Source organism: Micromonospora sp. USAFONa4, from assembly GCF_057197825.1.
In genome coordinates this window covers 341,915-398,649 of the sequence record NZ_CM170072.1, presented here as the reverse complement: position 1 = coordinate 398,649, position 56,735 = coordinate 341,915, and the positions used below count along the sequence as shown (strand labels likewise).

Genomic DNA, 56,735 nt, shown 5'->3' with positions numbered 1-56,735 from the left:
GCGGAAGCCGTCCCGCTCCACCACGAGGTGCGCGTCGAGCAGGGGCGCGCTCACGGGCTGGTGATCCAGCGGTCGCGCAGCCCGGCGAGGATGGCCACCGAGACGGTGAGCAGCACGAGGCTGAGCACCACGGCGGCCTGCACGTCCGTCTCCAGCGCCAGGTAGACCGCCAGCGGCATGGTCTGCGTACGCCCCGGATAGTTGCCGGCGAAGGTGATGGTGGCGCCGAACTCGCCGAGCGCCCGGGCCCAGCACAGCACCGCACCGGCCGCCAGACCGGGAGCCACCAGGGGCAGGGTGACGTGGGTGAACGTCGTCCAGCGGCCGGCGCCGAGGGTCGCCGCCGCCTCCTCGTACCGGCCGTCGGCGCCGCGCAGCGCCCCCTCCACGGCGATCACCAGGAACGGCATCGCCACGAACGCCTCCGCCAGCACCACCCCGGCGGTGGTGAACGGCAGGGTGATCCCGAAGGTCGCGTCGAGCCAGCCGCCGAGCAGGCCGCGCCGGCCGAAGACCAGCAGCAGCGCCACCCCGCCGACGACGGGCGGCAGCACCAGCGGCACGGTGACGAGGGCGCGCACCAGGCGTCGGCCGGGAAACTCGACGCGGGCCAGCAGCCAGGCCAGCGGCACCCCGAGCAGCAGGCAGAGCAGCGTGGCCAGCGTGGCGGTCAGCAGGGACAGCCGCAGCGCGGTGAGCACGCCCGGCGCGGCGAGCCGCTGCGGCAGGTCGGCCCACGGCGTACGGGCCACCAGCCCGACCAGCGGCAGGACGAGGAAGACCAGGCCCAGCACGGCCGGCAGCAGCAGCGCGACGGGCACCCCGGCGCCCCGCCGGCGCAGGCGCCCGCCGTGGGTACGCGTCACGGCGCCCGGAACCCGGCCCCGGTGAGCACCGCGCGCCCCCGCTCCGAGCGGACGTACGCGACGAAGGCCCGCGCGCCGTCGGGGTTGGGCGCGTCCCGCAGCGCGACGATCGGGTAGTCGTTGACGGCGCGGGCGGACTCGCCGAACTCGACTGCCGTCACGTCGGCCGCGGCGGCCAGGGCGTCCGTGCGGTAGACGAGGGCCGCGTCGACCTCGCCGAGCCGCACCTTCGACAGCGCGCCCCGCACGTCCTGCTCCAGGGTGACCGGGGTGAGCGCGACCGAGGCGGCGTCGAGCGCCGTCCGCGCCGCCGCCCCGCAGGGCACCTGCTCCGCGCAGAGCGCCACCTTCACGCCCGGCCGGGCCAGGTCGGCCAGCCCGGCGACGCCCCGCGGGTTGCCCTTCGGCACGGCGACGACGAGCTGGTTGCGGACGAAGACCACCGGGTCGCCGTCGGCGTTGCCGGCCTCGGCGACGGTGGCCATGTTGCGCGTCGCCGCCGAGGCGAACACGTCGGCCGGGGCGCCCTGGTTGATCTGGGCGGCCAGCGCGGCGCTGCCGGCGAAGTTGAGGACCACGGTCGTGCCCGGGTGGGCCGCCTCGAAGTCTTGGCCGATCCGGGTGAACGACTCGGTCAGCGAGGCCGCGGCGAACACGGTCACCGTGCCGTCCGTCGGCCCGCCACCGGCGGCGGTGCCCGCGCCGCACCCGGCCAGGGCCACCAGGGCGGTGATCGCCACCGCCGCGACCGTCCGCGCCCGCCCCGCCGCTCTCACGACCCCTGCCTCCCCCGGGAGGCCCCGGACGGGGAGGCGCGTTCCACCACCACCGTGGTCGACTTGATCACCGCGACGGCCAGCGAACCGACGCGCAGGTCCAGCTCGTCAACCGCCTCCCGGCTCATCAGCGAGACGATCCGGAACGGCCCGGCCTGGATGTCGACCTGCGCCATCACGGTGTCCTTGACGACGTTGACCACGATGCCGCGCAGCCGGTTGCGGGCCGAGGAGGCGTCCGACCGGTCGTCGGGCTCGGCGGCCTGCCCCCGGGCGAACGCGGCCAGCTCGACCCCGTCGATGACCCGGTGCCCGTGCTCGTCTCGGCCGGCCGCGAGCCGCCCGGCGTCGACCCACCTGCGCACGGTGTCGGCGCTGACGCCGAGCAGCTCGGCGGCCTCCCCGATGCGGAACGTCGTCACCGGCCCAGCCTAGCGCCCGGCAGATGCGAGGATGAGAGCGGGTTGTCCATCGCGGATGCTACCTGGAAAAGCCTATGTTCCTCGTGTTCGCGCCATACACCGCCGCGACACGACCGGCCGTCCGGATGCTGTCGTGACCTGGCGGCGTGGACCACAATGGAGGGCTCGGGCGGGGGACGGCGACCGGGAGGGCCGAGTTGGGTCAGGACGACGAGGGCAGCGGCAACCCACCGGCGCCGGAATCCGTGGCGGCCTCCACCGCCCGCCGGTCGAGGGCCCGGCAGGTGCGCCTGGCGGCCCTGCTGCTCCTGCTGGTGGTGATCGTGGCGGCCACGGTGCGGGTGATCGTGGCGACCGGCCCGCCCACCTGGGACGAGCTGCGTGAGCGGGCGGGGCTGACCAACCGGGACAGGCTGGTCATCGGGGTCAAGGACGACCAGCCGGGTGTGGCGCAGAAGCTGGAGAACGGCGCGTTCGAGGGCTTCGACATCGAGATCGCGTACATGATCGCCGAGGACCTGGGGTTCGACGCGCCGGAGGTGACGCTGCTGGCGATCGAGAGCGAGGACCGGGCCCGCCGGCAGGCGCGCGACGCCGGCGGCAGCTTCGTCACCGTCGACCTGGTGGTCGCCTCCTACAGCATCACCGAGCAGCGCCAGGGGCAGGGCGTGGTCTTCTCCTTCCCCTACCTGGAGACGGAGCAGTCGGTGGTGACGCTCGCGTCCGACAGCCGCAAGGTCGCCAGCCTGCGCGACCTCGACCGGGCGAAGGTCTGCACGCTGGGCACGTCCACCTCGGAGCGGCGCCTGCGGGACGCGGGCGCGAGCCCGATCGGCCGCAACCGGATCAGCGAGTGCATCCAGGCGCTCTACGACGGTGATGTCGACGCGGTCACCACCGACGCGGCGATCCTGGCCGGCTTCGTGGGCCCCCGCCCCCCGGGCGAGCTGCCGCCGGCGGTGAAGCTGCAAGGGCGCCAGGAGTTGCAGCACTGGGACATCGGCGAGGAGGCGGCGGAGAAGTGGGGCGTGAACACCGGCCCCAATCCGGCGATGCGGGACCTGGTCAACCTCTCCCTGCAGCAGTCGGCGGAGGGGCCCGACGGCTACCGGTGGAAGGCGGCGTTCGACCGCTACCTGGCCTCGGAGCAGCAGTACAGCAACCTGCAGCAGGTGGCGGTCGGCCGGCAGCCGGAGCCCGAGGAGAAGGTGGAGGTGCGGCAGTGGCCGTGGGAGAGATGGGCCCTGCCGTCTCCGAGCCGGCCGCGATCGGGCGCGCCGACCGTCGCCCGGGCACCAAGCAGGCGCAACAGGCGCAGCAGTGGCTGCTGACGCTGCTGCCCGCGTTCCCGGTGCTCCTGCTGGTGCTGCGGCTCTGGCGGCTCAGCCGGCAGGACATGCCGACGATGTTGCTGCTGGTGCAGTACGTCAGCCCGCTCGGGCTGCTCAGCGCCCTGCTGATCGCGCTGGTGTGGGCGTTCCCGCTGGTGGTGCTGGTGCTGACCGTCCTCGGCCGGCTGCTCCAGGTCAGCGCGCCTGACCGCTTCGACCCGGATCGCTCGCTGCTCGCCTACGGCACCGTGCGTACCCCCGGTTGGGTGCTGGTGGCGGCGATCGCCCTGGCGGCGCTCACCTGGCAGCTGCGTTTCCTGCCGCTGCTGATGATGCTCGCCCTCTGGCTGCTGGCGCTGCGGACCCGGCTCCGGTACCCGGACCGGCCCCGCCTGCTGCTGGTCACCACCCTGGTGCTGCCGGTCGTGGCGGCGACCGCGAGCTACGCCTGGCTGGCGCCCGCCGTGCCGGCCGCGATCGGCGACGGCGAACTGGCCACGGCCCTGCTGCTGGTCCTGCCCCCGCTGGGAGCCGTGGTGCTCACCGGCCCGGTGCCGCGCCCGGTCGCCCCGGCGCTGACCCACAGCCTCGCCTACGCGGTGGCGGCGGTGGTGCCGCTGGTGACGGGGGTGGTCTTCCTGCGGGTGCCGCTGCTGCCCGCGGTCGCCGTCGAGGTCGGGCCGGAGGCGGGCCCCGTGCGGGAGGTGGTACGCGGCCAGGCGGTCACGGTGACCGACCGGATGACGATCGTGCTCGACGGGCGGGGCGAGGTGCGCTTCCTGCCCAACGACCAGGTACGCGGGCAGCTCCTCTGCCCCGACCCGGGACGGATCCCGGTCACCCGCGTGGACGTCTACGGCTGGCACGTGGAGGAGACGGCGTTGGACTGGATGATCCCCCGGCAACCGGTGGGGCGGGCGGACCCGCGCTGCCTCGGCCGGGTGCCCGCCGGGGACCCCGCCGAACCGGCCGCGCCCCCCTCGCCCGGGCCCGCCGGGTCGTCCGCGCCGCCGTCCTCCGGCCCCCGCTGACGGCCGGCGTGTGGGGGAGGCGACGGAGGCGGGCGACACCGGCGTGCGGGCGAGGCGAGGGGAGCGGTCAGCCCCGTCGCGCGGTGCGGCCCTTGAGGTGGCGGCCCAGCTCCCGGGCGATCTCCCGCTCGGCGTCGCGCTCGGCGAGCGCCTGCCGCTTGTCGTACGACTTCCTGCCCTTGGCCAGGGCCAGCTCGACCTTCGCCCAGCCGCCCGAGAAGTACATCGACAGGGGCACCAGCGTCAGGCCGCCCTCGCGGGTCCGCTCCAGGATCCGGGCGATCTCCACCCGACGCAGCAGCAGCTTGCGGGTGCGCCGGGGCGCGTGGTTGGTCCAGCTGCCGAAGCCGTACTCGGCGATGTGCAGCCCGTAGAGCATCAGCTCGCCGTCGCGCTCCTGGGCGAAGGCGTCGACCAGCGACGCCCGACCCTCGCGCAGCGACTTGACCTCGGTGCCGGCCAGCACGATGCCCGCCTCGTAGGTCTTCAGGACCGTGTAGTCGTGCCGCGCCTTCTTGTTGGAGGCGATCAGCCTGCGCTCGTTCTGCCGGGCCGCGTTCACCCGGCCGAGGATATCGGCTGCCGGCCGGGACTGGCCGGCCCGGCGCCGGTGCGGCGGCCGGGTCCGGCCGAATCCGATGGCGCCGCCGGTGCCCGGCGGGGGAGACTCCGCCAATGGATCACCGGGCGATGGTGCGGCTCAGCAAGCGGATGTCCCTGGCGTTGCGGCACGAGCCCGCCCGGTTCGGCCTCGCGCCCGACCGGGCCGGCTGGGTGCCGGTCGACGACCTGCTCGCCGCGCTCGGGATCGACCGCGCCGACCTGGACGCCGTGGTGGCCGGCAACGACAAGCAGCGCTTCGCCGTGGAACGCGGTGCCGACGGCGTCGAGCGGATCCGGGCCAACCAGGGGCACTCCATCCCGGTCGACCTGGAGCTGAAGCCCAGCCCGCCGCCGGCGCGGCTCTACCACGGCACCAGCCGCGTCGCGCTCGACTCGATCCGGGCCACCGGCCTGCACCGGGCCGGGCGGCACCACGTCCACCTGTCGCCGGACCTGGCGACCGCCCGGCGGGTCGGTGCCCGCCGGGCGGGCGAGCTGGTGGTGCTGACCGTGGACGCGGCGGCGATGGCCCGCGACGGGCACGCCTTCTATCGCAGCGCCAACGGCGTCTGGCTCACCGACGCGGTGCCCGCCCGGTACCTGGCCGACTGAGCCGTCCGGCTCAGCCCGCGCGCCGGGCGAGGAACTCGGCGAGCACCCGGGTGTGGGTGGAGAAGGCCAGCTCCGTCGGCTCGGTGAGCACCAGCCACTCGGTGGCCTCCTCGGTCGGCGCCGAAGGCGGCAGCGCCTCGGCCCGCCGCTCGGGCAGCTCGCCGAAGACCATGATCGTGCCGCCGGCCGGGGCGCCGTGCACCGCGAGGAGCCGGGCGTCGGCGGCGTCGGCGCGCAGGCCGGTCTCCTCCCACAGCTCCCGGACCAGCGCCTCCTGCCACTCCTCGCCGTACTCGATGAAGCCACCCGGCAGCGCGAGCTGGCCGCGGGCGGGCTCGATGTCGCGGCGGACGACCACCACCCCGAGGCCCCGGGCCGTGCGGACCGGCAGCACCGCCACCGCGACGGGCAGCGGGTTGCGCCAGACCGTCGCGCCGCAGGCCGCGCAGGCCCGCGGCCAACCGGCCCCCGCCGGATAGGCGGCGCCGCAGAAGGAGCAGTGGGAGTACGCCACGGCGGTCATGCCGCAGCACGTTACCCGGCCCACCGGGGGCCGCCGCGAGCCGCCGCCCGGGGCGTGCGGCGGCGGCTCCCGGCGGTCACGGTCGGCCCGCGCGAAGTGCGTCCCGGGCCGCCATGAGGGCGAAGCCGAGCAGGTTCGCACCCTGCCAGCGCGCCGGATCGTCCGCGCGCGGGTCGTCGGCGGCCAGGCCGATGCCCCAGACGCGGTCGAGCGGGCTGGCCTCCACGAGCACCCGTTCGCCGGTGCCGAGCAGGTACGCCCGCAGGTCGTCGTGCTGGTCGAACTTCGCGACGCTGCCCGCCACCACGATGTCGAAGCGCCGGGCCTCCCAGGTCGCCTGGTCGAACCCCCGCACCTCGCGGCCGAGCGACTTGGCGCGTTGGGGGTGCCCGGCCGCCAGGATCCGCTCGGCGACCGCCGCGTCGCCGAACAGCATCGCCTTGTGCCACATCATCCAGTGCTCGGCGGTGGCGTACGTCCGCTCGCCGTCGGTGAACGGGGCCGGCCACCACTGGCTCAGGCAGCCGGGCCCGACGCTGCCGTCACGCTGCGGTCGGTGACCCCAGAAGTGCAGGTAGCGGATCTTCTCGCCGGCGTTGACGGCGGCGACGAGCTCGGTGACGGATCGCGGCGACATGGCGGCGAGTCTGCCCGAGGGGTCCGACGGAACGCGCGCGCTTTTCGGCCGGCCGCCGGCACGGGCAGTCGGTGCCGCCGCGCCGGGCGGTCGGGTGCGCGGGGGCGGCCGGTGCCGCCGCGCCGGGCGGGGCGATCAGGCCGGCGGCGCCCCGGTGTAGAAGGCCGTGGTGCGCTCCGCGGCGCCCCGGGCGGCCTCGGCGTCGGTGCCGCCGGCGACGCTCGCCTCGCCCCACCGCTCGCTGCTCGCCGTCACGAACTGCCGGCCCTGCTCCGACACCGACCAGGCCTCGCCCTCCTCCGGCGTGACCCCGCTGCCGTCGGCGGCCAGGTACGACGCCAGGCCGAGCAGCGCCAGGTCCCAGCCGACCCCGACCGCGCCCGGGCCGAACTGGTCCCAGCGCTCCTGGTCGACGTGCGCGACGTGCTCCAGCTCGAACCGGGTCCGGTCGTCCCCGACCGGCGTCAGCCGTACCTCGATCCAGCTCACCTCGCCGCCGAACTCCCAGGTGGCGGCGAAGCCCTTCGGCGGGTCGCAGCGCTCGATCGTGCCGCCGGCGTTGCCCTCCAGCTGGTAGCGGCCGTCCAGCCGCAGGTCACCGGAGATCGGCATGAACCAGCGGGGGATCCGTTCCGCGTTGGTGCAGGCGTCCCAGAGGTCCTCCAGCGACGCGTCGTACGTCTGGCTGATGGTCATCACCCGGGCCTCGCCGGCCTCCAGCACCCGCCGGCCGAGCTGGCGGCGTACGGCGTTGATCTGCTCGGTCGCGTCGATCATCGGTCTCTCCCGTGGTCGGTCGTGTCGTCTGTCGGCGGCTGCTCGCGCAGCCGCCGTTCGCGCTTGCCTCGGGCCAGCTCGGTGGCGAGGGCGTGCAGGGGCGGCGTCCAGAACCGGCGGAAGTTGTCGAGCCACCGGTCAACCTCCCGCAGCGGCCGGGGATCGACGGCGTAGAGACGCCGGGTCCCCTCCGCCCGCACGGTGGCGAAGCCGTTGTCCCGCAGCACCTTGAGGTGCTGGGAGACGGCCGGCTGGGAGATCCCGAACTCCCGCCGGATCACGTCGCACAGCCCGCCGGCGGTCGTCTCGCCGTCGGTGAGCAGTTCCAGGATGCGGCGCCGCACCGGGTCACCGAGTACGTCGAAGGCGTGCACGCAACCCTTTATATCAGCCCTCCCTTATTTAAGCGATCCATGATGGGTCGGTGTGTCGCCGACGCCCTCGCGTAAGCGTCGGGGATACGACTCTCCACGGGTCGGTGCGAAGATCCGCCCGACGCTACCCTGGCATCGACGGACTTATACTTTCCGTACGATCGTGGAACCCGTGAGCGGAGGCGGGCGTGCCACTCTTCTTCCTGAGCTACGCCCATGAGGACAACCGCAACGGCCAGGTGCAGGAGTTCTTCGGCGATCTCAGCGAGGCGGTGGCCCGGCTGGCCGGCGTGGGCTGGGACCAGGCGGGATTCGTCGACGGGCAGCTGCCGCTCGGCGCGACCTGGTCGCAGGAGCTCGCCGACGCCCTCGCCACCAGCTCCTGCCTGGTGGCGCTGACCTCCCCCCGCTACGTGGTCAGTGACTACTGCGGGCGCGAGTTCCGGGTCTTCGCCGACCGGGTCGACGCGCACGAGCGGGAGTTCCGTCGCCGTCCCCCCGCCGTGCTGCCGATCCGCTGGATCCCCTGCGACCGGGTGCCCGAGGCGCTGACCGGCTTCCAGCACAAGAACTTCCCGGCCGGCGCCGTGTACGCCCAGGACGGCCTGCTCACCCTCAAGCAGCGCCGCCGGCACCACGACGAATACCAGGACTTCGTCGACGCGCTGGCCAAGCACATCGTGCAGACCGACCGCGACCACCGCCTGCTCCGGCCCGCCCGACGGCCGGTGCTCGCCCAGGTCACCAGCGCCTTCGAGACCACCCGCCGGCGGCCGGCACCCGGCTCGTCCGCCGCCCGGTCGCCCCGCTCGACAAGCGCCCGGCACGTCTGGTTCGTCCTGGCCGCCGGCAGCGCGGCGGAGCTGGCCGGCACCCGCAGCGGGGCGGAGGAGCGCTACGGCGCGCTGGCCCGGGACTGGCGGCCGTACCGCCCCGAGCTGGAGGCGCCGATCGGCAGCTACGCCGGGGCGGTCGCGACCACCAAGAGCTACGGCTGGACGGTCGAGGACGCCGTCGACCTCGCCGAGGTGCGGGAGTGGGCCCGGGCGCACAACCAGATCGTCGTGCTCGTGGTGGACGTCTGGTCGGCCGGCCTGCCGCGCTACGAGCTGAGCCTCGTCGGCTACGACCGCGACCCCGACAGCACCACCCCGGTGCTGGTGCCCTGGACGGCCGCCGACGACGCGGCGGCCGACGGCAACCAGCGGCTGTGGGAGACCCTGGCGCGCGTGCTGTCGCACCACGTGGTGCGCAACGATCCCGCGATGTGGCGACCGGAGATCGCCACCGCCGGCCGCTTCCACGCCGAGCTGGAGGACGCGCTGGTCGTGGCCCAGAGCCGCATCTACCGTACGGGCACGGTCTACCAGGAGCCGCCGTCGGACGGCCCGGTGCACCGCCCGATCCTCGAAGGTCCCTGATGGAGGCGGTCAGCCGATGGCGGTGAACGACGCGGCACGCGGGCAGATCGTCACGTTCTACTCGTACAAGGGCGGCACGGGACGCACGATGGCGCTGGCCAACGTGGCCTGGATCCTGGCCAGCCAGGGGCTCCAGGTGCTCGTGGTGGACTGGGACCTGGAGTCGCCCGGCCTGCACCGCTACTTCCATCCGTTCCTGCGCGACTCCGAGCTGCGCGCCACCCCCGGGGTCATCGAGATGATCTGGGATTACTCGATGGCCACGATGCAGCGCAACCCCGGCGACGACCCGCAGGAACTGCTCGCCGGGCACGCCAAGATCCAGCGGCGGGCGGTCTCGCTGAACTGGGAGTTCCCGCACGGCGGCGTGATCGATTTCGTGGCGGCCGGCCAGCAGGACTCGGCGTACTCGCGGTTGGTGAGCACCTTCGACTGGTCGAACTTCTACGAACGCCAGGGCGGGGCGGCCTTCTTCGACGCGGTCCGCGCGCAGATGCGCGCCGAGTACGACATCGTGTTGATCGACAGCCGTACGGGCCTGAGCGACGTCGCCGGCATCTGCACCGTGCAACTGCCCGACACCGTCGTCAACTGCTTCACCATGTCGACGCAGAGCATCCGGGGCGCGTCGGCCGTGGCCCGCTCGATCCGCGCCCAGCGCCCGGACGACCCGCCGCTGCTGGTGCCCGTGCCGACCCGGGTGGAGGACGCCGAGCTGCGCAAGCTGGAGACCGGCCGGGACCTGGTCCGGGCCGAGTTCGCGTCGTTCCTCGACCACCTCTCCGACGCCGCGCGGGCCCGCTACTGGAACACCATCGAGGTGCCCTACCGCGCGTTCTACGCCTACGAGGAGATCCTCGCCGCGTTCGGCGACCGTCCGGAGCAGGCGGGCACCCTGCTGGCGGCGTACGAGCAGCTCGCGTCGGTGGTGACCGGCGGCCGGGTCACCCGGCTGGAGCCGATGCCGGAGGAGGAACGGCGCCGCTCGCTGACCGCGTTCGAGCGGTCCCGGCTCACCGCCGAGCAGACCGTGCTGGTCGGCTACGCCTCGGTGGACCGGCTCTGGGCGGAGTGGATCAGCGACCAGCTCGAGGAGGCCGGGCTGCGGGTGGACCGGCGCGCGGTCGACGTGCCGGTGCGCGCGGGTGGCCGCACCGAGTTCGACCGGGCGCTCGCCGCCGCCAGCCGGGTGCTGGTCGTGCTGACCCGGCACTTCGCGGCCACGCCGCTGGCGGGGGAGGCGTGGAAGGCCGCCGCCAGCCGGGACCAGGTCGCCGGCACCGGCGTGCTCGTGCCGCTGCGGGTAGACGAGTCCCGGCTCGCCCTGCCCTACACCGACCGCACCCCGGTCGACCTCAGCGACGTCGACGCCGGCACCGCCCGGACCCTGCTGCTCGAGGAGGTGGGCGCACCCGCGCACGCGGTGACCGGGCGGGCGGTCGGCCGGTTCCCCGGATCGTTCCCGGCGGTGTGGAACGTGCGCCAGCACGGCACCACCTTCGTCGGCCGGGCGGCGCAGCTGGAGGCGCTGCGCGACCGGCTGACCGCCTCGCCCGCCTCCGGCGTGCAGGTGGTCCACGGTCTCGGCGGGGTCGGCAAGACCCAGCTCGCCGCCGAGTACGCGCTCCGCTTCGCCCGCGACTACGACGTGGTCTGGTGGATCCCCGCCGACAGCGAGGAACGGATCCGGGGCGGGCTGGCCGACCTCGCCGAGGCGATGGGGCTCGGCGCCGGCGGTGGTGGCGAGGCGGTCCGGCGGGTGCTCGACGCGCTGCGCCGGGGCGGCCCCGGCCGGCGCTGGCTGATCGTCATGGACAACGCCGACGAGCCGTCGCGGGCCACCCGGGCGCTGCTGCCGCAGGGCCCCGGGCACGTCCTGCTCACCACGCGCGACCAGACCTGGAGCGAGTACGCGGGCGCCACCGAGCTGACCGTCTTCGACCGGACGGAGAGCGTCCAGCTGCTGCGCGACCGCGTCCGCGGCCTCACCGAGGAGGAGGCGACCCAGGTCGCGGAGAAGCTCGGCGACCTGCCGCTGGCGGTGGAGCAGGGCGCCGCCTACCTGCGGGCCACGGCGCTGCCGGTGCAGCAGTACCTCGCCTCGCTGGACACCCCCGGCCTGCTGCGCATCCTGGAGGGCCGGCAGTCGGCCGGATACTCCAAGACGCTCGCCGCGACCTGGCTGGTGACGCTGCGGCAGTTGCGGCAGGAGAAGCCCGCCGCCGCGCGCCTGCTGGAGCTGTGCTCGTACTACGCGCCGGAGCCGATCCCGGTCGCGATGCTCACCGGCGAGCGGTTCGCCGTCTTCATGGCCCCGTTCGACCCCACCCTCACCGACCCGATCCTGCAGGGGCTGGTCACCGCCGAGCTGGGCCGCTACGGCCTCGCCCAGGTCGACGCGGAGAACAACACCGTGCGCATCCACCGGCTGGTGCAGCTCGTCATCAAGGACCAGCTCGACGACCCCGACGAGACCCGCCGCCAGGCCCAGTCGCTGCTCGCCGCCGCCAGCCCCCGCGATCCGGACAAGCCGGCCAACTGGCCGCGCTACGCCGAGCTGTGGCCACACGTACGTCCCTCGGCGCTGCACGAGTCGACGGCCGAGGAGGCCCGCCAGCTCGTCGCCGACACGGTGCGTTACCTCTACCGGCGCGGGGACTACGAGTCCGCGCGCTCGCTGGCCGAGGACGCGTTGGAGCGCTGGCGCGACACCGACGACGACGACCCCACCAACCTGCGGATGCGGTTCCACCTGGCCAACGTGCTGCGCGCGCAGAGCCTCTTCGACCGGGCCTTCGAGATCGACCAGGACGTCTACGACCGGCAGCGGCGGATCTTCGGTGAGCACCACCTCTACACCCTCATGACCGCCCGCAGCCTCGGGGCCGACCTGCGCGCCCAGGGCCGCTACCACGACGCCGAGCAGCGCGACCGGCGCACCCTGGAGCTGAGCGTCCGCAGCTTCGGCGAGGACAGCGGCCGTACGCTGACCGCCGAGAACAACCTCGCCGTCTCGCTGCGGCTCGTCGGCCACTTCCGCGAGGCGGCCCAGCTCGACCAGCACATCTACGAGCGGCGCCGGGAACGCTTCGGCGACGAGGACCCGTCCACCCTCGCCTCCGCCAGCAACTACGGCCGGGGGCTGCGCGACACCGGGGAGCTGTGGCGCTCGCACAGCGTCCTGCAACGCACCTCCGCCAACCAGCAGAAGATCATCGGCCCCGACCACCCGGAGACCCTGCGTACCGCCAAGGAGCTGGCGCTGACCCTGCGCCAGCTCGGCCGCTTCGCCGACGCGCACCGGGTGCTGGAGCGCACGGTGGTGCGCTACCAGCGCACCCTCGGCGGCGAGCACGCCGACACCCTCTCCTGCGAGATGGCGCTGGCGACCACCTGGTCGGCGGTGGGCGACAACCCGACCGCGCTGCGGATGGCGCGGCGGCTGCGCGACGCGTACACCGAGGTCCTCGGCGCCGACCACGCCATCACCCTGGCCTGCCTCAACAACCTCGGCGTGTTCCTACGCAAGGGTGGCGACCACCCCCAGGCGCTCGACCTCGCCCAGCGGGTCCGCGACCAGCTTCTCGCCAGCCTCGGCGAGCGGCACCCGCACACCCTGCTCGCCACGCTCAACCTCGCCAACGACCTGTACGCGCTCGGCGAGCGCGACGCCGCCCTGCTGCTGGACACCACCGCGTACGTCGAGCTGATCCGGGCCCTCGGCGCCGAGCATCCGGACAGCGTCTCGGCGGCGCTCAACCTCGCGGTCAGCAGGATCGCCACCGAGAGCGAGGCCGACGCCGGGCGCGCCCTCTACGACGACGCGTTCGGCCAGCTGGTGCAGCTGTTCGGCGGCGACAACCCGCGGGTGGTCCAGGCCCGCCAGCGCGACCGGTTCAACGGCTACATCGAGCCCGCCCTGCTCTGAGCGCCCGCCCTGCGCCGAGCGCCGGTCTGGCCCGAGCGCCCGCCCTGCGCCGGGCCCGCCCTGCGCCGGGCCCGCCCTGCGCCGGGCCCGCCCTGCGCCGGGCCCGCCCTGCGCCGGGCCCGGCCGGGAGGGCGCGCTAGTCGGGGCCGGCGGCCAGCCAGGTCGCGACCGCCAGCGGGTCGGCGCCGGGCAGCCGCCGGCACAGCGCCCGGACCAGGTCGGGGCGGGTGGTCAGCACCCGCGCGGCGGCGGTACGCCCCAGCCGACCGGCGGCCAGCGCGACGCCGACCAGCGCGTCGGCGTCCCCCGGGTCGTCGGCGAGCCGGCGGCGGTATCCGGCCAGGGCGTCGCCGACGTCCCCCGCCGCGTACGCCCGGTCGGCGCGGTCCACCCGCCCCATCGCGTCCGCCTCGCCGCCGCCCGTGCCGCGCTGCTCCGTCGTCGCCAGCAGCCGCCGCCGCACCGCCGCCTCCGCGCCGGTGTCGCCGGCCGACGCGGGCCGGGCCGGGCCGGGCACGACGGCGGGTGCGGCGATCGGCGGCGGCGGCCGACCCCGCCGCCACGCGTGCGCCACCTCCGCCACGCCGTCGTCGTCGGGGACCAGGTTGGCCAGCGCCCAGCGCACCGCCCCGCCGTCCGCGACGTCGCGCGCCGCCGCCTCGACCCGCGCGTCGCCGGTGGGCTGCCAGCCGCGCAGGGTGCCGGCCATGCCCGCCACGAAGGCCCGCCCGTCGTCGGTCAGCTCCGCGCTGCCGGCGAGCTGCGCGACGGCCCGCGCGGTCTGCACCCGCCAGTACGCGTACTCGAACGCGCAGCGGACGTCCTCGTGCCGTCGGCAGCGCCACACCTCGGCCACCCCGAGGTGGGCGTACGCGCCCTGCAACAGCGCGCCGACGGGGCGGGGGTCCGATCGCCACGGCGCCCGGTGGCGGGCCGGGCCGCCCGGCGCGTGCAGCGGCAGCAGGTCCAGCAGCGCGCCCAGCTTGGTGTGCTGCAACTCGTGCACCAGCAGCAGCGCGAGCGTCTGCGGGTCGGCCGGCACGGAGAGCGCGATGGCACCCAGTGCGGCGCGGCTGGTGGCGCTGACCGGGTGCCCGGACGGCGGCGGCGTGAGCGGCACCAGCGTACGCAGCAGCGTGGCCAGCCCTCGGGCGTGCGCCGGCAGCCGGTCGGTCAGCCAGTGCCAGGCCTGCCCGGTCAGCCGGTCGAGCCGCTCCGCCGTGGCGTCGTCCAGGCGGCTCGCCGGCGGCCGGTGGTAGCGGCTCCGGTGCGGATCCTGGTCGTCGACGAGCACCCCGGTCGGGGGCGCGTCGGGGCCCGGGGTGAGCCGGCGGCTCGGCAGCCACCCGCCTGCCGGGGCGTGCCCGTCGCCCGACCCGTCGGTGGCGTGCACGGCGCCGGCCGGCCCGTGCACCGACAACCCCGGCGGCGGTCGCCCGTCGCCGGCCGACCGGGGGTCGTAGCGCCGTCCCGTGCCACGCACCAGCGCGGTGCCGACGCCGAGCCCGACCGCGCCGCCCACCGTGGGCAGCAGCAGCGCACCCTGCGGGCAGGGCACGGCGAGCGTGAAGGCAAGGCCCGCGCGCAGGGCGGCGGCTGCCGCCAGCCCGGCCAGGTAGGCGGCGTCGGGGCGGCCGTGCAGGGCGTCCGTGGCCCAGCCGGTGACCGGCGGGTGGGCCAGCACGTGGGCGACGGCCGCCGGATCCGCCCGCTCGGCGAGGGTGAGCAGGGCGAGGCACTGCGCGGCCGGCGAACCGGTCCCGCCCGCGCGGGCGGCGGCGACGGTCAGCAGCCGCCGCCGTCCGAGCTGACCGGCGCGCAGCACCTCGAGCGTGGTGTCGTCGCCGTGGCCCGCGGCGAGGCCGGCGAGCTGGGCGGGGGAGAGCACCACCGACTCACCGCCGCCGGGCCGGGGCGGCGTCGGGCGGCGCGGTCAGGGCGCGGCGGCGCAGGGCGTCGACGTCCGCGGCCACCACCCCCCGTACGTGGTCGATCAGCCGGTAGAGGTCCGGGCAGTAGACCGACGGGTGCGCGAATCCGGCGCCGGCGCGGAAGCGGTGCGCGTACAGGCCGCCACCGCAGGCGCTGAGCACGGGGCAGGCCCGGCACTCGGCGGCCAGGGCGGCCGGACCGGTCGGCCGGCCTGCCAGCGACGGGTGCCGCAGCGCCTCGTCGAAGGAGTGGCGGAAGACGTCGAGGCCGGTACGCATCGACGCGTCGTCTGTCGTCTTCAGGGTGTCGGTGCCCTCGATGGTGCCGTCGGTCTCGATCGTCATGACGTCCGGCTCGGCGAAGCCCACCGCCCGGGTGCCGCTGCGCCCGCCGAGCACCAGCGCGATCAGCGACTCGAACAACCGGATCCCGGTGCGGCGGGGCGTCGTGGCGTACCAGCGGTCGAAGACGGCCACCAGCCAGTCGCCGTACGGGGTGTCGGTGCCGCCCGGCCGCCGCCCGGGTGGGGGAGTGCTCCAGTTGCCGTGCGGCAGCAGCAGGTCCAGGCGGGGCGGGTCGAACGCGAGCAGCGACTCGTAGACGTCCACCGGGTCGTTGGCCAGGTCTACCGTGCAGAGCAGTCCCGCCCAGCGGGACCGGTGCCGTGGGCGGCCGAGCAGCCGCAGCGCGGCGGCCACGTCGGCGAAACTGCCCCGTCCGTCGGGGTAGCGGCGGTGCAGGTCGTTGGCGGCCCGGCCGCCGTCGAGGCTTACCCCGACGTCGATGTCGTGGCGGTGGCACAGCGCCAGGAACTCCTCGTCCAGCAGCACGCTGTTGGTCTGCACGCCGACGTCGAGCGCCGCGCCGGGAGGCAGTGCCGCCCGCAGGGTGCGTACGGTCCGGTCGAGGGTCGCCGGACCGGCCAGCAGCGGCTCGCCGCCGTGTAGCACGACGCGTACCCGGTCGGGGCCGTGCCGTGCCAGGTGTTCGCCGAGGCGCCGCGCGACCTGGGCCACGGTGCCCGGCGCGATCACCCGGGGCCGCTCCCGCCACCGCTGGTCGGCGCTGCGGTAGACGTAGCAGTGGTCGCATGCCAGGTTGCAGCGGCTGTGCACCTTGAGCACGAGCTGCCGGACCCGGGCCGGTGGCGCCGCGCCGGCCACCGGGGCGGGTCCGCAGGAGCCCGCCGCCGGCGCCAAATGGTCGTGCCGGGTCGGCGGACGGGCGTGGTCAGGGTGGGGCGGGGCGGCCGACGGCGGGGCGTCGGCGGACACGTCAGAAGCTCGACTCGAACGCCGACACGTCGAGCTGCCGGCCCGGCTCGTCGCCGGCCACGAGCGTGCCGAGCACGTGGGCCAGCACGCCGTCGCCGGCGCCGGCGAGCAGGTCGGCCAGCGGCATGTCCCCCAGCCGCACCAGGGCGGCCCCCGCGTTCACCGACGGTGGCGGCAGCTCGGTCTCAGCCACGGTGGACCGTCCGGCGACCGTGTGTCCTGCCGCGCGTCATCGCTGCGCTCACCCCGCCTTTTCTACACCATCGGGTGCCTGCCCCGACGGCCCGACACCGCACCCCGGGGTGGGCGTCGGCGGCACCCCGACGGCCAGGGCCGAGCGACCCGCCGCCGGTGTGTCCGGCGACCCGGACGCGTCCCGCGGCGCGCGGTGGCAGGTGGTGGACCCGGGTGGCACCGGCACTGCCCGGGACCGCGATGACCGGTGACATCCCGCCTCCCGTCGGCGTCGGTGTCCGAAGCATAGGGGCGTGGCGGCCTCCGCAGCGACCACCGTCCGTAAACCCGACTCAGGGTCTGTCGTACCCGTGGTCCATGATCCTTGTCGTCACAGCGACGCCGGCGACCCCTCCGGCGTGCGGATGGTCATGGGCGGCGCCGGGAGCGGCGGACGGGAGGTCGGACAGTGGCTGACGCGGAACGGACCGCGTGGCGACGGCGCAGCACGGTGCGGGTGGTGCCGCCCGCGCGGCCCCGCAAGCTGGCCAAGGTGCCCTTCCTGGAGTTGGCCGACGGGCGGTTGCAGGGCGTGGTCTCCAGCGGGTCGGACGTCGACCGGGTCTACGTCTCGTCGATCGCCTCCGGCACCCACGCCTACCACTGCAGCACCAACAACAACCGCCCCTGCGGCGGGCTACGCGGCGCGCCGTGCAAGCACCTGCACGCCCTGGCCGACGAGGCACTGCTCCAGTACGGCGCCGACCGCGTCGCCCGCTACCTGCGGGTCGACGTCGGCGCGGGGGTGGACACCGCCCGGGAGCTGCTGGCCGCCCTCGCCGGGCGGCACGAGCCGACCCCCGCCGCCGTCGTGTTCAGTCGCTTCCTGCGCCACCTGTCCTACCTGGAACTGCCCGGCAGCGCGGTCCCCCTGCCCGAGCTGCACTGGTTCCCGGCCACCGGGGCAGGCCGCTGATGCTCGGCACGCAGCTCACCGTCCTGCGCGACGGCACCCCGACCGGCCTGACCGACGCCCTCGACCTGGTCGCCGACCTCGACGACGCCCTGCTGCGCGGCCTCGCCCGGGTGGGTGAGGCCGACGCCGCCGCGCTGGCCGCCCTGGCCGGCGCGCTGAGCGCCACCCCGCTCGGCGACCGGCTCGCCGAGGCGGTGGCCAAGGTGACCGCCGGTTCGGTGGCCGAGGAACACCTGCTCGCCCTCGCCGGCGCCCGGTGCGCGCTGCTCGGCGCCGCCCACGACGCGCTGCTCGGGCAGCTCGACACCGCGCTGGGCCGGGTCCGCGCCCCCTGGGCTGCCGGCCCGGTCGAGTCCCCGGGCGCCGGGTCCGCGGCCCGCGCCGGAGCCCGCGCCTGGCTGCACGAGGTGGCGGTGACCGGGTGGGGCGGCGTCGACCACGAGCTGGTGGCCGCCGCGGGAGCGCCGGTCGAGGCCGCCCTCGCCGAGCCCGGCCTGCGCCGGCTGGCGGTGCTGCTCGACGGGCTCGCCGCCGAGCTGCGCGCCTGCGTGCCGGTCGCCACGATGGCGCAGCCGCCGCTGCGGCGCTGGGCCGACCTCTGGGCCCGAGGCGTGCTGCTCGCCCAAAACGCGGCGGCCGAGTCCGTCCCGACCGCCGTCGAGGAGGTCTCCGGGCGGCTGCTCGTGCTCGGCGTCGACGTGCACGAGCACGACACCGCCGTGCAGGCGCAGGTGCACGCGATCCTCGAACCGGCCGACAGCGGGCCGCCGCGGCTGGTCCGCTGCGCGGTCGGCGCGGTCAAGGTGGAGACGATCGTCGGGCCCGCGCTGTGGCGGCTGCTGGACGCCCATCCCGTGCTGCTGGCCGCGCTGGCCGAGCGGCGCAGCCTCACGGTCACCGGGCTGCCGCTGCACGGGGCGGACCTGCTCTGGCGCGACGACCGGGTGCGACCCGGCGAGCCGGCCGACCCGTTCGCCACCGCCCGGGTCCTGTTGCCGACGGCCGTCGCGGCGGCGCCGGCGCCCCTGGAGCGGCACCCCGTCGGGATCGCCGAGCCCGTGCTGGTGGAGGGCTACACCGTGCGCGACGACGACGGCACGACGACCTTCGACATCGGCGGCCAGCCGATCGCCGTCGAGGTCGACCGGCTGCCGTCCTGCGGGCCGCTCACCCCCGAACTGGTGGCCGCCTCGTCCGCGTGCCTCGGCCTGATCCGGTGGGACGACGGACGGTGGTCGCTGCAACCCCTGGCGGTGCGGGCCACCGTCAAACGCCAGCCGGTCGAGGCGCACACCGGCGACTGGGCGGGCGGGGTCACCGACCCGAAGATCGCCAAGGCCGAGGCCAAGGCGGGCGACGCCGTGGCGGTGCTGCGCGAGCGCGCGGGACGGTTGCTGCGCCGATGAACGACGACTCCCCGACCCCCGCGGATTTCGCCGACGCCAACCGGCGCCAGGTGCTCTACTGGCGGCTGCTGGCCCGGCTCTTCGACCCCGACGAGCAGCCCACCCTGGAGTCGGCCAGCATGGCGGTCGTCGAGGACCTCGGGCTGCCGGCCGCACTGCTGGACCCGGCGGTGTCGGTGGACACCGTCGTCCAGCGCTTCCCGGCCGTCGCCGACGAGCTGCGCGGCCTGCTCACCCCGACGCCCGACGTCCCTGCGGCCGCCGACCTTCCCGACACGCCGGTTGGCGGCCTGCCCGCCGAGTCGGCCGCCGGGGCCGCCGAGTCGGCCGCCGGGGCCGCCGAGTCGGCCGCCGGGGCCGCCGCGTCGGCTCCCGAGCCGCCCGGCCCCGCGCCCGGCCCCGCGCCCGGCGTCGCCAGCACGTCGGCACCCGGCGAGGCCGCGGCGGCGGGCGCCGACCCTGCCGCCGAGGCGGGTGGCGACGGGCCGTCGGGTGCGCCCGGCGCCGCCGAGGTACGCCGCGCCGCACTGGTGTCGAAGCTGCTGTTGAACGTGTTCGCCACCGGCCACGGGGCGGTCGACGCCGGCCAGTTGGCCCGGTGGCAGTCCGACGCCGGCTGGTTCGAGCAGGCCCTCGGGATGGAGCCCGGCGGGCTGCGCCGGCAGGGCGGCGGCGACGGTCTCGGCGGGGTGCTGGCCGGCATCGAGGGCGACCTGGTCCGCCGGATGCACCTGCGGGAGGTGCTGGCCGACCCGGTGCTGGCCAGCCGGCTGACGCCCAGCATGTCGCTGATCGAGCAGCTGCTGCGGGACAAGGCCAACCTCTCCGGGGTGGCCCTGGCCAACGCCAAGGCGCTCATCCGCCGGTTCGTCGACGAGGTCGCCGAGGTGCTGCGTACCCAGGTCGCGCAGACCAGTGTCGGCGTCGTCGACCGGTCCGTGCCGCCGAAGCGGGTCTACCGCAACCTCGACCTCGACCGCACCATCTGGCAGAACCTGACCAACTGGAGCCCGGAGGACGAGCGCCTCTACGTCGACCGGCTCTACTACCGGCAGACCGCCCGCCGGGTCACGCCGGCCCGGCTGATCGTGGTGGTGGACCAGTCGGGCTCGATGGTCGACTCGATGGTCAACTGCACGATCCTCGCGTCGATCTTCGCCGGCCTGCCCAAGGTGGACGTGCACCTGATCGCGTACGACACGCGGGCGCTGGACCTCACGCCGTGGGTGCACGACCCGTTCGAGGTGCTGCTGCGCACCAAGCTGGGCGGCGGCAACGACGGCCCGGTCGCGATGGCGCTGGCCCGCCCCAAGATCGTCGAGCCGAAGAACACGGTCATGGTGTGGATCTCGGACTTCTACGAGTTCAACCGCTCCCAGCCGCTGTTCGACGGCATCGAGGCGGTGCACCGCTCCGGGGTGCGGTTCATCCCGGTCGGCTCGGTCAACAGCTCGGGCCAGCAGAGCGTCAACCCCTGGTTCCGGCAACGCTTCAAGGACCTGGGCACGCCGGTCATCTCCGGTCACATCCGCAAACTCGTCTTTGAGCTCAAGAGCTTCCTCACCTAGGAGAACAACCCCTCATGTCCGAGATGCTCCGTGCCCCCGCCGAGGTCAAGTACGCCGAGGAACTCGACTTCCTGGAGTCGGTCGACACCGATCCGAAGCCGTTCTCGTGGCGGCTGAGCCCGCGGATGGTCCGCCTGTTCATCCTCGGCTCGGAACGGGCCGACGGGCTTGACCGGGAGATCCCGCAGAAGTGGTTCGGCGACCGCACGTTCGTCGAACGCAGCATCGTGACCCTGGCGTCGGACCGGGGCCTGCTGCTGATCGGCGACCCGGGCACCGGCAAGAGCTGGCTGGCCGAGCTGCTGGCCGCCGCCGTCTGCCGCAACTCGACCCTGGTGGTCCAGGGCACCGCCGGCACCACCGAGGACCACATCAAGTACTCGTGGAACGTCTCCATGGTCATCGCGCGGGGCCAGTCCCGGGAGTCGATGATCCCGTCGCCCATCATGACGGCGATGGAGCAGGGCACCGTCGGCCGGTTCGAGGAGCTGACCCGCTCCACCAGCGACGTGCAGGACGCGCTGATCTCGATCCTGTCGGAGAAGTACGTCTCCATCCCGGAGCTGGACCACGACAACATCGTCTTCGCCAAGCCCGGCTTCTCGATCATCGCCACCGCGAACAGCCGGGACCGGGGCGTGAACGACCTCTCCTCCGCGCTCAAGCGGCGGTTCAACTTCGTCCGGATCCCCGTGGTGACCAACAAGCGCAGCGAGGCCGAGATCGTCCGCTTCCGCACCGAGGAACTGCTGCGCCGCCACCAGATCACGCTGGACGTGCCGCCCACCCTGCTCGACATCCTGTTGCAGAGCTTCGCCGACCTGCGTGCCGCGGCCACCTCGGCGACCAGCGACGACGAGAAGCTGGAGTCGGCGTTGTCCACCGCCGAACAGATCGGCGTCCTGGAGGACGCCATCCTGCACAGCCAGTTCTTCGGCGACCGCACCCTGCGCGCCGCGACGCTGGCCGGGTCGCTGGTCGGCTCGCTGGCCCGCCGCAGCCCGGAGGACCTGGCGATCCTCAACAAGTACCTGCACGGGGTGGTCGAGCCGCGCGCCAAGCAGGACGACGGCTGGGAGGGCTTCCTCGACGGTGGCCGCCAGGCGATCGCCGCCCTGTCGTGACCGCCCCCACCACCGCCGGGCCGTTCGGCGCGCTGCGCGAGCAGCTCACGGCCGCCGCCGGGGCCTTCGCCGGCAGCTCGGGCGCCGTCGGGGAGATCCTCGCCGGCATCGTCGACGACGTCGACCGCGCCCTCGGCGAGGAGCTGGAGATCTTCCCGGTCTGCCACCACTCCCCGGCGTCCGCGCTGGCCATGGTCCGCAGGCTGCGCGCGAAGCAGCCGAAGGTGATCTACCTGGAGCTGTGCGAGGATCTCCAGCCGCTGCTGGGCGAGCTGCGCAACTGCAGCCTCCCGGTGGCCGTGCAGGCCTTCGCCTCGGAGCTGGACGGCTTCCCGGCCGACTGGGGGCCGCTCAGCGTGGTCGCGCCGATCACCGAGGCCAGCGCGGAATACCAGGCCATCGCGTACGCGCTGGAGACGCCGGGCGTCGAGCTGGTGCTGGTGGACCGCTCCACCGACCACGTCTTCCAGTGGTCGCCGCGCCGCCCCTCCGACGCCGCCGACGAGGCCCCGGCCGGCGGGGACGTGGAGGCCGCCGCGCCGGCGGGGGAGGAGGCTGCCCTGCACGGCGACGCGGTCGGGGTCGAGATCGGCGACCTGCGGCCCCGCTTCGCGGAGCTGGAGGCCTACCTCCTGCACCACGGCAAGGTCCGGCACTGGTCGGAGTGGTGGGACCAGTACGTCGAGCAGCCGCTGGCCGACGCCGACCACGACACCTACCGGCAGGTGATGGTGCTGATCGGCAGCCTGTTCCGGCGGCTGCGCCCGGCCGGGGCGGAGCGGCAGGACCGCGACGAGGACCGCGAGCGCTACATGTGGACCCGGATGCGGCAGCACCTCGCCGCCTCCGGGGCCGATCCCGCCGACTGCCTCTACGTCTGCGGCGCGTTCCACGCCGCCAGCCGGGTGGAGCAGTTCGGGCTGCGGTCCGACGCCCCCTTCGAGATCGGCCCGCGCACCGGCACCCGGTGGCACTACGGGCTCATCCCGTCCAGCCACTCCGCCATCGAGGCGCAGTTCGGCCTGGCGCCCGGCTCGGTGTCGATCGCCTCCGCCACCTGGACGAAGGCGGTCGCCCGCACCAAGCTGAGCCCGTTCCGGCTGGAGGGGCAGCGGGGCGGCCGGACCCGCGCCGGCGGCCGCCGCCGCGCCACCCCGGCGCCCGTGCCCGCCGCCGGGGTCGCCGACCGGCTCTCCGGCTACCTGGCGCAGCCGCCGGCGACGCAGGGCCTGGACGAGGCGGAGCTGCGCGGCTGGTGCGTCGACATCGTCCGGCTGGCCCGGCGTAACGGCTACCTGGCCAGCACCGCCGACGCGATCGCCGTCTTCGAGACCTCGATCCTCCTCGCCGGCCTGCGCAACCGCGCGCGCCCCACGCCGTACGACTTCGCCGACGCGGCGGTCACCTGCATCGAGAAGGACGTCGTCCCGGGCCGCCGGGACGTCCGCCGGCTCTGCGAGATCCTGTTCGGCGGCGACCGGGTCGGCCAGGTGGGCTACGAGGCCCTTCCGCCGCTCGCCCGCGACGTCCACGACCGGCTCGCCCCGCTCGGGCTGGACCTGGAGAAGCGCACGATCCAGCGGGCCCTGGTGGACCTGCGGGCCAACCCCGAGCTGGTGCCCTGCTCGGATCTGCTGTGGCGGCTGCGGCACCTGCTGCCCCGCGACGCGGTCCGGCCCATCATGGGCGAGCGCCGGCTGGGGCAGCGCTCGATCCAGGAGAGCTGGGACCTGGCCCTCGGCCGCAGCCAGCGGGCGCTGATCGAGCTGGGCTACGAGGGGGTGACCGTCGAGCAGGTGCTGGAGCAGCGCCTGCGCCGCGCCGTGCGGGGCCCGGAGGCGACGGCCTCGGTCGCGCTGGAGGCCGTGGAGGACGCCATCCGGCTGCTCGACAGCCCGCGCCTGGTCGACGAGCTCGGCGCCCGGGCGGTGGAGCTGCTCGCCGCCGAACGCACCGTCGACGACGCCCCCGAGGTGCTGCGCCGGATCCGGCGGCTGCTGGCCCACCACCGCGCCACCGGGCCGCTGCCGGCCTGGTGCGAGGCGTTCGTGACCACCGGGTACGCGCACTACTGCACCCTGCTGCCCACCGCGTTCCTCGACGAGGAGAGCGGCGTGCGTCAGGTCGGCGCCATGCTGGGCTTCCTGTTCGGCATGGAGAGCCTGGCGCTCTCCCTGGGCTGCGACCGGTCCCAGCTCGAACTCGCCGTCGCGCAGTCCCATCCGGAGACGCCGGCCAAGGTGGCGCTGCTCTGGGCCGCCCGGCACCAGTTGGGCCTGCTGCCCCTGGCCGAGTTGCGCGAGCGGTGCGCCGCACTGCTCGCCAACCCGCTGGTGGTGCCCGCCTTCCCGCAGTACCTCAGCGGCTTCGTGCAGGCCCTGGAGCCGGTGCCGGGGCTCGCGCCGTTCGTCGTGGAGGTGATGTCGTCCGCGTTCGCCCGGCTGCCCGACCCGGTCCTGCTGCCGTGGCTGCCCACCCTGATCACCACGCTGCGCGAGCACGGTGCGGAGCTGGTGCCGCTGCTGGTGCGGGAGGCGGGGCGCACGTTCCCCGGCTCGCTGGCCGCGCTGGACGCCTGGGTGCCGCCGTGGTCGGCCTCGGCGCCGCCGTCGACGCCGGCGGTCCCCGCCGCCGTCTCCGGGCCGGTCGCCGCCCTGCTGGCGGCCAACCCGCAGAGCGTGGACGCCGTCGCCGCGCTGCTCGGTTGCGACGGCGGCTGGCGCGAGCCGGACGCCGCCACCGCCGCCGTTCCCGCCGGCCTGACCGCGCTGCTGGCGGCGCATCCGGAGACCGTCGACGCCGTGGCCGACCTGCTGGCGGCCGCCCCGCGCTGACCGGCGCCGGCCGTCGGCGGAGCAGTTTTCCGGCGGGTTGTCGATCCTGGCCCGCTCCGTTCGTGTGGAGGATGAGAGGCCGGCGGCGCCGCCGCCGGCCGCCGACGCGGGGAGGGGCCATGAAGCAGTACCTGCTCAGCATCCACCAGCCCGACGGTGACGGGCTGCCGGACCCGGAGTTCCTGGCCGGGGTGATGCGCGAGCTGGGTGCCATCCGGGAGGAGCTGGAGGCGTCCGGCTGCTGGGTGTTCGGCCAGGGGCTGCACGCGCCCGACACGGCGACCGTGCTGCGGCCGTCCGACGGCGAGGTGCTGGTCACCGACGGGCCGTTCGTCGAGGGCAGGGAACACCTCGGCGGGATCACCATCCTCCGGGCGCCCGACCTCGACGCCGCGCTGGCGTGGGGCCGCCGGTACGCGCTGGCCACCACCCTGCCGGTCGAGGTGCGCCCCTTCCAGGGCGAGAGCTGACCGTGCCCGACGTGGAGGCGGTGTTCCGCGCGGAGTACGGCCGCGCGGTCGCCGTCCTCGTCCGCCTCCTCGGCGACATCGACCTCGCAGAGGAGGCGGTGCAGGAGGCGTTCACGGTGGCGGTGGCGCGGTGGCCCGAGACCGGGGTGCCGCCCAGCCCGGCCGGCTGGATCATCACCACCGCCCGGAACCGGGCCGTCGACCGGCTGCGGCGGGAGGCCTCCCGCGCCGACCGGCACGCCCAGGCCGCCCTGCTGCACGTCCGCGACGTACCGGCCGAGGAGGGACCCGTGCGCGACGACCGGCTCCGCCTCATCTTCACCTGCTGCCATCCGGCGCTCGGCCCCGCCGCCCGGGTCGCGCTGACCCTGCGGCTGCTGGGCGGCCTGGGCACCGCCGAGATCGCCCGGGCGTTCCTGGTGTCGGAGGCGACCATGGCCCAGCGGATCGTCCGGGCGAAGGCCAAGATCCGCGACGCGGGAATCCCGTACCGGGTGCCCGGCGACGCCGACCTGCCGGACCGGCTCCCCGCCGTGCTGGCCGTGCTCTACCTGATCTTCACCGAGGGGCACACCGCCAGCTCCGGCGACCGGCTGGTCCGCGACGACCTGTGCGCCGAGGCGATCCGGCTCGGCCGGCTGCTGGTGCGGCTCATGCCGGACGAGCCCGAGGCGCTGGGGCTGCTGGCGCTGATGCTGCTCACCGAGGCGCGCCGCCCCGCCCGCACCACGGCCGACGGCGCGCTGGTGCCGCTGCCCGAGCAGGACCGCCGCCGGTGGGACGCCGGGCTCGTCGGCGAGGGGCAGGCCCTGGTGCGCCGCTGCCTGCGCCGCGACCGGCCGGGGCCGTACCAGATCCAGGCCGCGATCGCCGCCGTGCACAGCGACGCGCCCGACGCCGCCGGCACCGACTGGGCGCAGATCCTCCGGCTGTACGACCAGCTCACCGTCTACGCCCCGGGGCCGGTGGTGGCGCTGAACCGGGCCGTCGCGCTCGCCGAGGTGTCCGGGCCGGCAGCGGGGCTGGCGGCCGTCGAGCGGCTCGACCTGGCCGGGTACCACGTGTTCCACGCTGTCCGGGCGGACCTGCTGCGGCGGCTCGGCCTGGCGGGGGAGGCGGCGCGGGCGTACCGGACGGCCGCCGAGCTGACGGACAACGCGGCCGAACGCGCCTTCCTGGACAGCCGGGCGACTTCGGTGCTGACGGGCGGTTGAGGCCCGCGCCCCGCGCGTTTGCCCAGCCAGTGGGCCGGGAACTCGGGTCGTCCGGCAGCGCGGCGCCCGGCGCGCCGCCCGACGAACGGACGCGAGCGCCCATGACGTACCGTCCGGCACTTGCCACCGCTTCCGACCAGACCACGCTGACGCTCGGGGTCGAGGAGGAGTACCTCCTGCTCGACCCGCGGACCGGGGAGAGCCTGCCGGTCGCCGACCGGGTGCTCACCGCCCTGTCCGGCAGCGCGCGGGAGCAGAGCCGGCAGGAGTTCCGGCACAGCATGGTGGAGATGGTCACGCCGGTCACCGCCGACTTGGCCGAACTGCGCGCGCACCTGGTGGCGCTGCGCCGCTCCGTCGGCGACGCGGCCGAGGCCGCCGGGGCCCGGCTCGTCGCGGTCGGTGCCACGCCCGTGCACGAGCCGCACCGGACGGTGCCGGACAAGCCGCGCTACCACGCCATGTCCCGCCGGTTCGGGCCGGTGGCGCACGACCCCGCCGTCTGCGGCTGCCACGTGCACGTCGGGATGCCCGACCGTGAACTGGCCATCCAGGTCTGCAACCACCTGCGCCCCTGGCTGCCTGTGGTGCAGGCGATCACCGCGAACTCGCCGCTGCACGACGGCCGCGACACAGGGCACGCCAGTTGGCGCTCCATGCAGCTGGAACGTTGGCCCAGCATCGGGCCGACCCCGCACTTCGAGTCGGTCGCCGACTACGACGCGACGGTGGCGGAGCTGATCGACGCCGGGATCATGCTCGACGCGGCGATGGTCTACTGGTACGCGCGCCCGTCGGCCGCGTACCCCACGGTGGAGGTGCGGGTGGGCGACGTCTGCCCGGCGGTGGACGACACCGTGCTGGTCGCCGGGCTGGTCCGCGCGCTCGTCGCGACGATGGCCGCCGACGCCCGCGCCGGGGTCCCCGCCCGACGGATCAGGGACTGCCTGGTCTCCGCCGCGCACTGGCGGGCCGCCCACGACGGGCTGGAGGGCGACCTGATCGACCTGCGTGCCGGCGTCGCCCGTCCCGCCTGGGACCTGGTCGGCGAGCTCGTCGACACGGTCGCGCCGGCCCTGGCCCGCCACGGCGACCTCGACTACGTACGCGAGCAGCTCATCCGGCTGCGGCGCGACGGCAACGGCGCCACCCGCCAGCGCCGGGTCATGGCCCGCACCGGCGACGACGTGCGCGCCGTCCTGGACCACCTGGCCGCCGAGACCCGCGCCGCCTGAGCCGCCCCGCCCCGCCGTTCCGCACCGGTGCAGGGTGTACCGGACGCCCGGCCGGGTAGCCGACGACCGTGACCTTCTCGATCGCCGCACGGTGCCCGCGTACCGGCCAGCTCGGGGTGGGGGCCCTGACGGCGAGGCCCGCGGTCGGCAAGCTCGTCGCCCACGTCCGTTCCGGCGTCGGCGCGGTCGCGACCCAGGCCACCCCGAACCCGTTCCTGGCCTACGACGGACTGCCCCTGCTCGGCGAGAATTGCTCGCCGCAGGACGTCCTGACCGGCCTGCTGGCCAAGGACCCGGGCCGGGAGGTGCGGCAGGTCGGCATGGTCGACCGCTGGGGGCGCTCGCACGCCTTCACCGGCTCCCGCACGAAGGACTGGACGGGACACCGCACCGGCCCCGGCTACGCGGTGCAGGGCAACCGCCTGGTGGGCCCGCAGACCCTCGCGGAGATCGTCGGGGTGTTCGAGGACAGCCGGGAACTCGACTTGGCGGAGCGGCTCGTGCTGGCCATCGAGGCCGGGGAGGGGGCGGGCGGCGACCGGCAGGGCGCCCGGTCGGCGACCGTGACGGTGAGCGGCGATGAGCCGTACCCACTGTGGGACGTGCGGGTCGACGACGCCGAGGATCCGGCGCGGGAGCTGCGCCGGCTGCACGGCGTCTTCCGGGAGGAGGTGCTGCCGGCGATCCGAGGGATGCCCACCCGCGACGACCCCATGGGCGAGGCCGCCCGGCAGGCGCTCGGGTGAACACGCCGGCTGCCGAACTCACAGAGCAGCCGTGGTTGGGAGCACCCCGCGCCGCCGGTCGCGCGCCGGAAGCCCTCAGCGGATGTCGTGGGACTGGAGCCAGAGTTCCAGCAGGCCGAGCTGCCACAGCTTGTTGCTGCCGGCGGCGGCCTGCGCCCGGTCCGGCTCGGCGAGCAGTTCGGCGACGTACTCGCGGCGGAACAGGCCGCGCTCGCGGGCGGCGGGTGCGGCGAGGGCCTCGGCGACGAGCTGCCGCACCGGCCCGTCGACGTTGCGCAGCGCCGGCACCGGGAAGTAGCCCTTCGGCCGGTCGACCACCTCGACGGGCAGCACCTGGCGGGCCACCTCCTTGAGTACGCCCTTGCCGCCGTCGGCGACCTTGTGCTCGGGTGGGCAGGCCGCCGCCAGGGCCACCAGGTCCTGGTCCAGGAACGGGGTGCGCACCTCCAGCCCCCACGCCATGCTCATGCTGTCCACCCGCTTGACCGGGTCGTCGGGGAGCATCAGGTGGGTGTCCAGGCGCAGCACCGCGTCCAGCGCCGTCTGCGCGCCCGGCGCGGCCAGGTCCGCCGCGAGCAGCTCGCGGCTGGCGTCGCGGTCGCAGGCGTACGCCGGGTCCACCACCCGGCTCAGCTCGGCGTGGTCCCGGTCGAAGAACGCGTCGGCGAAGGTGGCTGCCGCGTCGTCGCGGGGCACCCGGGTGAGGGGCTGGTGGTAGCCGTAGCCGGCGAAGACCTCGTCGGCTCCCTGGCCGGACTGGGCCACCTTCACGTGCCGGGCGACCTGCTCGGAGAGCAGGTGGAAGGCGACCACGTCGTGGCTGCCCATCGGCTCGGTCATCGCGTGCACGGTCCGCCGTACCGCCGGGACCAGGTCGTCGTCGGCGAGCCGGATGCGGTGGTGGTCGGTACCGAACGTGCGGGCGACCAGGTCGGAGTAGTGGAACTCGTCGCCCGCCTCGCCGCCGCGGCTGTCGAAGCCGATGCTGAACGTCTGGAGGTCCCGCTGCCCGGCCTCGGCCAGCAGCGCCACGATCATGCTGGAGTCCAGGCCGCCGGAGAGCAGCACACCGACGGGGACGTCGGCGACGAGCCGCCGCCGTACCGCCTCGCGCAGCGCCTCCCCGACGGCGGCCCGCCAGTCCCCGGCGTCCATGCCGGCGTGGGCGGGGTCCCGGGCGTAGTCGGGCCGCCAGTAGACGTGCTGGCGGCTGCGCCCGTCGGCCTCGACGATCCGCACGGTGGCCGGGGGGAGCTTGCGGATGCCGCGCAGGACGGTGCGGGGCGCCGGGACGATGGAGTGCCAGGAGAGGTAGTGGTGCAGCGCCACCGGGTCGATCGAGGTGTCCACGTCGCCGGCGCGCAGCAGCGCCGGCAGGGTGGAGGCGAACCGCAGCCGGCCTGGTGATTCGGCGAGGTAGAGCGGCTTGATGCCGAGCCGGTCGCGGGCCAGCACGAGCCGGCGCCGCCGGCGGTCCACCAGCACGACGGCGAACATGCCGACCAGGTGGTCGACGAAGTGCTCGCCCCACTGCGCGTACGCCACCAGGACCACCTCGGTGTCGCTGGTGGAGTGGAACGTGTGCCCGGCGTCGCGCAGCTCCTCGCGCAGCTGGGGATAGTTGTAGACGCAGCCGTTGAAGATCAGCGCCAGCCCCAGGTCGTCGCGGACCATCGGCTGGGAGCCGGCCTCGGTGAGGTCGATGATGGTGAGCCGGCGGTGCCCGAGAACCACCCAGCCGTCGTCGAAGAGGCCCTCCCCGTCGGGGCCCCGGGAGCGCATCGCCTCGGTCATCCGGGTCACCGCGCCCGCGTCCGGTCTCGACCCGTCGAACCTCGCCTCGCCACTGATGCCGCACATCGTCAGCGGTCACCGTGCTTCCGGGGCATCCGACCCACCGTGATCACTCCTGTCGGCGTCGCAGGTGTGCCGGGCCGCCAGCTCGGGGGACCCGGTCCCGTCGGCAGGACGGGTGGCTGGGCTACCCGCCGCCGGGGGCGGCAAACCCCCGGCGGCACCCGGTCGCGGGCGTCGGCGGGCACCGGGCCGTGGGCGGCCGGTCAGTCGCGCAGCGTACGCAGGATGCTGGCGAGCTGTTCCCGGTCGGCGGGTGCGAGGCGGCCGAACAGCTCCTCGGCGGCGGCCCGGCGGGCGGCGTGGATGGCGGCGCCGGCGCGCGTGCCCTCCCCGGTCGGCGCGACCAGGGTGGCGCGCCGGTCCGCCGGATCGGGCCGGCGCCGCACGAGCCCGCGCGCCTCGAGGTCGTCCACGACCTCGGTGGCCGAGCGCGGGGCGATGCGCAGGTGCTCGGCGAGCGCGCTGAGCCGCAGCGCGCCGTGCCGCATCAGCACGCCGAGCGCCCGGGACTGCCCGGGCGTGACGTCCCAGGGCGCGAGCGCCTCGCGGGTGCGGTGGCGCAGCCGCCGGGTCACCGCCCAGAACGCCTCGGCGAGGCCGTCCCCGGCGTCGTCCGTGTTTGCCGTCACGGGGAATACGGTAGCAGCAGGAGCTGTTGTTCCCTCATGTTGAGGCAACCTCAGCATCTCCGACTTGAGGAAGTACCCCCTTGGAACCCGTCCCCTCCGGCCGCGACCGCGGCCCCCGCAAGGTCAGCGCCGCCGAGAAGGCGCAGGCCCGCCAGGTGTCCCTGCGGCGCATCGGCGCGCTCTTCGCCCGGCACCGGACGGCGCTCGCCACCGTCACCGCGATCATCGTGGTCTCCTCGGTGCTCGCCATGGCCTCGCCCTTCCTGCTCCGCGCCGTGATCGACCGGGCCCTGCCCGAGCGCGACCTGCCGCTGCTGGTCTGGCTGGTGGCCGGCATGGTCGCCGTCGCCGCCGTGACCTCGGTGCTCGGCGTGCTCCAGACCTGGATCTCCACCCGGGTCGGCCAGCAGGTCATGCACCGGCTGCGCACCGACGTCTTCACCCACCTGCAACGGCAGTCCCTGGCGTTCTTCACCCGCACCCGCACCGGCGAGGTGCAGTCGCGCATCACCAACGACATCGGCGGCATGCAGAGCGTGGTCACCTCGACCGCCACCTCGATCGCGGCCAACCTGACCACCGTCGTCGCCACGGCGGCGGCGATGGTCGCGCTCTCCTGGCGGCTCTCGCTGGTCTCGCTCGTCGTGCTGCCGCCGGCCATCTGGCTGACCCGACGCGTCGCCCACCTGCGCCGCGAGATCACCGCCCAGCGCCAGCGCGAACTCGCCGACCTCAACGTCACCGTCGAGGAGGGGCTGTCCGTCAGCGGCGTGCACCTGGCCAAGACCCTGGGCACCGGCCCCGCCCTGGCCGCCCGCTTCGCCGCCTCGTCGGACCGCCTGGTCGACCTGGAACTGCGCTCCGAACTCGCCGGCCGCTGGCGGATGGCCACCATGAGCGTCGTCTTCGCCGCCATCCCGGCGGTCATCTATCTCAGCGCCGGGCTGCCCGGCGCCGCCGGCACGCTCAGCATCGGCACCCTGGTCGCCTTCACCGCGTTGCAGGGCGGGCTGTTCCGCCCCCTGATGGGCCTGCTCAACGTGGGCGTATCCGTGACCGCCTCGCTCGCGCTGTTCGCCCGGATCTTCGAGTACCTGGACCTGCCGGTCGAGGTGGACGACCCCGCCGAGCCGGTCGACGTCGACCCGCGCCGGATCCGGGGCGAGCTGCGCCTGAGCGACGTCACCTTCCGCTACCCGGGCAGCGACACCGCCGCCGTCGCCGGGATCACCCTCGACGTGCCGGCCGGCAGCGGCCTGGCGCTGGTCGGCGAGACCGGCTCCGGCAAGAGCACCCTGGCCGCGCTGATCAGCCGCCTGCACGACCCGACGAGCGGCCGGATCACCGTCGACGGCGTCGACCTACGCGACCTGCGCCTGGCCGACCTGGCCGCGATCGTCGGCGTGGTCAGCCAGGAGACGTACCTGCTGCACACCACCGTGCGGGAGAACCTGCGCTACGCCCGCCCGGACGCCACCGACGCCGAGATCGAGACCGCCGCCCGCGCCGCCCAGATCCACGACCTGATCGCCGGGCTGCCCGACGGCTACGACACCATGGTCGGCTCGCGGGGACACCGCTTCTCCGGCGGCGAGAAGCAGCGCCTCGCGATCGCCCGTACGCTGCTGCGCGACCCGCGCATCCTGATCCTCGACGAGGCCACCAGCGCGCTGGACACCGAGACCGAGCGCGCCGTGCAGCGGGCGTTCGACGAGGTGGCCCGGGGGCGTACCACCATCACCATCGCGCACCGGCTCTCCACGGTGCGGGGCGCGGACCGGATCGCCGTGCTCGACCACGGCCGGATCGTCGAGTCCGGCAGCCACGACGGCCTGCTGGAGCGGGCCGGCCGCTACGCCACCCTGGCCGCCTGACGTGTCAGCGCCCGAACTTCTGTGCAGGCCGCCCACGTGGGGCCGGTCGGCCGCCTGCCATCGGTGCGCTACCGCCGGGCGGCGGCCCGCTGGCGTGCCGATTCGTACAGCACGACGGTCGCGGCGGTCGCCGCGTTCAGGGAGCTGGCGGACCCGGACATGGGGATCCGGACGAGCTGGTCGCACGCCTCGCGCCAGCCGGAGCTGAGGCCGGTGGTCTCATTGCCGATCAACGTCAGGGTGGGTTGTGTGAAGTCGTACTCGGCGGCGTCCAGAATGCCGCGCTCATCGGTTCCCACGATGCTCATGCCGATGCCGTCGGCGCGGACGTCAGCGACCCAGGACAGAACGGCCTGGTGGGAGGGGACCCGGACCACGGGCAGGGCGAACAGCGAGCCGGTGCTCGCCCGGACCGCCTTCGGGTCGTACACGTCGGCGGCGTGGCCGGTGACGATGACGCCGCCGGCGCCGAAGGCGTCCGCCGACCGGACGAGGGTCCCGATGTTGCCGGGGCTGGTGGGCCGATCGAACACGACGGTGAGCATGGTCGGGCCGACCGGGATACGGCGCAGATCGTCCTCCGGCAACGCGACCACGGCCAGCAGCTCTGGAACCGTGTCCGCCTTACCTCCCAGTTCGTGGATCAGCTCACGCGAGAGGGCGAACTTCTCGGCCCGGACCGTGTCCATGGCCTCGCGTGCCCAGCCGGACAGGTGCGCGCTGGTGTCGTAGAGCAGCTCCCGGATCTGCCAGCCGTGTTCGACGGCCATGCTGATCGGGCGCACGCCCTGCACGAGGAACTCGCCGCGTCGCTGCCGCTTGGTCCGATTGCCGAGGAGAGCCTTCCACTGCTGGAACCGCGCATTGCGGCCACTCACCCGCAGAACCACTGCCACCTCCGCCTCCACCGTACCGGCGACGGCAACCTCACCGGCGGACCGCCCTGGACCTCACCCTGGCGCCCCGAGATCTCCGACAAGACCTTCGGCCAGGCGCTCAGGAACGGACGCGTGTCGCCCCGGCGCCGCGGTCGGTGCCGTCCCCGTCCGGACCGAGAGCGTCCCGTCCGAGACCCCGACGGATCGCGATCTCCACGGGGGAGTAGGCGCCGTCGGCCCGCTCCAGCTCGTACGGTGCGGCCGGCATCAGCGGCGGTTGGGCCATGAAGCGAGGCCGCGCTCCGTGGTGCGGTTGCGCCGCGTGCACCAGGAACGGGTGGCAGAGGAAGACGTCGCCCGGAGATCCGGTGGCGAGGGCGAGCGGCCGGTGCTCGGACGCCGCCACCAGGTCGGGCGCAAGGGCCAGTCCGCTCGCGCCGTTCTCCCCGTACTTCTCCAGCACCTTCGGCACGTCGAGGTGCGAGCCGACCCGGATCCGGGTCGGGGCGTCCTTCTCCCCGACCTCACTGAACAGGAACAGCATCAGCAGCGCCCGGCCGCGGGAGCGCACATTGGTGAAGTACCAGCTCTCGCCCTCCGGCAGATAGCTGCCCTCGATGTGCCAGCCCGCGTCGTCCGGCTCCTCCTCGTGCGGGAAGCGCAGCGGGAACGTGCCCAGCGAGTAGCGCGGCTCCCAGCGTCCCGCGCCGACGAGCAGGTCGTACGCGCGATGGAGGAACGGGGAGTTGGGAGCGGCGGCGAACGGTCCCTGCGCCAGGCCGGGCACCCAGTGCACGGGCTGCGTCCACGTCGCTGGATCGTCCGGGTCGCAGCCCGTCTCCCGCCACAGCAGCCGCGCGCAGTCCGCTGCCACGCGCGGCGCGACGGCGCCCTCCAGCTTGACGAAGCCGTCGCGCAGAAAGCGGGACACCAGGGTCGTGTCATCCATGCCCCCATCGTGCGGCGGCGCCGGTCCCGATCACCCGACACTTCCCGCGCAGCTTTCGTCGGGTGCCTCGGACGCTCACTCCGGGCGGTTTCAATCCACTGTGGACATGAGCTACGCTCTCCGCCGGGCCTGCGGGCTCGATCGGTAGGTGTGGCAGAGGCAGCCACCGGCAACGGTGGCCGACGCCGCACGCAACCCGGGCGACCTGCGCGATCCGCGGACCCCGGGGCCGCTCCCGGGTGGGTCTTCCGCCGCCGCCCCCTGCGCCGCCACCGCCACATCAACGAAGGATCATTCAGTTGTACGACGCGATCGTCATCGGCGCCCGCTGTTCGGGTGCGTCCACTGCCCTGTTGCTCGCCCAGCGCGGACACCGGGTGCTCGTGGTGGACCGCTCCTCGTTCCCCAGCGACGTCATCTCGACGCACTTCCTCTGGCCGCACGGGATGTCCTACCTGAACCGGTGGGGACTGCTGGACGAGGTCCTGGCGGTCACCCCGGCGCACACCACGGTCGAGGTGGTCAACGACGGCATCTCGCTGACCGGCTCGGTGCCGACCGAACTGCTGCGCGAGTACTTCCGGGACCTGCACGGCGACGACTCGGGCGTGGTGCAGAGCTATGCGTCCGTGCGGCGCCGGGTGCTCGACGAGATCCTGGTCGGCGCGGCCGCCAGGGCCGGCGCCGAGGTGCGGACCAACTTCACCGTACGTGAGCTGATCGTCGAGGACGGGCAGGTCACCGGCATCCGGGGGCGCGCGGTCGACGGAGAGCTGGTCGAGGAGCGGGCCCGGATCGTGGTCGGTGCCGACGGCCGGAACTCGTTCGTCGCCCGCACCCTGGCGTTGCCGAAGTACGACGAGCGGCCCCGCTGCACGTTCGCCTACTGGAGCTACTGGTCCGGCTTCGACCTTGGTCCGGCACAACTGCACCGGCGCGGCCGGTTGGCCTGCGCGGTGGCGCCGACCAACTTCGACCAGAACATGGTCCTGGTCTGGGGTCCGAGTGAGTGGTCGCGGGAGTTTCGCGCCGACGTGCCCGGCAACTACCAGAAGGCGCTGGACTTCGTCAGTCCGGAGCTGGGCGACGTGGTGCGCAGCAAGGGGACCAGGGAGGAACGCATCTACGGCACCCTGGACCAGTCGGCCTTCCTCCGGCCACTGCACGGGCCCGGGTGGGTGCTCGTCGGTGACGCCGAGTCGGCCAAGGACCAGTGCACCGCGATCGGCATCACCCACGCCTTCCGTGACGCCGAGCTGGTCAGCGCCGCACTCGACCGGTGGCTCCGCGGTGACGTGTCGATCGACGAGGCGATGACCGCCTACGGGGACCGCCGCCGGAGCCAGAACGCCGCCGCCTACCACGACTACGTCTGCACGCTCGCCGAGATGCGTCCGTACCGGCACGACGAGTTGCAACTGTTCGTCGCGTTGCGGGGCAACCAGCAGGAGACCGACCGGTTCATCGCCACCCACGCCGACGTCGCGCCGGTGTCGGAGTTCTTCCAGGCCTCCAACCTCTTCCTGCTCAACGACGCCGCGAAGGAGTCCTCCGCGGACCACGCGGTCTTCGAGGACTTCGCGGAGACCTCCCGCAGCTACCAGCAGAACCTCTTCGCCTGATGATCCACCAGGGAGACGACACCGTGACCACCGAGCTGGACCAGCGTGAAGACGGCGAACTGATCGGGATCATCCTCAAGGCGGCACACTGCCGGGACTTCGACACCATGGCGCGTACCGCGGCCGAGGTCTCCGAGATGACCCGCAACTGGGCCACCCACATCCCGTGGGACGACCTCGCGTCGCTCGACGGCGCCGACGCCGAGCTGGCCCAGGTGGTCGCCGACCTCACCGAGATGTGGGAGCCGGCCCACCTGCGCAACCCCGTCGACCCCGACGAGGAGTACGCCCTGGACAAGAACGCGTACGACTTCTACCGGCCCGCCGGCCGCAACCTGCTGACCCGCACCGGGGACTTCTACGGCTGGGTGCAGGCCCGCCGACGCACGGAGACGTGGCAGTACTCCCGGGTGCTGGAGGCGGCACCGGACAGCGTCGCCCAGATCACCAACGACCTGGGCCGGCGGGCCCGCGGCATCAACTTCAACTCGCAGGACTACCTGTCGTTCAACACCCACCCGGCGATCCGGGAGGCGGCGGCCAGGGCGATGCACGACTACGGGCCGCACAGCGCCGGCTCGCCGATGGTGCTCGGCAACACCCGCATCTCCGACGAGCTGGAGGCTGCCCTCGGCGACCTGGTCGGGCTCGACCACGTGACGCTCTTCCCGACCGGCTGGGCGGCCGGCTTCGGCGCGGTCGTCGGTCTGGTCCGGCAGTCCGACCACATCCTGATCGACCGGCTGGCCCACTCCTGCCTCCAGCAGGGGGCGCGGGCGGCCACCCGGAACGTGGTCCGCTACGAGCACCTCAACGTCGAGGCGGTACGCCGGCACCTGACCGAGATCCGGGCCACGGACACCCGCAACGGCATCCTGGTGGTCACCGACGGGCTCTTCTCGGTGGACGCGGACTGGCCGGACCTCGTCACCCTGCAACGCGTCTGCCGGGAACACGACGCCACGCTGCTGGTCGACGTGGCCCACGACCTCGGCTCGATGGGGCCCGGCGGCACGGGCGTACTGGGGATGCAGGACCTGCTCGGCAGCGTCGACATCGTGATGGGTGCCTTCTCCAAGACGTTCTGCTCCAACGGTGGCTTCGTGGCGTCCCACTCGCCGGCGTTGAAGCAGTACATCAAGATGTTCGGCGGCTCGCACTTCTTCTCCAACGCGCTGTCGCCGGTGCAGACCGCGGTGGTGCGGGAGGCCACCAGGATCATCCGGTCGGCCGAGGGGGACGCGCTGCGGGCCCGGCTCTTCACCGCGATCCACGCCCTGCGCGACGAACTGACCGGCCGGGGCCTGACCTGCATGGGTGAGCCGTCACCGATCGTGCCGCTACTGATCGGCAACGAGAAGCTGGCGCGGACGGCGAACCGTCTGCTCTTCGACCGAGGGGTGCTGGCATTCATGGTCGAGTTCCCGGTGACCCCGACCGGCTCGTCCCGGTTCCGGCTTCAGGTGCAGGCCGGGCACCGGCCCGAGGAGGCCCGCGAGGCGGCCCGGATCATCGAGGGTGCCATCGCCGACTCCCGGGCGTACCTCTCCAGCGCCTTCGGCAGCGCTCCCCGCTGAGACGTCTCGTAACTCGATGAGGGCGGGATGCCCGGCGCGCTGACTGGACCGTCAGCCGGCAGCTGCCCATTGCGGTCTGTGAGCCGTTCGATGCGGGTGGAGCGGTGACCGGGCCCCGGTACCGCCCACCATCGGATCAGCGCAGTGGAGGCACCCTCGGATGAGGGTGCCTCCTGCTGATCGCTTCGCCTTCCGCGGAAGGCGGCCCTCGTTCTCAAAACCGTCGCGGAACCAGTCTCATTATTCTGCGGCGGCCAGGTCGAGGTGGCGGTAGACGGTGGCCCGCGAGACCCCGAGCGCGGCGGCGATCTCGTCCGCCGAGTGGTCGCCCCGGGCGTGCATCCGCCGTGCCGCCTCGACCTGCTCCGCGCTCATCGCCCGAGGTCGCCCGGGCCGGCGCCGGCCCTTCGCCGCGCCGCCGGCCGCCGGGGTGCCCGCACCGCCGCCACCGTCGGCCGCCGTGCCCGTGCCGCTGCTGGTCGCCGCCGTGCGGGTGTTCGCGCCGCCGGTCGCGCTCTCGGCGCCGGCCGCGCCCGCGCCGCCGGCCCTGCTCTCGCCGTCCGCCGTGCCCGCGACGCTCGCCGTGCCCGCGCCGCCGGCCTGGTCGGAGCCGCCAGCGGGGCCGGAGCCGGGCGGGTCGCCGAGCAGGCGGCGCACGCCGTCCAGCATGTCCGCCCGCAGCACCGCGTCCGGCACGTCGATGAAGAAGACGACCGGATCGCTGCACGCGGCGACCGCCTGCACCGCCCGGACCCGCTCCCGGCGCCCCGCGTCGGGCCCGGCGATCAGGTCGTTGGCGCGCATCGCGATCCGGATCAGGCGGTGGTAGGTGTCGCCCCGGCCGACGAGCGCGATGTCGTGGAAGAGCATGCCGAGTGGACGGCGGTGGCCCAGGATGATGTCCACCCAGCCCTCCAGCACCGTCCACCGGGCCCGCTCGGCCGGCCCCGCCTCGGCCGCGTCGAGCAGCGCCTCGAAATCGGCGACCATCGGCTCGATCAGGGCGGTGAGCAGGTGCTCCTTGGTGGGGAAGTGGTAGAGGATCGCGGCCTTGGTCAGCCGCAGCCGCTCGGCGATCTGGCGCAGCGGCGTGCGCTGGTAGCCGTGCTCGGCGAACAGGTCGAGCGCGGCGCGCAGGATCCGGGTACGCGTGTCGTCGGGCGCCTCGGCGGTCATGGCGGCAAGCCTAGCGGCGTCTGACCGATGGCAGGCAGCCCTGTTGATTCGACTGACCGTCGGTCAGTACAGTGTGCTCGTCGGCACCGCCAGCGACAGGAGGGCCCATGCCCGTCATCTCCATCGGCAACCTGGTCAAGACGTTCGGCAGCGTCCGCGCGCTCGACGGGCTCGACCTGACGGTCGCGGCGGGGGAGGTGCACGGCTTCCTCGGGCCCAACGGCTCCGGCAAGTCCACCACCATCCGCGTCCTGCTCGGCCTGCTGCGCCGCGACGCGGGCGACGTGCGGGTCTTCGACGCCGACCCGTGGCGCGACGCGGTCGCCCTGCACCGGCGGCTCGCGTACGTGCCCGGTGACGTGAACCTGTGGCCGAACCTCTCCGGCGGCGAGGCGATCGACCTCTTCGGCCAGCTGCGCGGCGGCCTCGACCGGCGCCGCCGCGACGAGCTGCTGGAGCGCTTCGACCTCGATCCGACGCGCAAGTGCCGCACCTACTCCAAGGGCAACCGGCAGAAGGTCGCCATCGTCGCCGCCTTCGCCTCGGCCGTCGAACTCTACGTGCTCGACGAGCCGACCTCCGGGCTCGACCCGCTCATGGAGGCCGTGTTCCAGGACGAGGTCCGCCAACTCAAGCGCGACGGCGCCACCGTGCTGCTCTCCAGCCACGTGCTGGCCGAGGTCGAGGCGCTCTGCGACCGGGTCAGCATCATCCGCGAGGGCCGCACCGTCGAGTCCGGCACCCTCACCGAGCTGCGTCACCTCACCCGTACTGCCGTGACGGTCGAGACCGCGCGGCCGGCGACCGGCCTGGCGAACCTGCCCGGCGTGCACGACGTGCGCGAGGTCGACGGTCGCACCCACCTGGAGGTCGAGCCCGTCCACCTCGACGAGCTGCTCGGGCACCTGGTGCGCTTCGGCGTACGCGCGCTGACCAGCGCCCCGCCCACCCTGGAGGAGCTGTTCCTGCGCCACTACGGCGACGAGCGCGCCGCCGTCCCCGCCGGCGCCTCCGCCCCGGCGGCGGGCCCGATCGACGGTGACCGCCCCGACGCCGACCGGCCGGCGGGTGCCCGGTGAGCGCGTTCACCGGCACCGGGCGGCTCGCCCGCCTCGTGCTGCGCCGCGACCGGCTGCGGCTGGCGATCTGGGTGCTCGGCACGCCCCTGCTCGGCTACGCCCTCGCCGGCAGCGTCAAGGAGTTCTACCCGGACGAGGCGTCCCGGGTCGGCTACGCCAGCACGTCGGCGTCCAGCCTGGTCGCCCGCGCGTTCAACGGGCCGATCGCCGGCACCGACCTCGGCGCGGTGGTGACCGCCGAGACGTACGTGACGCTGGCCCTGCTCGCCGCGCTGCTGAGCACCTTCGCGGTCATCCGGCACACCCGGCAGAACGAGGAGACCGGCCGGGCGGAACTGCTGGGCGCCTCCGTCGTCGGCCGGTACGCGCTGCTCACCGCCGCGCTGCTGGTGGTCGTCGCCGCGAACGTGGCCGCCACCGCCCTGCTCGCCGCCGCGCTGGCCGGCGCCGGACTGCCGCTCGCCGGGTCGGTCGCCGCGGCCGCCGCCATCGGCGGCGTCGGCCTGGCGTTCACCGGCGTCGCCGCCGTCGCCGCCCAACTGTCCGTCACGTCCCGGGGCGCCAACGCGCTCGCCGCCGCCGCCGTCGGGATCTCCTTCCTGCTCCGCGCCGCCGGTGACGTGCTGGGCGAGCAGACCGACGGCGGGCTGCGGGTGGTCAGCGCCTGGCCGTCCTGGCTCTCGCCGCTCGGCTGGGGCAACCAGGTCCGCGCCTTCGGCGGCGAACGCTGGTGGACGTTGGCGCTGCCCGTCGCGCTGCTGGTCGCCGGGGTGGCGGCGGCCTACGCCCTCGCCGAGCGGCGGGACATCGGCGCCGGGCTCGTCGCGCCCCGGCGCGGGCCGACCACCGCCGCACCCGGGCTGCTCAGCCCCGCCGGACTGGCCTGGCGGTTGCAGCGCGGCGCGCTGCTCGGCTGGGCGGTCGGGGTGGCGGTGCTCGGGTTCTCGATGGGCATCGCCGGCGACGAGTTCAACGCCATGATCGAGGAGAACCCGGCCGCCGCCGAGGCCATCAGTGCGATGGGCGGCGGCGCGAAACTCATCGACGCGTACCTGGCGGCGATGCTGGGGCTGTTCGCGCTGACCATCGGGGCGTACGTCGTGCAGGCGCTGCTACGCACGCGCAACGACGAGGCCGACGGGCTGCTGGAGGCGGTGCTCGCCACGGCGGTCAGCCGTACCCGCTGGCTGACCACCCAGGTGGTCGCGGCGACGCTCGGCGCGCTCGCCCTGGTGCTGCTGGGCGGGCTCACCACCGGCCTCGGCTACGGTCTGGTCGCCGGCGACCCCCTCGGCCGGGCCGTCGGGCTGGGCGGAGCGGCGCTGGTACGACTGCCGGCCCTGCTGGTGGTCGCCGGGGTGGTGACGGCGCTGTTCGGCCTGCTGCCCCGCTGGTCGGTGGCGCTGTCCTGGGCGGCACTGATCGTGTTCCTGCTGCTCGGGCAGCTCGGCGCGGTGCTCGACCTGCCGCAGGCGGCGCTGAACCTGTCGCCGTACACCCACGTGCCGTCGGCCCCCGCGGTCGACCCGGCGGCGCTGCCGCTGGTCGTGCTGACGGGGGTGGCGGTGGTCCTGCTGGCGGCCGGGACGGCCGGCTTCCGCCGCCGCGACGTGCCGAGCTGACGGGGCCGCCGACGTGTTTCGGCCGCTTCAGCGGGCACCACTTGGCGAGCTTCCTTCGGCACCACCTGAGGGGCGCAGGCTCCGGTGCGGGGTCTGAAGGGCCCGGCTCTGTGCGGTGATGAGACGCGGCGACGTCGGGACGAATTGTCCCGACGCCGCTGTTCGTCGTTAGGGTCTGGGAGCGGCAGGCCAGGGGTGCCCGGTCGAAGTACGGCGGTCAGGACTTCTTCGGTAGTTCCTCGGGCCACCGCTGGCGGGCGACGCTGTCCTGCCACTCGGCCACCGGGCCCGACCCCCCAGCACGGGCCGCGGCCCGGTCGACGACCGGGAAGTCCGCCCCGCCCACCAGTTGATGTGTCTCGCGCCCCTGCTCCGTCTTCGCCGCCAGCACGTAGGTCGTGCCGGGCCGCAGCAGCGGCTCGCCTTCCACCTGCCAGGTGTCCTTGCCGAGGGTTCCACCAAGCTGGACCACCCGCAGCGTCTTGACCGGCTCGCCCTTGAGGGACTTGTCCACGGTCACCTCGAAGACGGTGTAGGGCGTGCCGTCGCGCTCCTGCACCTCGACGACACGGTCCACCGTCGCGACGACGACGTAGTCGGCGAAACCGGCCACCTTCGTCTCATCCTTCACGTCGAACGCGTAGGACGAGTGCACCGAGTGCGTTTCACCCGGGCGCAGCGAGTCATAGGCCAACCACCCGCCAGAAGCCACCGCGACCATGGCGGCGCCTGCGACCAGCGGTCGAACAAGGCGGTTCATTGTCAGTACCCCCATACGCGGTGATAGGAGCTGCCGGCGGGTGTCACGGTGCGGCGAGAGGTTCCCTGGACCCGGCGTCGAGCAGCGCGCCCACCCGTGCGATCGCCTCGCGGATCATCGTGCCGTACCCGTCGTCCGGCAACTCGGCGGCCAGCGGTGCCGCCACCGTCACGTGGTGCCGGGCGCGCCCGACGTCGCCGGCGCGGCGGTACCCGTCGGCGAGGTTGAGGTGCAGCGACGGCAGGAGGGCGAGGACCCGCAACGACGCGTCGTGCTGCTGGACGCGCTCGTCGTCGAGGTCGGCGACGGCGGCCAGCGCACGGCGGTCCCACGCCACCTCGTCCGCGACGGATTCCTGTAGGTCGGCCAGGTGGTGCGCGATGGTGCAGCGGTGCAGCGCGTCCCCGGCGTCACCGACCTGCTCCCAGAGAGCGGTGAGGGCCTCGCGGGCGGCGGCGCGGTCGCCGGCTCCACCCAGTTCCAGGGCACGGCCGATGTGCGCCATGACGTCGTCGGCGTCGTTCGTGTCCACCGTGCTCCTCGCGGGTCGGGGCTGGGCAGCCGGCCGTCGGGTCTCCGCGGCACATGCTCGGGGCTCGACCGACTAGAGGGTCAAGCCTCTGCTTCTCTTCTGCCGCGCGGCCCGTGGCGGCCTCGGGTCAGCGGCGGTTCGGTCGCCCAGGCCATGATGCTCGAAGCCCGGCTGGACGAGATCCGGGCAGGCAGAGCGTCACGGCAGATGCCGGAGGCGCGGCCCCCGGCTGAGGCGACCGGAAGCGGTGCGTAACGATCGGTCCCGTCAGGGGGGCACCTTCGACGCCAGGGGCGATCAACTGCGCGTTGACCTCGTGGACCAGGTCCCATAGCGGGCCGCTGGTCACGATGTCCTCACCCTGTCCGCGTTTGCCCCGCGAGGCGCGGTAGAGCGTCCTCACCGTGTCGCCGAAGCCGATCACCACCCCCGCGAGGTGTGCCCCGTGCAACCGCAGCCGCCGCATCCCGACCAACACCTGGTGAACGCGGGCGAACAGTGGAGCCGGTCCGGTTTCCATATGGAAGCGAGCCACCTCCACACCCACTTGGCGTGCCTCCCCCAACTGCTGTCCGGCGTCGTGCGCCACGACTGTAGATCAACTGGCGGGGGTCCAGGGGGCGGGTCACCTGCCCCTAGGATCTCTGGCATGCAGGAGGCTGCGCCGGGCGGTGGCGCTCGCGGCGGTGCGGGCCGCCGTGGAGGTCGACGCCCTCGCCGACGAGCGGCGCCTGCTGCTGCGCCGGCACGGCGAGCGGCTGCTGGTGGCCCTGGAGGCGGGCGAGGACGACGCCCCGGACACCCCGGCCGCGCCGGCCCTGCTCGATTACGCCGACGCACTCGGCAAGGCAGCCGACCGGCTCGCCGCCAGCGAGGTGCTGCCGAGCCCGGCGACGGTGCTGCGTACCCTCGCGACCGTGACCGCGCCCGGCGGGGCGGCCGACGCGATCGACGAGCGGCGACGGGTGCTGCTCGCGGCGGTGGCCTCGGAGCGGGCCGCCGCGACCGCGCGGCTGGAGCTCTATCCTCGCGACCTCGACCCGGTGCGGGCGCTGCGGCTGGCCCAGGCCGGTGTGGTGCCCCCGGCGACCGGGCCCGACAGCGACGCGGGCTGACCCCCACGCAGGTCGCCGACCGGGTGGCCGCGCCATTCCCGGAGCTGGAGCCGTTGCCGCCGCATCCGAGGCTGGACCGACTGCTCGCCGAGGCCGGTTTCGAGCTGCGCTGGGACAGCGACCGGTACGTGCCACCGCCGCCCCGCAACGCCTCGTCCTCCATGTCGATCATGCAGCGTCGCCCGTCGGCGACGGCCGCGCCGAGCCGGTGGACGGCCGAGTCGCCGGAGCTGGCGGCGGCGATGCGCGCCGAGGAGCGGCTGACGGGCGCCAGGACCGCCGGTGGGTTCCGGGCCCTGACGGCACGCCTCAACCGGTACGCCCCGGCCCGCGAGGAACTCATCCGGTGTTTCGACGCCCGGCCGGTCAACGTGGCGGCCCGCTTCCTGGACCACCTGCACGCCCTGGTCGACGCCCGTCCGAAGCCGACCTGGGAGACGGTGCTGAGAGCCGACATCGCGGAGCCCGGCTCCCGGCCGGCGATCAAGCTGGGCGAGTACGTCGAACAGGCGTGGCAGCTCGCCGTGCCCGAGTTGCGCGCGGAGTTGCGGGCCGGCGAGGGGCCGGTGCTGCTGCACGACGCGGCGGTGCTGGCGCGTTACCGGGCGGTGGACCGGCTCCACGAGCTGGCCGACGCGGCGCGGGGCGGGGCGGACGACGTGTGGCTGCTCTGCCCGATGGAGGATCCCGCTCTGCTGCCCAAACTGGATGGCGGGGTCGTGCGGGTGGGTGACAACGATTGGATCGCCCTACCGGACGCCCGGGTCGTCAACGCTCACCGCAGCGCAGTCACCGCGTGACGCATGAGCGTCCGCCATGGCTTCGGCGGCTCGGACCGCGTCGTTGCCCGGAGCCTGGAACGTCGTGCCCGCGTACGCGGGTGCCTCGTGCGCGAGGGCCTCCATGTTCTCCGGCTCGCGGGCGACGGCGAGAGCCGGTGAGCCGCGCAGGTCCCACAGGCCGGCCTCGACCCAGCAGAGCTGGCGGTACTTTCCCGGCGCCATGGCCTGCGAGCCGAAGTCCCACCCGACGGCCGAGACGGGCCTGCCGGCGAACTGCCGTCGGGCCCGCTCGCGGTAGGCGTCCCTGGTGATCGTCGCGGGGTGCAGGAAAGACAGGTCGAATCCGTTCTCGGCGAGCCCGAACGCGGCCAGGCCGAAGAGCATGGTGCACTCGATCCCGCTGCCGGCGCAGTAGTCGGCAACGCGGGCCGCACCGTGCAGGGCACCGGCGTACGACAGCACGTACAGGCGGCGGACCGGGTGGAATCGCCGGTACTCCCGCAGCGCCGCCACGATCGTCGCGCCGGAGGCGACGGTGTCGCCGATCAGCAGCGTCGAGCCGCCGGCGTCGAACCGCGCGTAGGACACCTCGACCGTGGCGTCGTCGGAGGCGACGGCCACCCTGCTTGTGGAGACCAGGTTCGCTGGCAGGTTCCGGCCGGCCTCGGCGGCGACCGCCTCCGCGAGCTGGTAGACCAGGCCCTTACTCAGGATGATCAGCTCGGCGAGATCGGCGCCGTCGAGTTCGTCCCGGATGTGCCTGAGGAACTCGCGGCTGCTGGCGAGGCACGCGCGCCGGAACGGCAGGTCCGTCAGGTTGCGGTTGAACAACAGCGTTTCCAGGTGGCGGTTGTGCACCAGGTGAAGTCCCGTCACCCCCGTCCTGGCGCCGATCGGCTCGACGGTACTGGACCCCGTGTCGGCGATCATGCCGTCGTGCTGGGCACTCGCGCGGCGCCGGCCCTGATCCTTCGGAGCGCGTCGAGCATCGGTGCGTCGATGTCGAGCACGTTGTTCTCGTACTCGTCCAGTGCGGCGGACAGCCAGGCAGGGCGCGGTTGGGCCGCCCTGGGTCGGTCGGCCAGCGCCACGAGGGCGCGACCGGCGGCGGCGAAGTCGTCGACCACCTTGGTGGCGAGCGCCGCCACGTGCGGATGCACGTAGTCGGTCACCCGCACCCCGCGATATTCCAGGACGTCACTGCGGTACTGCGAATTGCGGGGAGCAACCACGATCACGGGCGTTCCCAGCGTGACCGCTGCCGCCATCTCGACGCCGATGCCGATGCCGCGGCGTACCCGCGCGTCGACGACGACCGCCGTCGCCACCATCACCTGGTACATGTCCCGGCCGAACTGGCCCAACGTGTTGCCCGCGTCCGGAATCGGGTCGTCCGGATTGAGGAAGACGACGCCGCAGGGAGCCGCCCCGCCCGCGACCTCCTCCCGCTCCACATCCGTCCAGCAGGGGCGCTGCTGGTCACCAGCGCCTTTGACGATCGATCCGGAACAGTAGACGGAGATCAGCATCATCGTGCCCTTCGGTCGGGATCTGTGTGGTTCAACGTGACATCGAGCCTGTTGGCGACGACGGCCACCACGGTCAACGCCTCCTGGATGGTTGCCGCGTTCTGGAACCTGATGCGCTTCCGCCCCCGGATCACCGCCTCGCGGAGCTGGGCGCGGAGCACCGGATGCTGTGTGGCGGTGGCGACTGTGCCGAATTCGGGAGTCGAGCGCAGGGAGAGCAGATCGGGCCAGCGGGCGCTGCGGTGGACGAAGTCGTGGATGCCGAGCCATCGCAGGCCGAGGTCGAACGAGCGGGCGGACAGCACGCGGTCCGCGAGCGACATCCGCAGCTGGCGGATGCCGCAGGAGAAGTCGCCGAAGTCGAAGTCGGCGACGATGGCGGCGTCGAGGTCGCACAGGTAGCTGGCGAGGTATTCGCGGGACAGGAACATGTCGATCCTGGCCCGTTCCTCGGCTCCCAGTGTCACCGGCACTGTGGCCCGGACGAACCGGCTGATGAAGGCCTGCCCGTCGAGTCGATCGGGCACCTCGTGCAGGTGTGTCTCGACGTCACCGGCCATCGGGGGCCAGCGACCGGCGATGCTGGCGAGCGTCGTGGCCAGCTCGCCGTCCGGCTGTAGGGCGGTGCCCCAGCTCTGGCCGATGTCGGTGGCGGTGTTCTGCGCGTAGCGGGGCCGCCAGACGAGGCCGTCGGTGAGACTGCGGTGCGGGGTCAGCTCGTAGGGATTGCGGGCGTCGCGGCGGTATTCGACGGCCTTGTGCTCTACATAGGAGTCGAGGTCGGCGATGTGCGAGGAGTAGTGGACCACGCCCCGAACCACGAGTGGCCTGATCCGGGTGAGGAAGACCGACAGGCTCGGCACCTCGAACAGGTACGACGCGGGAAGGATCAGTTCCTCGTCGGTGGCGAGCACGGCCAGCCGCGTCGCGTGCAGCGCCTGGGACAGATCCGCCTCGGTGAAACGGGCCGTCGGTGGGCGGCCGTAACACGACCGGATCTCCGGATTCAGGTACTGCAGGAAGATCGGCCGTTCGCGATCATAGGTCAGCGGCGCGGCAAAGCGTTCCTCCGGATAGAAGCTGAGCTGCTGCCCTGTCACGTGCAGATGCAGGTCCCGGCCTGCGACATAGCCGTCGCGCCGTGCGCTGACATCCTGCTGGGGCGCGGTCACGCGTCACTCATGGCGCCCGGTCGGGGCGGCCCACTGTGAGATCGCGGCCTGCGGTGTACGAATCCCGGCCGGCGGTCACATTCTGCTGCACGGCGGTCGACAGGTCGACGCCTTCGCCGGCCGCCCGAACTGCGGCGACCAGGTCCCGTACCGCGACGGCGAAGCCCGGATCCTCCTCCAGCCGGGCTTGCAAGCGGCCCTCCCACCGGGCCGCCTCCAGGGCGGACGCCGTGTCCCTGCGGTCTGGTGATGCGGCCAACATCCGTTCGCGCGAATCTTCCAGGACCCGGTCCGCGCGGGCCACCGACTCCGTCCCGTCGCGGCCGAGAATGCGTGCCGCGTGTTCCTTCACATTGAGCCACACGTCCGAGGCCATGGCCTGGATCAGAGCGGCGCTCGCTGCGGCGGCCAGGCCTGATGCCGACAGGTCGTCCATGGATCACCGCATCTGTCTTAATGGCGCACACCGGGAAACGCCTAGTATGCCAACGAGAATATGTCTGTCAAGGACAGGCGCCGCCTTCCCGATATAGGTCCAGTACCTCTGGAAGCCGTCGTTTCCAATGGGAAACCGTCGATTGCTTGTGCAGCGGGGTGTGTCGAAGCTGATCGCTGTGCGCCCCGCGCTGTCGGCATCACGACAGTCCGCTCCGGTCGAAGAGCGGTGGCAGCGGACGGAAAGGCCTACGTGAACAGCGACAACAGCGCGGTCTGCTCTGGCGTGAGGCGTATCGGGGCGTCCGCCCCCGAAGTGGGAAAACCTGGGCCACCTCGAGGTCGCCTCTGCGGATGCTCGTCGCGATCCCGATCTTCACACCCCTGGCCTTGAGTGTCTCGAGCAGGCGGCGACTGTCGAGAAGGTACGCCGTAGAGATTCGCCACCCGTGGTGTCGCACTGCGCCAGGGGGTCGGGCCGGGCCGCTGAGCCAATTGGCGCAATGGGTCGGTCACGAGGTTGATTCTTCGCGTTGCGTGCTGGTCTGACCAGTCACGCGCCGCTAATTTCTGTCTTACGACCTTCGCGCGGCAGCACGTCGCGGCTTTATGGGATTCTCACATCGAATCCTGGCTGATCGGCGGAGACCAAATGTCGCTCACCGCGATCATGGGCCGTCGTCAGATCGCACCGCACCTTGAGCGGGGGAGAATCGCCGGCGTCGACACGCTCGTCGCCTTCTTCAACCCACCCCTCCGCCTGCGGTTGACCTACCACCGGGGGCGGCTGACCAGCGTTCCCTACCTGCACGGAACGGTCGTGCCGACGATCAGAACCGGGCCGGCGATGGGGCGGAGGCCGTCGAGTTGGACGTATATCTCGCGCTTGTCGGTCGCCTCGCCGCGCCGGTTCAGGACGTAGCCGGTCAGCCAGATCCAGCCGGCGTACTTCGGTTGGTCGGAAACTGAGACGACGCGGAAGGTCAGGGCGCGGTCCCCGGCGAACTGCACCGAGGCCCGGCCGTCGACGACGAGCAGGTCGCCGGGGGAGGGACGCGCGGTCACCAGTGACCGGAGTTGCGGTGGTGCTCCTCCGGCGGCCGGCACTCCCGCGCGTGCATGGTCTGCCAGTCGCGCAGCGCCCGCCTGATCCGGTCGTTCTCCTGAGTGAGCAGCCGTACCGTCTCGTTGAGCATGGCCAGCTCGTCGGCCACCCGGGTCTGGAACTCGCGTACCTCCGCCTGGTCGACGCCGCGTCGACGCGCGGCGAACTCGCGGGTCCGCACCTCGTGCGGCGTCAACCGGCCCGGGTAGCCGGCGGGATGGGGCTGAGCACCTCGATACACCTGAGCCACGATGATCCTCTCCAGGGCAGGCGGGAGCGCGCAGGCTCCGCGCGGTGGGGTCTGGAAGGGCGGGTCGTCCGCGAGGGGGCCGCGGACGACCCGCCCGCTCGGCCGCCGCAGCCCGATTCGGCGGTACGACAGCAGAGCAGCCGGACGGGGCCGGAACGGGCACGGACACCTGGCCCCGACCTGGGGGTGCCTCTGCTCCTTGTTGCCACGCAAGGGGAGAGGCGCGTCCCTCAACTTAGCTGTCCCAGTCATCTGAGTCAAACGATGAGTTGTTGTGAGGTGTCGTTGCGTGATCGAATTGGCGTGCCACGCAGGGGGAGCCATGCCGATCATCGCCGACTACATCCGGATCGCCGACGCGCTCGTCGCCGATATCAGAGCGAAGAAGCTCAAGCCGGGGGACAAGCTGCCTTCAATCACGCAGCTTGCTGCGACGTACAAGGTCAGCCCGTCCACCGTCAAGCAGGTCTACGTGCGGCTCGAAGCGCTGCGAGTGATCTGGCGACACCAGGGCAAAGGTGTCTTCGTGAACGACCCGAAGCTCTGGATGCGGGAGCCGTAGGTAGCGGGCCGACGAGTCCGCTTGCCGCTGACTGGCAGGCTCCAGCCATGGGAAGCATCGTCACGCAGTTGCCCGCCCTCATCGGCGTGCTGGTCGGTACCATCGGCACGATCGTCGCCACCTCGCTCGCCGATCGCAGCCGGTGGAAGCGGAACCAATCCGTTCGCTGGGATGACCGCCGACTCGACGCGTACGTCGAGTTCGCGCGGGTGATCAAGGAGATCCACGCCGTCGCCGGGCGCATGCTCGTGGATGAGCGACCCCACTCGCGCGGGCACCGGATGGACCGGGAGGAAGGCCTCACCCGTCTGGCCGACGCGGACGTCCGGCACACGTTGGCCTGGGAGAGCGTCCTGCTGCTCGGAGACGCCTCGACCGTGTCGGCGGCCCGTGAGTGGCGGAACGCCGTGTGGGAGATCGAGCGGGTGGCCCGCGGGCTCACTCGGGGGAACGACAACGACCTCGACGAGCTGCTGCACCGGGCCAACGAGGCGCGGGACACCTTCTACCGGGTCGCCCGTGGCGGCCTCAGCGTCCGTGGCGGCTCGGTCGCCCAGGCCGGGGTGCTCGAAGCGAGGCTGGACGAGAACCGGGTGAGCAGGGCGTCACGGCAGAGCCCGGAGACGTCTGCGTAGGCCCCAATCGGGCGCCGAGCGCGACCCGGAGACCCCGTCGCGCGCAGGTCTCGACGGGCTACCGGAGCGCTCCGTTGTAGATGGCGCGGGGCAGGCCGAGCCACCACGACGCCGCAGAGCGCACGGGCAGCGGGGCACGCGTGTCGTCACGCAGCGATCGGAGCAACGCGGTGTGGCGGGCCTGCCCCAGCCCGTAGACCAGGCCGTGCAGCGCCGCCAGCGATGCGTCCGCGCGCCGCCGGTACCAGAGCCGTGAGTGGTGCTGGATGGCGGTGCGCCAGTAGTGGTCGCTGCTGCTTCCGGCGATATGCCCGATGGCTCTGGTTGCCGCGAGGGTGACGGTGGGCGACAGGCCGTCAGCTGTGGTGAGCCTTTCGATGACCGGACGCTGCTCCGGTCCACCAAGTATTCGCAGACCCTCGATCATGGCAGAGGCCAGGCCGACGTCCCGATTCCTCAGGGTGCCTCCTCCGGTGATCTCCGTGCAGAGTGCGGTGGCGATCGGTGTGCGGTACGGCGTGCCGGACAGGAGGATCGCCGCGTACAGGCGTTCGTCGAGTACGGGACTGTGGAGCATCTCGCCGATGAAGGCTGGCAGCAGCCGGTCGTGGAACGTCGGCAGTTCCCGGGGCATGCGTGCCAGCGTGGCGTTGACGAGCCGGTCCACGAGGAGGCTGTCGGGCCGGAGGCTTGGCGCCGGAGCCGGCGCCACCGGCGACCGGGGCTTCGCTGCCCGGTCGGTGGGTAGGCGGCGCAGCAGTTCCGTGGCGAGCTGTCGGGCATCCAGATATCCGCTCTCGTTCCCGAGCATGTCGTGCACGACAGGTGCGAGACGTCGAAGCTGTGGCTCGTCGAAATGCCCGTAGCGGATCTTCCGTACCGACGCCAACAGCGCACCGTACTGGGCCCTCGCGTTGACGGGGTCCGTCAGCTGGTGGAGTACGTGCCGACTGGCGTCCGGGTGGGAGCTGATGTCGAGCACGCTCACGACCTCGATGAAGACCTGGGAAGTGCGGTCGGCGGCCATGCTGGCACAGGCGGCTATCGCCGAGGGCTGGCCCACAGGATGGGTGAGCAGCCGGTTGAAGGCCTCGTGACGCTGCATCCACGCCACGCCGTCGGACACCGTCATCTCCACGAGCAGACGCTGTGCCAGATCGCTCCAGGCCGAGCGGGGAGTGATCAGGTGCCGAGGGGAGGCGGCCAGGTAGCCCGTCAACTCGTCCCAGTCCGCGCCGGTCACCGTGTCGTCCGATCGGGCGAGCTCCATCAGTTGCTCAAGCCGGGGCAGACACGCGTCGTCGAGCACGTCGGGACGAGGTCCTGCCAGAGTGCCCTGGCCCGGGGTGGGCGCGCAGTAGCGCAGTACGGTGTCCACCAGGGGGACCAGGGATCTCGTCGGCAGTGCGAGCAGTTGTTCGTAGCGGCGGATCGCCAGCCGGGGAACCCGGACGGCGGCGGTCTCCCAGCGGGAGATCCGGTACTCGCTCGTACGCTCCGGCCAGCAGCCGCCCTGGAACGCACCCGCGAAGGTGGCTCCGCGCACCCAGCGTTCGTCCTCTCCATACAGTCGGTTGATCCGGAGCAGCCAGGCGACCCGGTCCTGCTGTGGGGACCAGCCCGGCCTTGCGACCGTCGGGCGAGGAGTGCGGCGGGGCCTGCCCCGGTGACCCGCTGACACGCCTGGGGTCTGCACGCCCCATTTATTGCACGGCCAGTCACTGTGGGCAATGAACCGACCGCAAGCCGACAACCTCGTGGAGGCTGACGTCAGTCCACCAAGTAGGAGGTGTCAGCCATGAGGAGCAGAATCCTTACGGTCGTCTCGGCGGTCCTTCTCGCCGCTGGCGGGACTGCGGTGGGGTCGTCCCCGGCCGCAGCGGCCACCACCGTCAGCGGTCAGGTCACGTGCGTCGGCAACGACTCCGTCACCGGCGTCTTCATCAAGGCGGAGAGCGGTGGCTCTGGTTGGGCGTCCTGGTCGACGCCCGTCGTGTCCTGGACGGCGAACTACAGCTACAGCCTGCCCAACGGAGGCCGGTACCAGGTGCACGTCGGGTGCGGCGGCACCTCCCAGAACTGGGCCACCAACAACAAGAGCGGCTACGTCAGCGGCACCAGCAACTCGTTCACCTGCTACCCGTACGCCAACGCGGGTTGGAAGTACCTGACCTGCCAGCGCACCTGACCTGGGGGAGCGGCGACGAGCCGCAGGTCGGGCGCGTCCGCTCGCCGCAGCCGTGGCAGCTCCTCCGCGATGGGGCCGGGGTCCGCACGGGTCCAGGCTCCATGTCCACCACTCCGGCGACCGCCGGGGTGGTGGACGGCCTGGACCGTTCGTCTGCGACGCCGACGGCGTCGCCCGTGGCACGCGGGTGGCTGCGGACTCAGTTCGGGTGGGGTGGTTCGTCGAGGATGGCGCTGAAGCGTTCCTCGGCCAGGTCGAGCTGCCCGAGGATGTGCTCCTTCACCGGCGCCGACAGGGGAGTGTCCGGCCGGGTGACGAGGTCCCGGTAGACCGGCACGAGCGGCCGGTACTTGCGGGCCGACGAGGTCACCTTCGGGCCGACGGTGTGGATGACGCCCACCCCGTTGTCCGTGAAGTCGGAGATCTTGATGACCCGCGCCCACGGCTCCCGGTCGAGGCTGGCCGCCACGTGCTCCCGGTACTGGACGTGCTTGTCGCGCCCCGGGTCGTACGCCGGATTGGTGACCGCGCCGACCAGGCGGGCCACCCGCGGCCCGAACCGCTCCGCGAGCACCGCCAGTGCGGCGGCGGTGGCGTCGTCTCCGGCCTCCGCGGCGGCCAGCTCGTCGGGGTGGTCCTCCACCGCGTCGTGCAGCAGGCCGGCGACGATCACGTCCACGTCGCGGACCTGGTAGTGGTGCATCATCCGGATCGCCACCCGCAGCAGGTGGTTCAGGTAGGGCTCGCGTACCCGCCGGTCGTCGCGGTGCAGCTCGGCGGCCAGGTCCAGGGCCTCGGTGAGTCGTTCCCGGGCGGCCTCGTCGAACGCGCGCAGCTCCAGCCGGAACCGGGCCAGCAGGCCGGGCTCGCCGTGGATCTCGGTGATCGCGTGCATCGGCATGGTGGCCAGGTAGGCGGGAAACTCCATCCGCCACTTATAGCCGATCTTCACCCTGCCGGGGGTCCCTGCCGTCGGCCACCCGACGCCGGCACCCCCGGCCGAACGCACCGCGGCGTCCGGCCAGGGGCAGCCCGTCAGGTGCCGGAGACGCGCTTGACCAGGCGTACGGTGGTGCCGTCGGCACTGCCGGCGACGGTGGCCTCGTCCATCAACCGGGTCATGATCAGCCGGCCACGGCCGCGCTCGCTGTCGTCGGGGCCCGCGTCCCGCCACCCGCCGGTGTCGCTGACCACCATCTCCAGCCGGTCGGCGCGCAGCCGCCCCCGGACGGTGACCGACGCGTCCGGGGCGAAGCGGTAGCCGTGCTCGATGGCGTTGGCGCACGCCTCGCCGGCCGCGATCAGCACCGCGTCGACGTCGGCCTGGCCGATGCCGAGGCCGGTCAGCCACTCGCGCAGCGCCTCCCGCGTCGGCGCGAGCTGCTCGGCGTCGGCGGTCAGCGCCGCGGCGAAGACCGCCGGCTCCCGATGCCGGTAGACCAGCACCGCCACGTCGTCGTTGCGGGTGTCGGGCAGCAGGTCCCGGACCATCCGGTCGGCCAGCGCGCCCTCGGGCAGTTCGCGACCCTGGGTGAGCGCGGCGACCGCCCGGGAGATGCCGGCGTCGATCAGTTCGCGGCGCCGCTCGATCAGCCCGTCGGTGTAGAGCAGCAGCGTCGAACCGGACTGCAGCCGCGCCCCGGCTTCCGGCCGGCGGGGCACCGTGACGCTGGCCAGCGGCACCGAACCGGCGTGGGTCAGCAGTTCGGCGGAGCCGTCCGGGTGCACCAGGATGCCCGGCGGGTGGCCCGCCGAGGAGTAGCGGAGCACGCCCAGCGAGCGGTCGATGATGGCGCAGAAGACGGTGGTGCAGGCGCCGCCAGGCACCATCCGGGCGAAGTCGTCCAGCGCGGACAGCACCTCGGCGGGGCTCTTGGCCTGCAGGAGCAGGGCGCGCGACGCGCTGCGCAGCTGCCCCATCACGGTGGCCGCGGGCAGGCCCCGCCCCACCACGTCGCCCACCACCACACCGACGAGGTCGCCGGGAAGCTGGACCACGTCGTACCAGTCGCCGCCCACCTCGAGCGGCGCCACCGCCGGCTGGTAGCGGGTCGCGAACCCGGCCGGCAGGTCGACCGGGCCGAGCATCGCCCGCTGCATGGCCAGGGCCACCGTCCGCTGCGTCTCGAAGGCCCGCGCGCGGACCAGCGCCTGGGCCAGCGCCGCGCAGAGCTGTCGTACGAGCGGCCGGTCCACCGTCTGCACCGACCGGGGCGGGTCCAGCTCCAGCCACACCCCGCCGGGTGCCCCGCCCGGCTCGACGCGTGCCCCGAGCGCGGTCACCCGGCCCGCGTCGTCGACGACCAGCTGCGGCTCGCCCTCGGTGGGCAGCCCGTCGAGCGCCCGTTGCACCTGCCCGGTCAGCGTCAGGCCCTGGGTCACCGCGAGCGGCGTGCCGGCGGCGTCGGCGCATACCGCCAGGCCGCGGGCGCCGTCCAGCAGGGTGCACAGCTCGGACAGGCCGGCGTCGAGCACCTCGGCCACGTCGGTGGCGCGGGCGAGCCGGCCGGAGAGCGCGGCCAGGGCGGACTGCTGGGCGGCGGCGCGGACGTCGGCGGTCACGTCGCGAAGGGTGGCGACCCAGAGGCGGCGGCCGGTACGCGGCTCCCGCAGCGAGTTGTAGACCGCCTCGGCCCAGATCCGGTGCCCGTCGGCGTGCCGCAGCGGCAGGGTGACCCGGCCCCGGCCGGAGCCCCGCGCGGTGCGCAGCACGTCGATCAGGAGGCGCCGGTCGCCGGGCGCGGCGTCGGCTTCCGGCCACCACGGGTGCGGCGGCGCGACCGGCGCCGCCAGCTGGGTGGCGCCGACCAGGCGGCAGAACGCCTCGTTCGCCTCGACCAGCGCGCCGTCGGCGTCGACCACGGCGAACGCGTCCTGCAACGACTCGATCAGGGCCGCCCGCCAGGTCGCCTCCTCGTTGCGCAACCGGGCCAGCTCCAGGTGCGCGCCGACCCGGGCCAGCAGCTCCTCCGAGGAGAAGGGCTTGGCCAGGTAGTCGTCGGCCCCGGTCCGCAACCCCTCCACTGCGGCCTCCCCACCGGCGCGCGCGGAGAGCACGATGATCGGCAGCCCGGCGGTACGCCGGTCGGCGCGCAGCGCCCGGACCAGCCCGAAGCCGTCCAGGCGGGGCATCATCACGTCGGTCAGCACCAGATCGGGCACCCGCTCGGCGATCCGGTCGAGCGCCTCCCGGCCGTCGGCCGCGACGATCACCCGGTGGTGGGGTGCGAGCAGGCTCGCGAGGAACGCGCGCAGGTCGGCGTTGTCGTCCACCACCAGCACCGTCGCTGCGTCCCGGGCGTCGTCGTCGGTGGCGTCCGCCTGGGCGGGCGCGGCCTCCGGCAGCCAGTGCAGGGCCTCGGCGACGTACGTCTCGTGGGCCCGCTCGCGGCGCGTGGCCGAGGCGGTGGGCCGGCCGTACGGTAGGCGGACGGTGAACGTCGAGCCCTCGCCCTCGACCGAGCGCACGCTGACCTCGCCGCCGTGCAGGTGGACCATCTCCTGCACCAGCGCCAACCCGATGCCGGTGCCCTCGTGCGACCGGCCGCCCGCGCCGCGCACGCGGTGGAAGCGGTGGAACAGCAGCGGCTGCTGGTCGGCGGGGACGCCGACGCCGGTGTCGTCGACGGTCAGCGTGACGTGCGCGTCGTCGCCCCGCAGCCGCAGCCGCACCGCGCCGGCCAGGGTGTACTTCAGGGCGTTGGAGAGCAGGTTGACGACCACCTTCTCCCACATGTCGCGGTCCACGTACGCGGTGCGCGGCAGCGCCTCGACCTCGACGCGGTAGGTCAGCTCGGCCTGGCGCATCGCGTACGCGAACGACTCGGCGACCCCGGCGGTGAGCGCCGGCAGGTCGGTCTCCACCCGTTCGGGGTCCAGCCGGCCGCCCTCCAGGCGGGCGAAGTCGAGCATGTCGTCGACCAGCTTGCGCAGCCGGCCGGTGTTGCGGTGCACCAGCTCCAGGCGTTCGCGCTGGCCGGCGGGGAGCGGCTCGCGCCGGTCGGCGAGGCTCTCCCGGACCGGCCCGGCGATCAGCGTCAGCGGGGTGCGCAGCTCGTGGCTGACGTCGGTGAAGAACTCCGTCTTCGCCGCGTCCAGCTCGGCCAGCGCGGCGGCGCGACGCCGCTGTGCCTCGTACGCCAGCACGTCGCCC

Annotated in this window: 52 protein-coding genes (2 of these 52 running past the window's edge); 24 read left to right on the top strand and 28 right to left on the bottom strand. The window is 73.8% G+C overall.

The genetic code is table 11. From position 1 onward, the window contains the following. The 4 genes in view from AC0OO9_RS01700 to AC0OO9_RS01685 are tightly spaced (each overlapping or abutting the next) and all read right to left on the bottom strand, a layout consistent with a single transcriptional unit that may run on beyond the window. Positions 1-54 carry the 5' portion of an ABC transporter ATP-binding protein gene (locus AC0OO9_RS01700; RefSeq protein WP_484515002.1) on the bottom strand. It extends 1,011 nt beyond the left edge of the window, so the window shows 54 of its 1,065 coding nt (coding positions 1-54); its start codon is at positions 52-54; the stop codon falls past the left edge of the window. Next, positions 51-866: an ABC transporter permease gene (locus AC0OO9_RS01695; protein WP_484515001.1), complete on the bottom strand. Its 816-nt coding sequence runs from the start codon at positions 864-866 to the stop codon at positions 51-53. Before AC0OO9_RS01695 ends, AC0OO9_RS01700 begins: the two co-directional genes overlap by 4 nt. Beyond that, complete coding sequence (modA, locus tag AC0OO9_RS01690; RefSeq protein WP_484514999.1) at positions 863-1,642, bottom strand: molybdate ABC transporter substrate-binding protein; 780 nt, start codon at positions 1,640-1,642, stop codon at positions 863-865. The genes AC0OO9_RS01695 and modA overlap by 4 nt, the downstream gene beginning before the upstream one ends. Next, the gene (locus AC0OO9_RS01685; protein ID WP_132234886.1) at positions 1,639-2,064 is read right to left on the bottom strand and encodes a TOBE domain-containing protein; all 426 of its coding nucleotides are present in this window, start codon (positions 2,062-2,064) and stop codon (positions 1,639-1,641) included. The genes modA and AC0OO9_RS01685 overlap by 4 nt, the downstream gene beginning before the upstream one ends. 197 nt (positions 2,065-2,261) lie before the next feature. Here AC0OO9_RS01685 and AC0OO9_RS01680 point away from each other — a divergent pair, with 197 nt between their 5' ends. Both AC0OO9_RS01680 and AC0OO9_RS01675 read left to right on the top strand, forming a co-directional pair. Continuing rightward, positions 2,262-3,395 carry a transporter substrate-binding domain-containing protein gene (locus AC0OO9_RS01680; RefSeq protein ID WP_484514997.1) on the top strand — a complete coding sequence of 378 codons (1,134 nt, stop codon included), beginning with the start codon at positions 2,262-2,264 and terminating at the stop codon, positions 3,393-3,395. After that, the gene (locus AC0OO9_RS01675) at positions 3,287-4,426 is read left to right on the top strand and encodes a hypothetical protein (RefSeq protein WP_484514996.1); all 1,140 of its coding nucleotides are present in this window, start codon (positions 3,287-3,289) and stop codon (positions 4,424-4,426) included. Before AC0OO9_RS01680 ends, AC0OO9_RS01675 begins: the two co-directional genes overlap by 109 nt. Positions 4,427-4,493: 67 nt before the next feature. Here AC0OO9_RS01675 and smpB read toward each other — a convergent pair whose 3' ends face one another. Beyond that, positions 4,494-4,988, bottom strand: coding sequence for an SsrA-binding protein SmpB (smpB, locus tag AC0OO9_RS01670; RefSeq protein ID WP_357576355.1), 495 nt, complete (start codon positions 4,986-4,988; stop codon positions 4,494-4,496). 113 nt (positions 4,989-5,101) lie between these two features. Between smpB and AC0OO9_RS01665 the strand changes: the two genes are divergently transcribed. Then, the gene (locus AC0OO9_RS01665; RefSeq protein ID WP_484514994.1) at positions 5,102-5,641 is read left to right on the top strand and encodes an RNA 2'-phosphotransferase; all 540 of its coding nucleotides are present in this window, start codon (positions 5,102-5,104) and stop codon (positions 5,639-5,641) included. A 10-nt stretch (positions 5,642-5,651) separates the two neighbouring features. Here AC0OO9_RS01665 and AC0OO9_RS01660 read toward each other — a convergent pair whose 3' ends face one another. From AC0OO9_RS01660 to AC0OO9_RS01645, 4 genes are all read right to left on the bottom strand, one after another. Then, entirely contained in the window at positions 5,652-6,164 is a 513-nt protein-coding gene (locus AC0OO9_RS01660; protein ID WP_357576353.1) for an NUDIX domain-containing protein, read from the bottom strand. 76 nt (positions 6,165-6,240) lie between these two features. Further along, positions 6,241-6,801 (bottom strand): riboflavin biosynthesis intermediates N-glycosidase, encoded by a 561-nt coding sequence (ybiA, locus tag AC0OO9_RS01655; RefSeq protein ID WP_484514992.1) that lies wholly within the window; start codon positions 6,799-6,801, stop codon positions 6,241-6,243. A 135-nt stretch (positions 6,802-6,936) separates the two neighbouring features. Next, a complete protein-coding gene (locus AC0OO9_RS01650; protein ID WP_484514990.1) occupies positions 6,937-7,578 on the bottom strand; it encodes an SRPBCC family protein in 642 nt (213 codons plus the stop codon). Then, a complete protein-coding gene (locus AC0OO9_RS01645; RefSeq protein ID WP_484514989.1) occupies positions 7,575-7,952 on the bottom strand; it encodes an ArsR/SmtB family transcription factor in 378 nt (125 codons plus the stop codon). The genes AC0OO9_RS01650 and AC0OO9_RS01645 overlap by 4 nt, the downstream gene beginning before the upstream one ends. Positions 7,953-8,140: 188 nt before the next feature. On the opposite strand from AC0OO9_RS01645, the gene AC0OO9_RS01640 reads away from it, so the two are divergent. Then, positions 8,141-9,373: a TIR-like protein FxsC gene (locus tag AC0OO9_RS01640; protein ID WP_484514987.1), complete on the top strand. Its 1,233-nt coding sequence runs from the start codon at positions 8,141-8,143 to the stop codon at positions 9,371-9,373. A 16-nt stretch (positions 9,374-9,389) separates the two neighbouring features. Then, positions 9,390-13,301: an FxSxx-COOH system tetratricopeptide repeat protein gene (gene fxsT, locus AC0OO9_RS01635; RefSeq protein WP_484514985.1), complete on the top strand. Its 3,912-nt coding sequence runs from the start codon at positions 9,390-9,392 to the stop codon at positions 13,299-13,301. A 136-nt stretch (positions 13,302-13,437) separates the two neighbouring features. Here the strand turns inward: fxsT and AC0OO9_RS01630 are convergent, their stop codons facing one another. The 3 genes from AC0OO9_RS01630 to fxsA are packed head-to-tail and all read right to left on the bottom strand — an operon-like array spanning position 13,438 to position 16,700. Beyond that, on the bottom strand, positions 13,438-15,192 hold the full coding sequence (locus AC0OO9_RS01630; protein WP_484514983.1) for an aKG-HExxH-type peptide beta-hydroxylase: 1,755 nt from the start codon (positions 15,190-15,192) through the stop codon (positions 13,438-13,440). Positions 15,193-15,196: 4 nt separating this feature from the next. Further along, a complete protein-coding gene (locus tag AC0OO9_RS01625) occupies positions 15,197-16,507 on the bottom strand; it encodes an FxsB family cyclophane-forming radical SAM/SPASM peptide maturase (protein ID WP_484514982.1) in 1,311 nt (436 codons plus the stop codon). 1 nt (position 16,508) lies between these two features. Next, positions 16,509-16,700 (bottom strand): FxSxx-COOH cyclophane-containing RiPP peptide, encoded by a 192-nt coding sequence (gene fxsA / locus AC0OO9_RS01620; RefSeq protein WP_484514980.1) that lies wholly within the window; start codon positions 16,698-16,700, stop codon positions 16,509-16,511. 450 nt (positions 16,701-17,150) lie between these two features. Between fxsA and AC0OO9_RS01615 the strand changes: the two genes are divergently transcribed. The 9 genes from AC0OO9_RS01615 to AC0OO9_RS01575 all read left to right on the top strand — a co-directional run bounded on the left by AC0OO9_RS01615 (position 17,151) and on the right by AC0OO9_RS01575 (position 28,254). Beyond that, on the top strand, positions 17,151-17,657 hold the full coding sequence (locus tag AC0OO9_RS01615; RefSeq protein ID WP_132234858.1) for a hypothetical protein: 507 nt from the start codon (positions 17,151-17,153) through the stop codon (positions 17,655-17,657). Continuing rightward, entirely contained in the window at positions 17,657-19,063 is a 1,407-nt protein-coding gene (locus AC0OO9_RS01610) for a hypothetical protein (RefSeq protein WP_484514978.1), read from the top strand. Before AC0OO9_RS01615 ends, AC0OO9_RS01610 begins: the two co-directional genes overlap by 1 nt. 290 nt (positions 19,064-19,353) lie before the next feature. After that, positions 19,354-20,631, top strand: a complete 1,278-nt coding sequence (locus AC0OO9_RS01605) for a vWA domain-containing protein (protein WP_484518116.1) — start codon at positions 19,354-19,356, stop codon at positions 20,629-20,631. Between the two features lie 14 nt (positions 20,632-20,645). Continuing rightward, on the top strand, positions 20,646-21,755 hold the full coding sequence (locus tag AC0OO9_RS01600; protein WP_121398790.1) for an ATP-binding protein: 1,110 nt from the start codon (positions 20,646-20,648) through the stop codon (positions 21,753-21,755). Beyond that, the gene (locus tag AC0OO9_RS01595; protein WP_484514976.1) at positions 21,752-24,589 is read left to right on the top strand and encodes a DUF5682 family protein; all 2,838 of its coding nucleotides are present in this window, start codon (positions 21,752-21,754) and stop codon (positions 24,587-24,589) included. Before AC0OO9_RS01600 ends, AC0OO9_RS01595 begins: the two co-directional genes overlap by 4 nt. Before the next feature lie 119 nt (positions 24,590-24,708). Further along, positions 24,709-25,059 carry a YciI family protein gene (locus tag AC0OO9_RS01590; protein ID WP_484514974.1) on the top strand — a complete coding sequence of 117 codons (351 nt, stop codon included), beginning with the start codon at positions 24,709-24,711 and terminating at the stop codon, positions 25,057-25,059. Between the two features lie 2 nt (positions 25,060-25,061). Continuing rightward, positions 25,062-26,273, top strand: coding sequence for an RNA polymerase sigma factor (locus AC0OO9_RS01585; protein WP_484514972.1), 1,212 nt, complete (start codon positions 25,062-25,064; stop codon positions 26,271-26,273). A gap of 101 nt (positions 26,274-26,374) precedes the next feature. Next, a complete protein-coding gene (locus tag AC0OO9_RS01580) occupies positions 26,375-27,508 on the top strand; it encodes a carboxylate-amine ligase (RefSeq protein WP_484514971.1) in 1,134 nt (377 codons plus the stop codon). Positions 27,509-27,576: 68 nt separating this feature from the next. Further along, positions 27,577-28,254: a DUF1028 domain-containing protein gene (locus AC0OO9_RS01575; protein WP_484514969.1), complete on the top strand. Its 678-nt coding sequence runs from the start codon at positions 27,577-27,579 to the stop codon at positions 28,252-28,254. 75 nt (positions 28,255-28,329) lie between these two features. On the opposite strand, the gene AC0OO9_RS01570 is transcribed toward AC0OO9_RS01575, so the two are convergent. Beyond that, entirely contained in the window at positions 28,330-30,114 is a 1,785-nt protein-coding gene (locus tag AC0OO9_RS01570) for an N-acetylglutaminylglutamine amidotransferase (protein WP_484514967.1), read from the bottom strand. Positions 30,115-30,314: 200 nt separating this feature from the next. Next, positions 30,315-30,740 (bottom strand): MarR family winged helix-turn-helix transcriptional regulator, encoded by a 426-nt coding sequence (locus AC0OO9_RS01565; RefSeq protein ID WP_484514965.1) that lies wholly within the window; start codon positions 30,738-30,740, stop codon positions 30,315-30,317. 80 nt (positions 30,741-30,820) lie between these two features. Here AC0OO9_RS01565 and AC0OO9_RS01560 point away from each other — a divergent pair, with 80 nt between their 5' ends. After that, positions 30,821-32,614, top strand: coding sequence for an ABC transporter ATP-binding protein (locus AC0OO9_RS01560; protein WP_484514964.1), 1,794 nt, complete (start codon positions 30,821-30,823; stop codon positions 32,612-32,614). 68 nt (positions 32,615-32,682) lie between these two features. Here the strand turns inward: AC0OO9_RS01560 and AC0OO9_RS01555 are convergent, their stop codons facing one another. Continuing rightward, a complete protein-coding gene (locus AC0OO9_RS01555; RefSeq protein ID WP_484514962.1) occupies positions 32,683-33,510 on the bottom strand; it encodes a TrmH family RNA methyltransferase in 828 nt (275 codons plus the stop codon). 100 nt (positions 33,511-33,610) lie between these two features. Next, positions 33,611-34,441 (bottom strand): phytanoyl-CoA dioxygenase family protein, encoded by an 831-nt coding sequence (locus tag AC0OO9_RS01550; protein WP_484514961.1) that lies wholly within the window; start codon positions 34,439-34,441, stop codon positions 33,611-33,613. Positions 34,442-34,734: 293 nt separating this feature from the next. On the opposite strand from AC0OO9_RS01550, the gene AC0OO9_RS01545 reads away from it, so the two are divergent. After that, positions 34,735-36,063, top strand: a complete 1,329-nt coding sequence (locus tag AC0OO9_RS01545) for an NAD(P)/FAD-dependent oxidoreductase (RefSeq protein WP_484518115.1) — start codon at positions 34,735-34,737, stop codon at positions 36,061-36,063. 23 nt (positions 36,064-36,086) lie between these two features. After that, positions 36,087-37,640: an aminotransferase class I/II-fold pyridoxal phosphate-dependent enzyme gene (locus tag AC0OO9_RS01540; protein ID WP_484514960.1), complete on the top strand. Its 1,554-nt coding sequence runs from the start codon at positions 36,087-36,089 to the stop codon at positions 37,638-37,640. Between the two features lie 240 nt (positions 37,641-37,880). Here the strand turns inward: AC0OO9_RS01540 and AC0OO9_RS01535 are convergent, their stop codons facing one another. Further along, the gene (locus AC0OO9_RS01535; RefSeq protein WP_484514959.1) at positions 37,881-38,816 is read right to left on the bottom strand and encodes a TetR family transcriptional regulator; all 936 of its coding nucleotides are present in this window, start codon (positions 38,814-38,816) and stop codon (positions 37,881-37,883) included. 107 nt (positions 38,817-38,923) lie between these two features. Between AC0OO9_RS01535 and AC0OO9_RS01530 the strand changes: the two genes are divergently transcribed. Both AC0OO9_RS01530 and AC0OO9_RS01525 read left to right on the top strand, forming a co-directional pair. After that, on the top strand, positions 38,924-39,895 hold the full coding sequence (locus AC0OO9_RS01530) for an ABC transporter ATP-binding protein (RefSeq protein WP_484514957.1): 972 nt from the start codon (positions 38,924-38,926) through the stop codon (positions 39,893-39,895). Then, positions 39,892-41,517, top strand: coding sequence for an ABC transporter permease (locus tag AC0OO9_RS01525; protein WP_484514955.1), 1,626 nt, complete (start codon positions 39,892-39,894; stop codon positions 41,515-41,517). Before AC0OO9_RS01530 ends, AC0OO9_RS01525 begins: the two co-directional genes overlap by 4 nt. A gap of 217 nt (positions 41,518-41,734) precedes the next feature. Here the strand turns inward: AC0OO9_RS01525 and AC0OO9_RS01520 are convergent, their stop codons facing one another. Beyond that, positions 41,735-42,277: a hypothetical protein gene (locus AC0OO9_RS01520; protein ID WP_484514953.1), complete on the bottom strand. Its 543-nt coding sequence runs from the start codon at positions 42,275-42,277 to the stop codon at positions 41,735-41,737. 43 nt (positions 42,278-42,320) lie between these two features. Next, complete coding sequence (locus AC0OO9_RS01515; RefSeq protein WP_484518114.1) at positions 42,321-42,782, bottom strand: hypothetical protein; 462 nt, start codon at positions 42,780-42,782, stop codon at positions 42,321-42,323. Between the two features lie 698 nt (positions 42,783-43,480). Here AC0OO9_RS01515 and AC0OO9_RS01510 point away from each other — a divergent pair. Continuing rightward, positions 43,481-43,924: a hypothetical protein gene (locus AC0OO9_RS01510; RefSeq protein WP_484514951.1), complete on the top strand. Its 444-nt coding sequence runs from the start codon at positions 43,481-43,483 to the stop codon at positions 43,922-43,924. Between the two features lie 23 nt (positions 43,925-43,947). Beyond that, positions 43,948-44,724 carry a hypothetical protein gene (locus AC0OO9_RS01505; protein WP_484514950.1) on the top strand — a complete coding sequence of 259 codons (777 nt, stop codon included), beginning with the start codon at positions 43,948-43,950 and terminating at the stop codon, positions 44,722-44,724. Here AC0OO9_RS01505 and AC0OO9_RS01500 read toward each other — a convergent pair. The 6 genes from AC0OO9_RS01500 to AC0OO9_RS01475 all read right to left on the bottom strand — a co-directional run bounded on the left by AC0OO9_RS01500 (position 44,674) and on the right by AC0OO9_RS01475 (position 49,197). Continuing rightward, positions 44,674-45,636 (bottom strand): hypothetical protein, encoded by a 963-nt coding sequence (locus AC0OO9_RS01500; RefSeq protein WP_484514948.1) that lies wholly within the window; start codon positions 45,634-45,636, stop codon positions 44,674-44,676. The two genes, AC0OO9_RS01505 and AC0OO9_RS01500, sit on opposite strands and share 51 nt — an antisense overlap. Further along, complete coding sequence (locus tag AC0OO9_RS01495; RefSeq protein ID WP_484514946.1) at positions 45,633-46,235, bottom strand: hypothetical protein; 603 nt, start codon at positions 46,233-46,235, stop codon at positions 45,633-45,635. The genes AC0OO9_RS01500 and AC0OO9_RS01495 overlap by 4 nt, the downstream gene beginning before the upstream one ends. Then, positions 46,235-47,407, bottom strand: a complete 1,173-nt coding sequence (locus AC0OO9_RS01490) for a hypothetical protein (RefSeq protein ID WP_484514945.1) — start codon at positions 47,405-47,407, stop codon at positions 46,235-46,237. The genes AC0OO9_RS01495 and AC0OO9_RS01490 overlap by 1 nt, the downstream gene beginning before the upstream one ends. Before the next feature lie 7 nt (positions 47,408-47,414). Continuing rightward, complete coding sequence (locus tag AC0OO9_RS01485; RefSeq protein ID WP_484514943.1) at positions 47,415-47,843, bottom strand: hypothetical protein; 429 nt, start codon at positions 47,841-47,843, stop codon at positions 47,415-47,417. Positions 47,844-48,643: 800 nt separating this feature from the next. Then, entirely contained in the window at positions 48,644-48,907 is a 264-nt protein-coding gene (locus tag AC0OO9_RS01480; RefSeq protein ID WP_484514942.1) for a hypothetical protein, read from the bottom strand. Then, on the bottom strand, positions 48,904-49,197 hold the full coding sequence (locus tag AC0OO9_RS01475; protein WP_484514941.1) for a DivIVA domain-containing protein: 294 nt from the start codon (positions 49,195-49,197) through the stop codon (positions 48,904-48,906). Before AC0OO9_RS01475 ends, AC0OO9_RS01480 begins: the two co-directional genes overlap by 4 nt. Positions 49,198-49,519: 322 nt before the next feature. On the opposite strand from AC0OO9_RS01475, the gene AC0OO9_RS01470 reads away from it, so the two are divergent. Together AC0OO9_RS01470 and AC0OO9_RS01465 are read left to right on the top strand one after the other, a co-directional pair. Continuing rightward, positions 49,520-49,759: a winged helix-turn-helix domain-containing protein gene (locus AC0OO9_RS01470; RefSeq protein WP_327031231.1), complete on the top strand. Its 240-nt coding sequence runs from the start codon at positions 49,520-49,522 to the stop codon at positions 49,757-49,759. Positions 49,760-49,806: 47 nt separating this feature from the next. Next, positions 49,807-50,394, top strand: coding sequence for a hypothetical protein (locus AC0OO9_RS01465; protein WP_484514939.1), 588 nt, complete (start codon positions 49,807-49,809; stop codon positions 50,392-50,394). A 58-nt stretch (positions 50,395-50,452) separates the two neighbouring features. Here the strand turns inward: AC0OO9_RS01465 and AC0OO9_RS01460 are convergent, their stop codons facing one another. Further along, entirely contained in the window at positions 50,453-51,940 is a 1,488-nt protein-coding gene (locus AC0OO9_RS01460; protein WP_484514937.1) for a hypothetical protein, read from the bottom strand. Between the two features lie 252 nt (positions 51,941-52,192). Here AC0OO9_RS01460 and AC0OO9_RS01455 point away from each other — a divergent pair, with 252 nt between their 5' ends. Beyond that, a complete protein-coding gene (locus tag AC0OO9_RS01455; protein ID WP_484514935.1) occupies positions 52,193-52,582 on the top strand; it encodes a hypothetical protein in 390 nt (129 codons plus the stop codon). Between the two features lie 199 nt (positions 52,583-52,781). Here AC0OO9_RS01455 and AC0OO9_RS01450 read toward each other — a convergent pair whose 3' ends face one another. Continuing rightward, positions 52,782-53,510: an HD domain-containing protein gene (locus AC0OO9_RS01450; RefSeq protein ID WP_484514933.1), complete on the bottom strand. Its 729-nt coding sequence runs from the start codon at positions 53,508-53,510 to the stop codon at positions 52,782-52,784. A 107-nt stretch (positions 53,511-53,617) separates the two neighbouring features. After that, a protein-coding gene (locus AC0OO9_RS01445; RefSeq protein WP_484514932.1) for a SpoIIE family protein phosphatase crosses the window boundary here: on the bottom strand, positions 53,618-56,735 show its 3' portion. 1,070 nt of this gene lie beyond the right edge of the window; 3,118 of the gene's 4,188 nt are visible here — the last part of the coding sequence; its start codon lies beyond the right edge, outside the window; the stop codon is at positions 53,618-53,620.

Excerpts from the sequence above, each read along its gene's own strand:
- AC0OO9_RS01535 (WP_484514959.1), bottom strand. The coding sequence starts at position 38,816 with ATGACCGCCGAGGCGCCCGACGACACGCGTACCCGGATCCTGCGCGCC.
- AC0OO9_RS01495 (WP_484514946.1), bottom strand. The coding sequence starts at position 46,235 with ATGCTGATCTCCGTCTACTGTTCCGGATCGATCGTCAAAGGCGCTGGT.
- AC0OO9_RS01470 (WP_327031231.1), top strand. The coding sequence starts at position 49,520 with ATGCCGATCATCGCCGACTACATCCGGATCGCCGACGCGCTCGTCGCC.
- AC0OO9_RS01520 (WP_484514953.1), bottom strand. The coding sequence starts at position 42,277 with ATGAACCGCCTTGTTCGACCGCTGGTCGCAGGCGCCGCCATGGTCGCG.
- AC0OO9_RS01600 (WP_121398790.1), top strand. The coding sequence starts at position 20,646 with ATGTCCGAGATGCTCCGTGCCCCCGCCGAGGTCAAGTACGCCGAGGAA.
- AC0OO9_RS01485 (WP_484514943.1), bottom strand. The coding sequence starts at position 47,843 with ATGGACGACCTGTCGGCATCAGGCCTGGCCGCCGCAGCGAGCGCCGCT.
- AC0OO9_RS01550 (WP_484514961.1), bottom strand. The coding sequence starts at position 34,441 with ATGGATGACACGACCCTGGTGTCCCGCTTTCTGCGCGACGGCTTCGTC.
- ybiA (WP_484514992.1), bottom strand. The coding sequence starts at position 6,801 with ATGTCGCCGCGATCCGTCACCGAGCTCGTCGCCGCCGTCAACGCCGGC.
- AC0OO9_RS01515 (WP_484518114.1), bottom strand. The coding sequence starts at position 42,782 with ATGGCGCACATCGGCCGTGCCCTGGAACTGGGTGGAGCCGGCGACCGC.
- fxsT (WP_484514985.1), top strand. The coding sequence starts at position 9,390 with ATGGCGGTGAACGACGCGGCACGCGGGCAGATCGTCACGTTCTACTCG.
- AC0OO9_RS01570 (WP_484514967.1), bottom strand. The coding sequence starts at position 30,114 with ATGTGCGGCATCAGTGGCGAGGCGAGGTTCGACGGGTCGAGACCGGAC.
- AC0OO9_RS01610 (WP_484514978.1), top strand. The coding sequence starts at position 17,657 with ATGCTCGGCACGCAGCTCACCGTCCTGCGCGACGGCACCCCGACCGGC.
- AC0OO9_RS01660 (WP_357576353.1), bottom strand. The coding sequence starts at position 6,164 with ATGACCGCCGTGGCGTACTCCCACTGCTCCTTCTGCGGCGCCGCCTAT.
- AC0OO9_RS01465 (WP_484514939.1), top strand. The coding sequence starts at position 49,807 with ATGGGAAGCATCGTCACGCAGTTGCCCGCCCTCATCGGCGTGCTGGTC.
- AC0OO9_RS01455 (WP_484514935.1), top strand. The coding sequence starts at position 52,193 with ATGAGGAGCAGAATCCTTACGGTCGTCTCGGCGGTCCTTCTCGCCGCT.
- AC0OO9_RS01590 (WP_484514974.1), top strand. The coding sequence starts at position 24,709 with ATGAAGCAGTACCTGCTCAGCATCCACCAGCCCGACGGTGACGGGCTG.
- AC0OO9_RS01450 (WP_484514933.1), bottom strand. The coding sequence starts at position 53,510 with ATGGAGTTTCCCGCCTACCTGGCCACCATGCCGATGCACGCGATCACC.
- AC0OO9_RS01500 (WP_484514948.1), bottom strand. The coding sequence starts at position 45,636 with ATGATCGCCGACACGGGGTCCAGTACCGTCGAGCCGATCGGCGCCAGG.
- AC0OO9_RS01580 (WP_484514971.1), top strand. The coding sequence starts at position 26,375 with ATGACGTACCGTCCGGCACTTGCCACCGCTTCCGACCAGACCACGCTG.
- AC0OO9_RS01665 (WP_484514994.1), top strand. The coding sequence starts at position 5,102 with ATGGATCACCGGGCGATGGTGCGGCTCAGCAAGCGGATGTCCCTGGCG.
- AC0OO9_RS01650 (WP_484514990.1), bottom strand. The coding sequence starts at position 7,578 with ATGATCGACGCGACCGAGCAGATCAACGCCGTACGCCGCCAGCTCGGC.
- AC0OO9_RS01530 (WP_484514957.1), top strand. The coding sequence starts at position 38,924 with ATGCCCGTCATCTCCATCGGCAACCTGGTCAAGACGTTCGGCAGCGTC.